This window comes from Mesorhizobium sp. M1D.F.Ca.ET.231.01.1.1, assembly GCF_003999155.2.
Taxonomy (GTDB): domain Bacteria; phylum Pseudomonadota; class Alphaproteobacteria; order Rhizobiales; family Rhizobiaceae; genus Mesorhizobium.
This window is the reverse complement of sequence record NZ_RZOZ02000019.1, coordinates 1-56,929: the sequence shown is the minus strand read 5'-3', so window position 1 is coordinate 56,929 and position 56,929 is coordinate 1. Positions and strand designations below refer to the sequence as shown.

The window sequence follows — 56,929 nt, the reverse complement described above, 5'->3', positions numbered from 1 at the left end:
AAGGCGCCGACATCGAGCAGAAGGTTGACCAGCTGTACGAAGAGCGCAGTCCGTTCTACCAAAAGGCCGATATCAGGTTGCCCCTCGTCCCGCCCTTTCAAAAAGACAAGAAGGACGCCCGCATTTGCGTGAAGGAACTCTACGCTTTCCTGTGCAGCGACAGAGAAGCCGCTCTGCCCGCTGCCGAGATATCACATGTCTCCGGTGCTTCCGGCACCGCCATCAGCATGTCCCCAACAGCTCAGCGCATGCACGATGATCATCACAACGGCTACGATTGCGGGGGCGGCGTCGTGGAAACCATCCAGGCGCCGGCGGCACTATTGAGTGAAAGGGAACGGCCGCCGCTCCTCGACACCCTCACCGCCGACCCGCAGCCTTTGCTGGCCGGCAATAACGCACGAGCGAATTTAGCGTCTTCCACGAGAAGCAGGGAACGCTCAAGTCGAGGACGATAGCTTAGGCGTCGCAGGTTTGGTGCAGGGTGCGGGTTCGCACCGAATGCTAATAAAAGTGGGAAACGCATGCATAAGTCGTGAGAAGCCTGATGGCCGAGTTGATCCGGCCTGGATGACACAAACGTACAAAGACGAACCGCCGGTGCCGGGTCGCGCGCCAAATCCTGGTGATCGACCGGAAAGGATCAGCTCCGAGTCTAAACGGCATCGTCAACTTAATGAAGCGCGGATACTATGACAGAGTGACCCAATCCACCGCCGCGCCATTGCGTCGGTTTCGACAGATAAGATGGATTGGGCAGGCGAGCTCAAAAGAGCGATTGTAAATCGCAGTTGTAGCAGTGTAACAAACTGCGTAACAAAAAGCGCGAAAAGATTAGCATTTTCAGCAGGATAGGCGTGAAACCGAATCCCTCCCTCTCCGCCATCCTGCTTGGCGCTGCGCGCTTCGCAGGACAAGTCCCTCAATACCTCTCGGCGCGAAACTGGATGTTCTTCGAAGCCTCGGCGAAGGAGGCTCGCTCTCAGCAATATCCGAAATAAGCCATGAGCTCCTGCGCCTCGCCCGCCTCGAAACGCGAGGCGACGTCCGCGGGCAGCGTCGATTTCCAGCCGCCCCGGTAGTCGGTGATAGGCTGGTTGACCTGCGTCAAGCGGCGGGCCGAATGCGCCGTCCGGACTCTTCTCTCCCTTCCCCAGACGACCGGATGCCGGTGATAGTCCAGGATGGCCGGATCGAAAGCCACCCCGATGAAGCGGCATAGCCGTTCGATGGAAAGCGCGGGCGCCTCGATGAAATCCTCGTAGCGCCACAGCATGCTCCCGCCTCTCTCGATGCAGAGCATCGAGGCCTTGCTGTCGGCAACCCACCTTTGGAAAGCTCGGTCGAAATCGCCCTCGTAACGCTGCCCGAGCGAGGTCACGACATCCCGGCCGTCGCGTGTGACGACGATGAAACGGGCGCCCGGAATCGTCTCGAGTATCTGACCGGTATGGTGGATATGGCCGGGGGTTTTTTCCACCCAGACGCTCCGGCGCGAAACAGCCGCCTCAAGCAAAAGCAAGCTTAGCTTGGTCCATCTGGCGCCATTGTCCGAGACAAAAGCGCTTGTTTCCCGTGGGACGCTGAAGACATCGGGATGCGCGGCCAATATTCGAGCAAGCAAGGTCGAGCCGGTATGGCCACAACCACAGATAAATATGGAAACCCTCGGCTTTGGAATAAGCCGTACCACGCCTCTGTTCACTGACTGTGTCTCTCCCCGGACACTTAATCGAACCTCTTCTTTTGAGGCATTGCAATGGGAATGTTTCCACAGGGGCGGCGACCGAGTACGGTTCGCGTTAGATCACATGGGGCAGTTGGTCAGGACGAGGAGCATGAATCCATCGATCTGAAAATCTGCGGCCAGGTCGCTTCCGAACAATCGCAGCCAGCGTTGCTGGGCCTCATAGGCGATTTGCTCCCGTTCCTGCGGACACGCGAATTTCAACCCGGCCAGGTTTTGGAGGTGATGGACCATTTCGTGGGCGAGGATCGATAGTTCGGCTGGTGTTCGGCCGTTCCAGCCGGCCGGCAGGTAGATGGTACGCGCATCGTCATCGTAGACTGCAAGAATATCGGCTTTCTCTCCGCCCCAATGATCGGAGGGTAGGCCTCGGAACCGAAGCCGACTCAGCCGCTCGGCCGGCACCCATGAGATCGTCGGCGGATTTGAAGGAGGAGGGAGGTCGAATTCCGACGAAAGCCAGACGGCGATGGCTTCCAGCAATGGCCTCAGGCTCTCATTGCGGGTCTCGAAATAGCCGGGCCGGACAACGAAACCCGTACCCGGCAGCACCGCTGCCGGAACGTCGTTCGGGCGGGATTGCGCCTGAACTTCGAAATCGTCGGCCTTGGCCTGAGCCCACAAGCTCGTCAGGGTCGAAACGAGGAGAAGTCGAAGAAGCCTCAAATCCTTTTCCCTCATGAAAGGCGGCCCGAACTATATATCAGAATTACCTAAATTAGCGATTACTATTCTTTCGATCCCGTAAGAAGCCAGTCCGGTACGAGAACGCACTCCGGGGCTCAATCCCTTGAATTGCCTCATCCAGGCGAGCCAGACTTTGTATCCGCGCTCTATCCTCGCGTGCGACGCGGTCGCGCTTGCCCGGACGAATCGAACAAGCCGATGCAGGAATGCGACGCGATGTACGTTCAACCTCCGCCAATGTGTTATACATTTCATGGAAGGGGCATCCCCCGCATGAAATGCGACTGGAACGAGCAGGCAAAGCCGCAACTTGATTGAGAGTGCGCGCGATGAGGTTCTGGGCCGCCTTTGTTGGTTTGTTTTTCCTGGCCGCGGAAGCCCTGCTGCCGGCCAGCGCCCTTGCCGCCGGCGGCAACCGGGTCGCCCTGGTCATCGGCAACAGCAAATATGTCTACGCGCCGGCTCTACCCAACCCCGCCGGCGATGCCCGCCTGATGGCCGACGTCCTGCGCAAGGCGGGATTCAGCGTCATCGAAGGAGTCGATCTCGACTACGCCGGAATGCGCGACCGGCTGAACAAGTTCACGGAGGCCTCATATGAGGCGGATACGGCGCTGATCTACTACGCCGGCCACGGCATGCAGGTGAACGGCAAGAATTATCTGATCCCGGTCGACGCCGAGCTTACCGCTCCCGCGCATCTCAGGACCCGCACCGTCCAGATGGACGAGCTGCTCGCCGCTCTCCCGCCGGACCCTGCCGTCGGCATCGTCATTCTCGACGCCTGCCGCGACAATCCACTGGCGAGGACGCTCGCGGCGTCCTTGCCGAAGAGCCGCTCGACCACCGCGCCCGGCCTGGCGCCGATCGATGTCAGCGGGTCGGACGTCGGAACCGGCGGCGTGCTGATCGCCTTTGCGACCGATCCAGGCGCCGTATCCTATGACGGCAAAGGCGCCAACAGCCCCTACACGATGTCGCTGGCCAGGCACCTCGCCGAGCCCGGCGTCGAGATCCAGAGCGCGCTGACCCGGGTTCGCGGTGAGGTGACGGCCGAAACCGATGGGCGCCAGCGGCCCTGGCACAACGCCTCGCTCGGCCGCGAGGTCTTTATCGGCCCGCAGACGCCGCCACCGGCCGCGCCCGCTCCGCAGCCGTCCGCGACCGAGACGCCGGTCGAGCCGCCAGGCTCGGATGCGCGCGGATGGGAAATCGAGCAGCGTGTGTGGGACGAGGCTTCGAAGCGCAACACGCTTGCCCACTACGAGGCCTATCTGCAGCAATTCCCCAAGGGAGCGTTCGCGGACCTCGCCCGCCTCAACATCGATCAGCTCAAGAAGCCGCCGATTACGCTCGGCAATGCACCGGCTGCTGCCGCCAAGACCGAGAGCGACGCGTCGCGCTCGGCCATGGCGGCGCAACCTCCGGCCGCGACCGCCAATCCGGAAACCGACGTTGGGACCGAACTGACGGAAAGCGCGATCGGCCTCGATCGTCAGGCAAAGATCGATCTGCAGGAAAGGCTGCTGGCGATCGGTTACGAGCTGGACAGTGCCGACGGCGACTTCGGCATCAAGACGCGCCGTGCCATCGGCCGGTGGCAGGAGGAAAACCGGCTGCCCCCGACCAGCTTTCTCACCTCAAAGCAATATGCCCGCCTGAAACTCGACACGGACGACGCCCTGAAGAGCTATCGCGCCCAGCGGGCGTCGGAGGCGGAAGCGAAGAAACAGGAAAGCGCGACCTCGCAAAAGACGCAGAAGCCGCAACCGGTCGTCCGCGCGAAGCCGAGACGCGAACAGCGACGCGAAGCCGCAAATCCGCGGCCGGCGCCAAAGGCGGCCAAACCGGCGCAGCGAAAGTCCGGGTACCGCACCTGCAGCGGCATTGACGGCACCTTCGAGGTTCCCGCGTCCCAGAAATGTCCGCTGAGCGGCTACGCGCATTATTGAAATGCTATCCACGCGGTGAGCTGCGGATCTCGTTCCAGGAGCGGCTACAGCCTTCATACCCGCGCCGCACGCGGACAATGAAGACGCCGCCATCTTCCCCAGTCGGATAGACCAAGCAGCGGTGGCAGAAGCGCCGCGCTTCGATTTCGATTAATGACACCATTGATGACACCAATTGACGGCCGCAGAATTTCATGACACATATGGTGTCACCAATTAGGAGTACCCCGCGTGTCGGACGTCCGCACCTACAACAGCCCCATGCGCGAAGAGAAAGCGCGCGAAACGCATGAGGCGATCCTTTGTGCCTTGTTTGAGCTGATGGCTTCGGCCACCGCCGCGGACGAGATCAGCATGGAGGCGATCGCCCAAAAGGCGGGGGTGCAGAGGCGGACCGTGTTCCGCCACTTCGCCACCAAGGACGACCTGCTGACTGCCTTCTGGCCTTGGCTGAATGCCCGAATAGGAGCCTCTACGACCCCAGAGACCGTCAAGGACATCATCGATGGCCCTCGGCGTGCCTTCCCGCGGTTCGATATGCACGACGCAGCCATCCGCTCATCGCTCCATTCGCGGACCGGCCGTGAGATGCGCATGGGCACGGTGGCGGGTCGCCGCGCCAATTTCAGGCGCGCGCTGGCTCCCGCCATTTCCTCCCTTCAGCCCGCCGACGCCGAGAAGGTCGAGGCGCTGGCTCACCTGCTCTTCTCGGCCTCCGCATGGGAGGTTCTGAAGGACTATGGCGGTCTCACCGGCGCCCAGGCCGGCGAGACCGCGTCCTGGGCACTCGAGGTGATCCTGTCCGCGGTCACCCCGGGTCATTCACCGGCGGAAGTTGCAAACCAAAGAGACAAGCCATGAACTTCAACGTCACCACTCCCGAGGCCGCCCAGACGCTCTGGGTCGTCGCCGACCGCATCCGCCTGCTCGGCGGCATCGCCGATTCCAGTCTTGAACTCATCGAGGTCGAGGTCCCGCCGGGTTCCGGCACTCCGCCGCACAGCCACGCGTCGCCCGAGTTGTTCTATGTGCTGGAAGGCACGCTCACCGTCCGCCATTTTGGCGCGGGCGGCTCACCCGAAGTGACCGTCGCCGGTCCCGGTACTTCCGTGCGCATCGGCCCGAGGGCACCGCACAATTACTCCAACGACAGCGGCCGCCCTGTGCGGATGCTGGTGCTCGTCGAGCCGTCGATGATCGCTTTCTTCCGCGACATCGGCACCGTCGAGCCGCAGGCGCAGCCCGACTTTGCCCGGATTGGCGCCGCCATGCAGCGCCACGGTATCGAGGCGCTGCCTGCGGCGGCCTGAACTTCCGCACGACGACGCTGATCAAACAGGAGACCGCCGGCAAGGACAGCAAAGTGCTTCCTTGTCGGCGGCAACTCCTGTGCGGGGCAGCACCCGTCGCGGATCAAAAAGGCGCTAGGCGGCCGCCTGATGCGCGGCGATCGCGCTCAGGAACACCTCGCCGAACTCCCTGAGCTTCGCCTCGCCGACGCCGTTCACTTGCGCGAAGGCATCGAGGTCGCGCGGGCGGCGCCCGGCCATGTCGATCAGCGTGCGGTCGGAGAACACGACATAGGCCGGCACCTGGCGTTCCTTCGCCAGGCGCAGCCGCAGCGCCTTGAGCGCGCCGAGCAGCGCGGCGTCCAGATCGTCCGTGCCGGCGGCAGCCTGGGCCGAACGCGCCTTGTTGCGCAAGGAACGGTGCCGCGTATCGACGCGATACTCGAACGCAACCTCGCCGCGGCCGAGCGCGCGGCCGCTGTCGGAAATGGCAAGCCCGCCATAGCCTTCCGGGTCCGGCATCAGGAACCCGCCCGCCACGAGCTGGCGGATCAGCGACAGCCAGGCGGGCCGCTTGTGCGCCGCGCCGGTGCCGAAGCCGGCCAGCCTTTGATGGCCCCTGGCCAGCACCTTCTCGGTTTCGTGGCCGAGCAGGATGTCGACGATATGGGAGGCGCCGAAGCGCTCGCCGGTTTGCGCGATGGCCGCAAGGATGATGCGCGCTTCCGCGCTGCCGTCCGTGCGCGGTGCCCGGTTGAGGCAGTTGTCGCAATTGCCGCAGGGCGAAGCGCTTTCGCCGAAATAGCCAAGCAGCACCTGGCGGCGGCACTGCGCCGTCTCGCAATAGCCGATCAATGTGTCCAGCCGGCCATGCGAGCGCCTCTTGTGCTCCGGCGAGGCATCCTCGTCGTCGATGAACAGGCGGCGCGTGCGGATGTCGCCGAGGCCGTAGAGCATGTGCGCCTCGGCCACCCGGCCATCGCGGCCGGCGCGGCCGATTTCCTGGTAATAGGCCTCGAGGCTCGCCGGCAGGTCGGTGTGGAAGACATAGGCGACGTCTGGCTTGTCGATGCCCATGCCGAACGCGATGGTCGCCACCATGACCACGCCGGAAAGCGTCATGAAGGTGTTCTGATTGGCCTCCCGCACCTCCTTGCTCATGCCCGCATGATAGGCGAGCGCGGTGATGCCGTTTTGCTCGAGGAAGGCCGCCATCTGCTCCGTCTTCCGGCGCGACAGGCAGTAGACGATGCCGCTCTTCCCCGGATGGCGCTCGACGAAGCGCAGCAGCTGGCGCTTGCTGTCCTGCTTCGCCTCGATGGCAAGGCTGATGTTGGGCCGGTCGAAGCCCAGCACCAGGGTGTCGACGCGGTCGGCAAACAGCCGCGCCGAAATGTCGGTGCGCGTCGTCTCGTCCGCCGTCGCCGTCAGCGCGATGATCGGCACTTGCGGAAAGATGTCGCGCAGCCGCGCCAGGTCTTCATATTCGCGCCGGAAGGCCGGTCCCCATTGCGAGATGCAATGCGCCTCGTCGACGGCGATCAGGCGGATGTCGAGCCTGGCGAGCGCGTCGAGCATGCGTTCGGTCATCAGCCGCTCCGGCGCGAGATAGAGCAGGCGCGTCTGGCCCGACGCGACGCGGCGCCATGCCGCGACGTTGGCATCGCGGTCGAGCGAGGAATTGATCGTGTCGGCGGCGACGCCGGCAAGCCGCAGCGCCGCGACCTGGTCCTGCATCAGCGCCACCAGCGGCGAGACGACGATGGTGAGCCCGCCCAGCACCAGCGCCGGAACCTGGTAGCAGAGCGACTTGCCGGCGCCGGTCGGCATGACGGCCAGCACATGGCGTCCGCAGAGCAGCGCCTCCATCACGTCGGCCTGGCCGGGACGAAAATCGTCGAAGCCGAACACGTCTTTCAGCACGCGCCGCTTCGGATCGCGTCCCTCGGCAAAGAGACCTGCCGTCGATGTCCGCATTGAGTGTGATTCCCGGATTCGGCTGAGGCAATCTTCTTACGGAGAAGATCGCCGGAATGCTATCCGAACCCGTGCTGCCCGTCGTTTTGCTGGCGCAGCGCAGCTGCATTGCCTTTCCGCGAAAAGGGTGGCTTGTTGTCCCGACCTGCAGCGGAGGAAGCCGGCAATGATCGACCTGGCCACATTGGCGACCTATGTCGCGATCGTGCTTGGCTTCGTCTTCATTCCCGGGCCCGCCACGCTGCTAACCGTTGCGCGGGCGACGAGCTCGGGAACCAAGGTCGGCATCGCTACCGGGGCCGGCGTCGCGGCGGGCGATGTCGTCCACACCGCCATGGCGATCTTCGGCATCTCGGCCATCATCGCCACATCGGCGATGCTGTTTTCCGTCATCAAATACATCGGCGCGGCCTATCTCGTTTATCTCGGCATCCGTGCCATCCTCGAGAAGGCGCCGGCCGATCTCGGGGCCCGCACCCTGGCCGTACCGGCGGGCAAGGCGTTCCGCCAGGCCATCTTGACCGAGGTGCTGAACCCGAAGACGGCGCTGTTCTTCCTCGCTTTCCTGCCCCAGTTCGTGCGCCCTGAAAACGGATCGGTCATGCTCCAGCTGACGATCCTCGGCACCGTCTTTGTCCTCCTCGGCCTCTTCAGCACCGTGGTCTTCGCCGTCTCGGCCGGAAGTCTCGGCGCCTTCCTGCGCCGCAACCCGGCCGTGCTGAAATGGCAGGGCAAGGTGGTCGGCGGCATCTATTGCGCGCTCGGCGTGCGGCTGGCGCTGCAGCAACGCTGATCCCAACTTCGCCAGCTGAGGGCGCTACGCTCCGAGCCGGCTCCACAGGTCCGCAATCGATCTTCGCAAGCCGGGAGCCCTGGGTTTGCCCGGTTGGATTTCGGCCAGCGCAATGCCGCTTTCGCCGGCGATGGCATAGAGCATCCAGGTGCGGCCATCCTCCTCGAAAATGGCCGGATCGCGCAGTCCGTTCTCCCTGCTCCTTGCCATGCCCACGCGGCTGCGGCGAACCGGCAGGCCGGCGCCCTCATAGTCGGTGCCCGGCCTCAGCAATTCGGTCCTGCCGCGCACGAGCCAGCGCCGCCAGTCGCCGGAAAGGTCGATGCAGCCGTAGAGCACGCGCTCGGGCGCGTCGCCCTTGCACGTGTAGTAGACGATCAGCGAGCTCCCGCTCTTCTGCACCGCCGCGTGCCGCGGCCGGACCCAGCGCGAGCCCGGCAGCACGATGGGCCCTTCCTCGAAGCCGGAAAGACCGTCGCTTGATCGGCGAAGCTCGACGTTGGCCGTGCCGAAGAGCCCGTACCACCAGCCGCCATGGCGAAAGATCCGCGCGTAAAATGGTCCAAGCGGTTCGGGATCGGGTCTGAAACGCAGACCGTCGACGGACGTGGCCGCGAAGGTCGTCTGCCCCTGGCCGTTCAAGACCGGACCATGGAAATACATGACGATCCGCTGGTTCTGCGCATCGACATGCACGTCCGGAGAGGCAATGTGCCCCTTGATGAACGGACACTCGGCGAGCGAAAGCGCGCCACCCGGATGGATCCGCCACGGACCCTCGATCGCATCGGAATAGGCAAGGCGGATGTAGGTGCCGTTGTGATGCGCGAAATAGAGATGGTAGGCCCCGAGCCGGCCCTTCGCCCAATCGGGCATCCTGACCAGCGATGGACCGTTTATGCTGGCCCCCTCGTCGCCCGGCAGCATATCGGGCGTGATCAACGGCCCGCGCCGTTCGGCAGAAAGGCCGGGCATCGGCGTCATGCGCCAGCCCACTCCGGCATGTCGTAGCCGAATTCGTCGCAGAACCCTTTCAACCGGGCGAGGAACGCCGGCGGCAGGCCTTTGATGTAGGCAAGATATTCCTCGTTGCGTTCCCACTTCTGAAGCGAGGTCGCTCGGATCGGATTGCCGGGATCCTCGCTGAAAAGGATACGCGGCCTGAGCCCGAATGCCCGCGCGATCCGCTCCTGAACCTCGTCCGGCCGAGCGATCGTGTCCTCATAGCGGACGTAGATGATCGCGCGATGCGGCTGTGCCTTTCTGAGCCGCAGCAAGGCCTCGTATTCCGCCAGCCAGCGTTCGGACGTGACATGGAACCGGCGCTCCGCCCTGCTTTCCGGATGCGAGCTCGTGAGCACGTCGAACGGGTGGCGGACGCAATAGATCAGACCAATCGCGCTGGGCAACCTTGCCAGATGCGCGTGACCCCGCTCGGTGCGCTTGACGACAAGGTTGGATTCGGGACGGTCCAGCATATCCAGCTGGGTATATTTCGCTTCGGCTCTATGGACGAAAGTGTCTTCGAAACATCCCATCAGACGCTGGGTCAGCGTCGTTCCGCTGCGCGCGCAGCCGGCGATGAATATCTTCTTGTAGCGCGCCGCGCCTCCGGTGACCCACAGCCGCCACAGCCGCTTCATATCCAGCGCCAGGCGCCGGATCTCTCTGATCGGCCGCCTGGTGGCCTCGCGCAAAAAGGCTTCTGATTTTTGTACCACGTCCATTTTCCGACTTTCTCTCCGGTCGGCTTAAAGCATGTCTGCCGAAAATGGGAACCGGTTTCGGGACAAAGACATGCGTAAATCAAAACCTAAAGCGCGTGGAGCGATTCCGAAGGATCGCGTCGCGCTTTAGCTCATCCGCTGCCAAAGCCGGCATCCGTGGCCGAATGATGATTTGCGGCCGCCGCCTCTTCGGCCGATATGCCAGCAGAGTTCCGGGTCTCTTTGTTAAACCTATCTTCACCATGTTGCGGCAGCTTTGTCGTCCTGCGGCGATGTTTGAGTACCGCAGCGGCGCCACGGGCGCCCCAGGCAACAAACCCGCGCCTTACGGCGCGGGTTTTCCGTTCCGATATTTCAAAGCCGCGTTTCAGGCGAGGAAGTCGGCTCGATGGGGCGCAAAGCTGTCGACCAGCCGGCCCGCTTCCAGCGCCTTGACGCCGTGCACCAGGTTGGACGGCACGATGAAGCTGCTCCCCGCTTCCAGGATCTCCGACCGGCCGTCGACGGTGACCTCGAAGCGGCCCTCGGCGACATAGCTTGCCTGGACATGCGGATGCGAGTGCAGCGCGCCGACGCCGCCCTTGTCGAAGGCGAATTCGACCATCATCAGCTCGTCCGTATGCACCAGCACGCGCCGCCTGTTGCCGTCGGGCGTCGGCGTCCAGCTTTTTTCGTCGGCGCGAGCGAAAATGTCGGTCATTGCAGGCTTCCGTTCAGAAATCGAAATGGTCACCGTGCCAGCCAGCCGCCGTCCACCGGCACCACCGCGCCATGCATGTAGTCCGACGCAGGCGCGAGCAGGAACACGGCGGCATCGCCGATGTCGTCGGGCCGGCCCCAGCGCCCAGCCGGTATACGCCCGAGAATGGCTGCGCTGCGGTCGGGATCGGCGCGCAAGGCCTCGGTGTTGTTGCTCTCGATATAGCCAGGCGCGATGCCGTTGACATTGATGCCCTTCGGCGCCCATTCGCAGGCGAGCAGCCGGGTGAGGCCGAGCACGCCATGCTTCGAGGCTGTGTAGGAGGCGACGCGGATGCCGCCCTGGAAGCTCAGCACCGAGGCGATGTTGACGATCTTGCCGCGTCGGCCGGGCTCCGCCAGCACGCGCCTGGCGAAGCTCTGAGCGAGCCGAAAGACCGTCTTCAGATTGATATCCATCACCTCGTCCCAGTCGGCCTCGGTCAGGTCGACGGCGTCGGCACGGCGGATGATGCCGGCATTGTTGACCAGGCCGTCGAGCGGCCCGCTCTCGTCCCAGACCCGGTCGAGCATGGCGGCCGCCTTGCCGGGATCGCCGAGATCGGCGGTCATCGCTTCGAAGCTGCTGCCGGTCGCGGTGATCCTTTCCGCTGTCTCGTCCATCGCCGAGCGGCCGACGCCGATGACGGCGCCGCCGGCGCGCGCCACCGACACGGCGATGCCCTGGCCGATGCCGGTGTTGGCGCCGGTGACGAGGATGCGTTTTCCCGCAAGGCTGAAGGCGGAGAGGTCGCTCACCTGAGCTGATCCATCGTCACCTGGTCGACGTCGGTATAGTCGACATTGTCGCCGGCCATGGCCCAGATGAAGGCGTAGTTCGACGTGCCGGCGCCCGAATGGATCGACCAGCCCGGCGACAGCACCGCCTCTTCGTTGCGCATGACGATGTGGCGCGTCTCGTCCGGCTGGCCCATGAAATGGAAGACGCGCGCGCCCTCGGCCAGGTCGAAATAGAGATAGGCCTCCATGCGTCGATCATGCACATGGCAGGGCATGGTGTTCCACACCGATCCCGGCGCCAGCTGCGTTATGCCGACGACAAGCTGGCAGGTTCTTGCACCATCGGCATGGATGAACTGGAAGATCGAGCGCTCGTTGCTGGCCGCCTGGCTGCCGAGGTGGAGCCTCCTGGCGTCGGCGATGCGGATCAACTGGCTGGGATAGGTCTGGTGCGCCGGCGCGCTCAGCAGGTAGAATTTGGCCGGCTCATCCGGACTGGCCGAGGCGAACGACACCTGCTCTGTGCCCATGCCGAGATAGACCATGTCGCGCGCCGCCATCTCATAGGGCGGGCCGTCGGCCCTCACCGTGCCGGCGCCGCCGATGTTGACGGCAATCAGCTCGCGACGGTCGAGGAATGCCTGGGTGCCGGTCGGCTTGATCGCTTCCAGAAGCAGGACGGTATCGACCGGCATGGCGCCGCCGACGACCATGCGGTCGTAATGCGTATAGGTCAGGTTGACACGGTCGGGCTGGAACAGCCCCGCGACGTGGAAATTGTGGCGCAGCTCGGCGGTTCCCATCGCCGCGGCCGCGGTCGGGTCGATGGCGAAGCGCGAGGAGAATTCGGTGTGCTTTTGATCCATCATCTTGCTCGAATGATCATCCGTTCGATGCCGCCGCCACCGACTTCGCGTAATAGGCCTGCCGCGCCTGCAGGCGCTCGCGGTAGCGCTGCTGGCTGGCGGTGAGATGCGCCCGCATCGCCTCGCGCGCGGCGTTCGCATCGCCCGCCGAGATGGCGTTGAGGATCACCAGATGCTCGCGCTGCAGCCCGCGCTGGTATTCGTCGGACTGGACAAGCTCCGTCGACCAGGGCGAGGTCACGTCGCAGGGAATGGCGCGGCGGCCGAGCACGTCGAGCATCTCGACATAGAAGGGGTTGTTGGTGGCGCTGGCGATCGCCCGGTGGAAGGCGAGATCGGCCGGACCCGTCGGCTGGCTGTCGAGCAAAAGCCGCTCGAACTCGAAGAAGGCTTCCTGGATCGCTGCCTCCTGCGCGGCGTTCCGGCGGATGGCGGCAAGGCCTGCCGATTCGATCTCGATCGCCAGCCGCACCTCAAGCACATTGAGCGCGATGGAGTCCTTGGCCCCCATGTCGGCGGCCAGAACGCCGAGCGTGGTGGAGATATGCTCGGTGACGAAGACGCCGGCGCCTTGCCTGGGCTCGACAAGACCGTCGGCGGCGAGCTTGGCCAGCGCCTCGCGGATGACGGTACGGCTGACGCCGAAGGTTTCCGTCAGCTGGCCCTCGGTGGGCAGCTTGTGCCCGGGCGGGATCTCGCCCGCCAGAAGCTGCTTGCGGATCGCCGCAACCACCGTTTCCGACAGCTTCGGCTTCCGTTCGACCCTGAGATCGGTTGTGGTATCGGCCACGTCGCACTTCCTATTTGAACACGCCTATTTGAATACGCCCTATCTGAATACACTTGGCAGCCACAGCGAGATCGCGGGAATATACGTCACCAACCCCAGAACCACGATACCGGCGCCGTAGAACGGCCAGATCGAGCGCATCGCTTCCCACACCGTGATCTTGCCGACGGCGCAGGCGACGAACTGCACCGTGCCGACCGGCGGCGTGTTGAGGCCGATGCCGAGATTGAGGATGGTGATGACGCCGAAATGCACCGGATCGACGCCGTAGTGCTGGACCAGCGGCAGGAAGATCGGCGTGCAGATGATGATCATCGGACCCATATCCATGAAGGTACCGAGAAGCAGCATCAGCACGTTGAGCAGAAGCAGCACCACCAGCGGATCGGTGGAGATGGCGTTCATCCCGGCGATCAGCAGCACCGGCACCTTGAGATAGGCCATCAGCCAGCTGAACGACGCCGCCATGCCGATGATCAAAAGCACCATCGAAGTCGTGCGCACCGCGCCAAGCGTGGCGTGGACGAAATCGTTCCAGCGCATCGATCGGTAGACGAAGACCGTCACCAGCAAGGCGTAGAGGATGGCGATGCAGGAGCTTTCGGTTGCCGTGAAGATGCCGGAGCGAACGCCGCCGAAGATGATGCCGACCAGGAGCAGACCGGGGATGGCGATCAGCGCCAACTGCCCGACACGCGCGAAACCTGGAAAAGTCTCGACCGGATAGCCGCGCTTGCGGGCGACGAGATAGGCGGTGACCATCAGCGAGGCGGCGAACAGAAGGCCGGGCAGGATCCCGGCGGTGAACAGGTCGGCGATCGAGATCTTGCCGCCGCCGGCGATGGAATAGATGATCATGTTCTGCGACGGCGGCAGAAGCAGCGCGATCAGCGCCGCCATCGAGGTGACGTTGACGGCATAGTCGGCGCCGTAGCCGCGCGCCTTCATCTGCGGGATCATCAGCCCGCCGACCGCGGCCGCTTCGGCGACCGCCGAGCCGGAGATGCCGCCGAACAGCGTGCCGGCGATGATGTTGACCTGGCCGAGCCCGCCCCTGACATGGCCGACCAGCGAGCCGGCAAAGGAAACGATGCGCTGCGCGATGCCGCCGCGCACCATGAGGTCGCCGGCATAGATGAAGAACGGGATCGCCATCAGTGAGAACACGCTCATTCCCGACTTCAGCTGCTGGAACACGACCAGCGGCGGCAGGCCGAGATAGAGCACCGTGGCGAAGGATGCCGCGCCCAGGCAGAAGGCGATCGGCGTGCCGGCCAGCATCAACAGCGTGAAGACGCCGAACAGGATCCAAAGCTCCATCTAGGCCTCCTGCACCGCCGGCATCTCGGGCACATCCTCGAGATTGAGATTCCTGTCGACGTCGATACCCGACCAGCGCAGCGCGATGCGTTCGGCCGAGAACAGGCAGATCAGCACACCGCCGGTGACCAGTGGCAGATAGTCGAAGCCGCCCGGCAGCTCGAGCGCGGGAATGATGGTGTGCCAGGTGAGCCCGACCAGCTTGCAGCCGTACCAGACCATGCCGACGCCGAACGCCAGAGCGATCAGGTCCGAGAGTGTGCGCAAGAACCCCTTGCTGCCCTTGGGCAGGATATAGACCAGCACGTCGAAGCCCATATGGTAGTTCTCGCGCACGCCGACCGCGGCGCCCAGGAAGATGAACCAGTTCATTAGCATGATGGCGCTGGTCTCCGTCCAGCTCGGCGAGTTGTTGAGAACGAAGCGGGAGAACACCTGGTAGGCGACCAAAGCGGTCATCAAGACAAGCCCGAACCCGGCGAGATAGAGCGCGCCGTCGCAAACCCGCGACAGGATGATGCTGAAGCGCGGCGCCGCTTCGCCCGCCTTTGTCGTTGTCGCCATCCGATCCTCCCGATCTTCAGCCTGTGAGAACGTGACGGGCGGGCAGATAGCCCGCCCCGCGGGCAGCTTTCATTTGGTCGCCTGAATGCGCGCGGCGAGGTCCTTCAGCTCTGGCGTCGACAGATATTTGTCGTAGACCGGCTTCATCGCGTCGATCAGCGGCTGCTTGTCGATCTCGCTGACCTTGACGCCGGCTTTTTCGACGATGTCGCGCGACTTCTTCTCTTGCGCATCCCACAGCTCGCGCATCTTGACGACGCTGTCCTTGGCGGCCTGGCGCACGATCGTCTGGTCTTCCGGCGAGAGCTTGTCCCAGCTCGCCTTCGCCATCACCAGCACTTCCGGCACGATCTGGTGCTGGTCGACCGTGTAGTGCTTTGCCACCTCATAATGCTTGGCGGATTCGAAGCTCGGCCAGTTGTTCTCGGCGCCGTCGATGACGCCGGTTTCGAGTGCCGAATAGACCTCGCCATAGGCCATCGGCGTGGCATTGGCGCCGAGCGCATTGACCATGTCGACGAACACGTCCGACTGGATGACGCGGAACTTCATGCCCTTGAGATCGGCGATCGAGGCGATGTCCTTCCTGGTGTTGTAGAAGGAGCGCGCGCCGGAATCGTAAAAGGCGAGGCCGACGAGGTCATGCGCCTCGAAGGCCTTGAGTATCTGTTCGCCGATCGGCCCGTCCATGACGTGGCGCATCTGGTCGACCGAGCGGAACATGTAGGGCAGCGACGGCACCTGCGTTTCCGGCACAATGCCGTTGAACGGTCCCATCGAGACGCGGTTCAAATCGATGACACCGGTCTGCGTCTGCTCGATCGTGTCCTTCTCCTCGCCGAGCTGCGCCGAATGATAGACCTCGATCGAATAGCGGCCGTTGGTCCGCTGCTTGATCAGCTCGCCCATGTATTTGACCGCCTCGACGGTCGGATAGCCATCGGGATGGGTGTCGGCCGAGCGCAGCACGGTCTCGGCGCTGGCAATGCCGATCAGCAGCGAGCCGAAGGCCAACGTGACCACCGTCAATTTCGAAAGATGCAACATGACTTCCTCCCTTTGAAAACCCTGGCGACCGGCTCAGAGCCGGTACGCCTTCTTGGCGAGCGTGTAGGCAAGCTCCCGCGCCAGCTCATGCGCTTCCTCCTCGCGCAACCGGTGTTCGGCGACCAACCGCGCCAGGAAGGCGCAGTCGACGCGGCGGGCGACGTCATGACGCGCCGGGATCGACGGAAAGGCGCGCGTGTCGTCGTTGAAGCCGACGGTGTTGTAGAAGCCGGCCGTCTCGGTGGTCATCTCGCGGAAGCGGCGCATGCCTTCCGGGCTGTCGTGGAACCACCAGGCCGGCCCGAGCCTGAGCGCCGGATAGACCCCGGCGAGCGGCGCTAATTCGCGCGCGTAGCTCGTCTCGTCCAGCGTGAACAGGATGATCGTGAGGTCGCGCTCCAGCCCGACGCAGTCGAGCAGCGGCGCCAGCGCCGCCACATAGTCGGTCCTGGTCGGGATATCGAAGCCCTTGTCGCGGCCGAACTTCCGGAAAACAGCCGGCGAATGATTGCGCCATGATCCAGGATGGATCTGCAGCACCAGGCCGTCGTCGCGGCTCATCTTGGCCATCTCGGTCAGCATCTGGGCGCGAAACAGCTTTCGCTCGCTCTCGTCCTCCGAACCGCGGCGGATGCGGTTGAACAGCTCTTGCGCTCCGGCGTCGGAAAGATTGGCGGTCTCGGCGGTCGGATGGCCGTGGTCGGACGAGGTCGCGCCAAACGCCTTGAAATAGGCGCGGCGTTGCCTGTGCGCTTCGAGATAGCCGGCCCAAGTGCCGGTGTCGCAGCCGGTGATCTCGCCGAGCCGATCGAGATTGGCCAGGAAACCTTCGAAGTCGGGATCGACCACGGCGTCCGGCCGGTAGGCGGTGACCACGCGTCCCTGCCAGCCGCTGTCGCGGATCATCCGGTGCCATTTGAGGTCGTCGAGCGCGCCCTCGGTCGTGGCGATCACCTCGATGTTGAAGCGTTCGAACAGCGCCCGCGGCCGATAGTCGTCTTGGCCGAGCAGCGTCGCGATCGTGTCGTAGTGCCGGTCGGCGGTACTGGCATCGAGCGGCTCGTCGATGCCGAACAGATGCTCGAACACATGGTCGAGCCAGAGCCGGGTCGGCGTGCCGCGGAAGAGATGATAATGCTCGGCAAAGCGCCGCCAGATCGCCCGGCCGTCGGTCTCGACCGGGGCACCATTGGGAGTCGGGGAGTCGAGCCTCGTCACCCCTAGTTCCTCCAGCCGCACGCCCTGGCTGAACAGCATGCGGAAAATGTAATGGTCCGGCACGATCAGCAATTGCGCCGGATCGGGAAACGGCTCGTCGAGCGCGTACCAGCGCGGATCCGTGTGACCGTGCGGACTGACGATCGGCAGGTCTTTCACCCCCGCATAAAGCGAGCGGGCAAGCGTTCGCGTTTCCGGCGCGAACAGCAGGTCCGGATCGGTCAGTGCTGCCACTTGGCTTCCTCCCAGGCTGGCTTATTGGTAGATCGGCCGGAGATAATGTCAACATACAAAAATCATTAAGTTGTATGATGACTTTTGCGCGGAGCCCGGCCATTGTATGGGGCGGGGACGGATGCTACGCCGCAGTCGTCCATTCATGCCCGGGCTCGACGCGCCGATCGGAGACTTCAAACGCCAATGAACAGCCGTCTTTCCAACGCCACGATCGCTAAACTGCCGGACGCCATTGCCATACCGCGCTACGATCGCGGCGCCGTGAGGCCCGGCATTGTCCACCTGGGCGTCGGCGCTTTCCACCGCGCGCACCAGGCGGCCTATGTCGACGCCTGCCTGGCGGATGGCGAGGCGAACTGGGGCATCGTCGGCGTCTCGCTGCGCAGCCCCGACACCCGCGATGCATTGGCGCCGCAGGACGGGCTCTACACGCTGGCGGTAAGGGACAGCGCCGGCGAGCAGCTTGATGTCGTCGGCTCGATCCTGTCGCTGCTGGTGGCGCCGGAGGATCCCGGCGCGGTGCTCGCAGCACTCACCGACCCGCGCATCCGCATCGTCACGCTGACCATCACCGAAAAGGCCTATCTTCGAGCCGCCGACGGCACGCTGGACAGGGCCCATCCCGATATTGTCCACGATCTGGCGAACCCGGCATCGCCGAAGACGGCGCATGGCTTTCTCGCCGAGGCGCTCGCGCGCCGCCGCGCTGCCGGCACGCAGCCCTTCACCGTACTCTGCTGCGACAATCTCCCGGCCAACGGCGCCACGCTGCACCGGCTGCTGGTCGAGTTCGCGAAGCTGCGGGATTTACGGCACGACCGCCAGGTCGATGCCGGGCTCGCCCGACAGGGCGATGCCGAGCGTGCCGGCGCAGATCATCTTCCGTTAGCCGGCTACCTAGCTGACGATGTGGCTTTCCCGTCGAGCATGGTCGACCGCATCGTGCCGGCGACCACCGATGCCGACCGCGCGCGCATCGCCGGCGAACTCGGCTTCGGGGACGCCTGGCCGGTGATGACCGAGCCGTTCCGCCAATGGGTTATCGAGGATCGTTTCCCGGCCGGGCGGCCGGCCTGGGAAAAATTCGGCGTCACCATGGTCGAGGATGTCGGTCCGTTCGAGGACATGAAGCTGAGGCTGCTCAACGGCGCCCACTCGGGCATCGCCTATCTCGGCCTGCTCAGCGGCCACGCCACCGTCGACCGCGCATTCGCCGATCCGGCGATCCGGCAATTCGTCGATGCGTTGTGGGCCGAAGCCATCCCGACACTGCCGGACGACGCCGGACTCGATACGACCGCCTATACGGCCGAACTCGCTGAGCGGTTTTCAAACACGGCGCTCGCCCATCGCACCGCGCAGATCGCCAATGACGGCAGCCAGAAATTACCGCAGCGCATCATAGCGTCAACCCTGGAGTGCCTGGAAGCCGGCACTGAGCTGGTCCATCTTACCCTGGTGGTTGCCGCTTGGATCGCCGCCTGCGCGGCGCGGGGAAAGGCCTTGCCGGAAGGGCATTTCACCGACCCGCTCGACGCGGCGTTGACAGCGCTCTTGGACCAGCAACTGCCGGCGAATGAAACGGTGACGGCGGTGTTTGATCTGGCTGGCTTCGCCAAGGACCATGCCGAACGACAGACATTGATCGAGCTCGTAGCCGTGCATCTCGTCCACTTGCGGCGGGAAGGGCCGGTGCTGGCATTCGCCGCGCTAGGCATAGACGGCCGGTAACGCTCGCCTATTCGCGGGCCGAACCGTTCACGACCTGCCGCGCGGCATAGTCGATCCCGTTCGAATTCCAGAACAGGCGCACGGCCTTGCCGACCAGATTTGCGTAAGGCACCGTGCCGATGGTGAAGCGGCTGTCGGCGGAGTTGTCGCGGTTGTCGCCGAGCATGAAATACTCTCCCGCCGGCACCGTGATTTCCGGCGTGTCGTCGCCGACCGAGCTCACATCATAGTCGATCACCAGATAGGACACGCCTTCCGGCAGCGTCTCGCGCTGCAGCCTGGCCGAGGGGATCTCCGCGGTGGAATAGTCGCCGAGATCCTCGAGCTTGACGGCGACGCGGTTGATGTAGAGCCGGCCGTCGACCATCTGGATCCGGTCCCCCGGCAGGCCGACGATGCGCTTGATATAGTCCGTGTCCGGATTGCTGCGCGGCCTGAACACCATCACGTCTCCTCGCTTCGGCAGGCCGCCGAGAACCCGCTCCTGGATCGGGATCAGCCCGAAGGGAAAGCTGTAGCGGCCATAGCCATAAGCGGATTTGGAGGCGAACAGATAGTCGCCGGCCTCAAGTGTCGGCTCCATGCTGCCGGACCGCATCGAGAATGGCTGGACCAGGAATGTGCGGACCGCCAGCGCGGCGCCATAGGAGACGAGAAGAACAAGGATCAGCACCCAGAGCCCGCGCGCGTACCATTTGTCGGGCCTGAAACGCGACGCGAAGGGAACGACGATCACGACCGACAGGACCGCCAGACCGAGCCGCGCAAGGTTGACGGCCCAGGCAAGCTTGACGCCCGGAAAGACCGGAAAGCCGACATAGCAGACAGCCAACTCAGCCAGGCCCACCCCGACAAGCCAGGCGACAGCCAACCAACCGGCGCCGATCCACAGGAAGCCGCCGAACGGCCCGCCGAACACCGACACGAGCGCCGTCGACCATCTGGATCGTGAGCCTGATTCGCTGGACATCCGGCGCCCCCAGAGCAATTCCAGGAAAAGTGCGAAGCGATTGAGTTCGGCGCCTTCGCCGTAACTTTCCGTCAGGGATTGCGTCAAGACAAGGTGATAGAGCGGCTCGCCGGTTCCGTGAAACGGCAAGACGCTCCGACAAGCAGGGCGGACTGTCCATCAAAGGAGAAAACCGGGCAAACAAAAAAGCGGGGCAAGCCCCGCCTTTTTCCACCTATTGTCTGAAGCCGATTTCAGGCCGGCAGCAGCGCGCCTTCCAGCGTGGTGAGTTGGTTGAGGAACTGCTCGGCTTTGGCGCGGCTCTCGTCGTCCTTGGCGTCGGCCGCGTCTTCCCTGGCCTCCTGGATGCGGCGGGCGATATCGGCGCGGTCGATGTCGTTCACATGCGTCGCCGATTCGGCGAGCAGCGTGCAGCCGGAAGGCAGGATGTCGGCGAAGCCGCCGAACACGACATAGCGCTCTTCCTTGCCGGCCGCGGTCTTCACCGTGACGACGCCCGGTTTGATCGTCGTCATGACCGGAGCGTGCTGCGCCAGGACGGTCATCTCGCCTTCGGCACCCGGGATGACGACGAACTCGACCTGCTCGGAAACGAGCAGCCGCTCCGGCGAGACCAGTTCGAACTTGAAAGCTTCAGCCATGCCTGTCTAGCGAGTAGGGAATAGCGAGTAGCGAGTAGTGAAGTAACTCGGCTGGCCCACTGATCCCTATTCGCTACTCCCTATTCGCTATTCGCTAGATTACGCCGCTTCAGCCGCCAGGCGCTGTGCCTTCTCGACCGCTTCCTCGATGCCGCCGACCATGTAGAAGGCTGCCTCCGGCAGGTGATCGTAGTCGCCGGCGCAGAGGCCCTTGAAACCCTTGATGGTGTCGGCGAGGTCGACCAGCTTGCCCGGCGAGCCGGTGAACACTTCGGCGACGAAGAACGGCTGCGACAGGAAGCGCTCGATCTTGCGGGCGCGGGCAACCGTCTGCTTGTCCTCTTCCGACAGCTCGTCCATGCCAAGGATCGCGATGATGTCCTGCAGCGACTTGTAGCGCTGCAGGATCGACTGCACCTGACGGGCGACCTGGTAGTGCTCCTCGCCGACGACCATCGGGTCGAGCATGCGCGAGGTCGAGTCCAGCGGATCGACGGCCGGGTAGATGCCCTTTTCCGAAATCGCGCGGTTGAGCACGGTGGTGGCGTCGAGGTGGGCGAAGGAGGTCGCCGGCGCCGGGTCGGTCAGATCGTCGGCCGGAACGTAGATCGCCTGCACCGAGGTGATCGAGCCCTTGGTCGTCGTCGTGATGCGCTCCTGCAGCGCGCCCATGTCGGTGGCCAGCGTCGGCTGATAGCCCACCGCCGACGGAATTCGGCCGAGCAGCGCCGACACTTCCGAGCCAGCCTGCGTGAAGCGGAAGATGTTGTCGACGAAGAACAGCACGTCCTGGCCCTGGTCGCGGAAATACTCCGCGACGGTGAGGCCGGTCAGGCCGACGCGGGCGCGCGCGCCCGGCGGCTCGTTCATCTGGCCGTAGACCAGCGCGGCCTTCGAACCCTGGCCGCCGCCCTTCTTGTTGACGCCCGATTCGATGAACTCGTGATAGAGGTCGTTGCCTTCGCGGGTGCGCTCGCCGACGCCGGCGAACACCGAGAAGCCGCCGTGCGCCTTGGCGACGTTGTTGATCAGCTCCTGGATCAGCACGGTCTTGCCGACGCCGGCGCCGCCGAACAGGCCGATCTTGCCGCCGCGGGCGTAAGGAGCGAGCAGGTCGAGAACCTTGATGCCGGTGACCAGGATCTGAGCTTCCGTCGACTGGTCGACATAGGCCGGCGCCGGCTGGTGGATGGCGCGCAGTTCGACGGCGTCGACCGGGCCGGCTTCGTCGACCGGCTCGCCGATGACGTTGATGATGCGGCCGAGCATGCCCGGGCCGACCGGAACCGAGATCGGGCCGCCGGTGTCGAAGACGTCCTGGCCGCGGACCAGACCTTCGGACGAGTCCATGGCGATGCAGCGCACGGTGTTCTCGCCGAGATGCTGGGCGACCTCGAGCACCAGGCGGTTGCCGACATTGTCGGTTTCGAGCGCATTCAGAATGGCCGGCAGATGATCTTCGAACTGCACGTCGACGACGGCGCCGATGACCTGGCGGACCTTGCCGGCGGCGCCGACCCGCTTCGCCGCAACGCTGGCCGCCTTGGCGGGCGCCGCTGCCTTGGCCGGAGCGGCCGCCTTGTTGGCCGGAGCGGCCTTCGCCGCTGCTGCCGGGGCCTTTGCCGCCTTGGGGGCCGGTGCCGCCTTGGCGGCGGTCTTCGGGGTAGCTGCTTTCGCCATCGTCTTTGCCCTTTTCGTCTATCTATTACTCACGCCGTCCGCCGCGAGGTCATCGCCCCGCGCGGCGCGTGCTTAGAGCGCCTCGGCGCCCGAAATGATTTCGATCAGTTCCTTGGTGATCTGCGCCTGCCGCTGGCGGTTGTAGGTGATCGACAGCCTGTTGATCATGTCGCCGGCGTTGCGCGTCGCATTGTCCATAGCGCTCATCTTGGCGCCCATCTCGCCGGCCGCGTTTTCCAGCAGCGCCCGGAAGATCTGCACCGCGATGTTGCGCGGGATGAGGTCGGAGAGGATCTCGCCCGGCTCCGGCTCGTATTCGTAGACGGCGGTGGCGCCGTTGCTCGTCTCGGCGGCGGCGGAAGCCTGGGCCGCCGGGATGATCTGCTGCGCCGTCGGGATCTGGCTGATCACCGACTTGAACTGCGAGTAGAACAGCGTGCAGACGTCAAAGCCATTCTGGTTGAACAGGTTGATCACCTTGCGCGCGATCGCGTCGGCGTTGACGAAGCCGAGCGTCTTGACCTCGCGCAGATCGACGCGTTCGAGGATCAGCGAGCCGTAGTCGCGGCGCAGGATGTCAAAACCCTTCTTGCCGACGCAGATGATCTTGACCTGCTTGCCGTCGGCCAGAAGCTTACGAATGTGGTCGCGGGCAAGGCGAGCGATCTGCGAGTTGAAGCCGCCGCACAGGCCGCGCTCGGCGGTGCAGACGATGAGCAGATGCACATCGTCCCTGCCGGTGCCGGTCATCAGCGCCGGAGCATCGCCGCCGCCGCCGATCGCCTGGGTGATGTTGGCCAGCACCGCGCCCATCCGCTCGGAATAGGGCCTGGCCGCTTCCGCTGCTTCCTGCGCGCGACGCAGCTTCGCCGCGGCGACCATCTGCATCGCCTTGGTGATCTTCTGCGTCGCCTTGACCGAGGCGATACGGTTACGAAGGTCTTTTAACGAAGCCATGCTTCAAACCCGATCCCGTCCGGCTTCGTTCAAGCAAAGGTCTTGGCGAAGGCGTCGATTTCCGCCTTCAGCTTGGCGCGCAGGTCGTCCGACAGCGCCTTCTCGTTGCGGATGCCATCGAGCACGTCCTTGCCGGCCGAGCGCATGTGGCTGAGCAGGCCATGCTCGAACTTGCCGACCTGGTTGAGCGCCAGCTTGTCGAGATAGCCGTTGACGCCGGCAAAGATCACCGCGACCTGCTCCTCGACCTTGAGCGGCGAGAACTGCGGCTGCTTGAGCAACTCCGTCAGGCGCGAACCGCGGTTGAGCAGGCGCTGCGTGGCGGCGTCGAGGTCGGAACCGAACTGCGCGAAGGCCGCCATTTCGCGGTACTGCGCGAGCTCGCCCTTGATCGAGCCGGCGACCTGCTTCATCGCCTTGATCTGCGCCGAGGAACCGACGCGCGACACCGACAGACCAACATTCACCGCCGGGCGGATGCCCTGGAAGAACAGGTTGGTTTCGAGGAAGATCTGGCCGTCGGTGATCGAGATCACGTTGGTCGGGATGTAGGCCGACACGTCGTTGGCCTGCGTCTCGATGATCGGCAGGGCGGTCAGCGAGCCGTTGCCGTTGTCGTCGTTGAGCTTGGCGGCGCGCTCGAGCAGGCGCGAGTGCAGGTAGAAGACGTCGCCCGGATAGGCTTCGCGGCCCGGCGGGCGGCGCAGCAGCAGCGACATCTGGCGATAGGCGACGGCCTGCTTCGACAGATCGTCATAGCTGATCAGCGCATGCATGCCGTTGTCGCGGAAATACTCGCCCATCGTGCAGCCGGCAAACGGCGCCAGGAACTGCATCGGCGCCGGGTCGGACGCGGTGGCCGCGATGATGATGGAGTAGTCGAGCGCGCCGCGCTCCTCCAGCACCTTGACGAACTGCGCGACGGTCGAGCGCTTCTGGCCGACGGCGACGTAGACGCAGTAGAGCTTCTCCTTCTCGGGGCCGTTGTCGTGCACCGACTTCTGGTTCAGCATCGTGTCGAGGATGATGGCGGTCTTGCCGGTCTGGCGGTCGCCGATGACCAGCTCGCGCTGGCCGCGGCCGACCGGGATCAGCGCGTCGATGGCCTTGAGACCGGTCGACATCGGCTCATGCACCGACTTGCGCGGAATGATGCCGGGCGCCTTGACGTCGACGCGGCGGCGTTCGGTGGCCTTGATCGGGCCCTTGCCGTCGATCGGATTGCCGAGCGCGTCGACCACGCGGCCGAGCAGGCCGGGGCCGACCGGAACGTCGACGATGGCGCCGGTGCGCTTGACGGTGTCGCCTTCCTTGATGTCGCGGTCGTTGCCGAAGATGACGACGCCGACATTGTCGGCTTCGAGGTTCAGCGCCATGCCGCGGATGCCGCCCGGGAATTCGACCATCTCGCCGGCCTGGACGTTGTCGAGGCCGTAGACGCGGGCGATGCCGTCACCGACGGACAGAACCTGACCGACTTCGGAGACCTCGGCCTCCTTGCCGAAATTCTTGATCTGGTCTTTCAGAATTGCGGAAATTTCCGCGGCGCGGATGTCCATCAGCCGACCTCTTTCAGTGCAAGCTTGAGCGAATTGAGTTTGGTTTTGAGCGACGTATCGATCTGGCGCGAGCCCATCTTGACGATCATGCCGCCGAGCAGCGACGGGTCGACGGTCATGGCGATGGCCACGTCCTTGCCGGCGATGCTCTTCAGCGTCGCCTTGAGCTCGGCCTGCTGCGCATCGGTCAGCGCGTGCGCCGAGGTGACCTCGGCGGACGCCTCGCCGCGATGGTCGGCGGCGATCTGGCGGAACGCCTTGATCATGCCGGGCACGGCGAACAGGCGGCGGTTGTTGGCGACGACGCGCAGGAAGTTGCCGACGAGGCCGGTGATCCTGGCCTTGGCGATGATCGCGCCGATCGCCTTGGCCTGATCGTCGCTGGAGAACACCGGGCTGTTGATCAGCCGGGCAAGGTCGGCGCTGCCGTTGAGCATCGCCTCGAAATCGTTGAGGTCGGTCTCGACCTTGGCGACCGAATTTTCCTGCAGCGCGAGCTCGAACAGCGAGCTGGCATAGCGTTCTGCGACAGCTGAGATTGGCGATGACGATTGGGCCACGGACCGTCTTTTCTCTTGTCTGACAGGCCGCAGATTGTTGGCGCGAGCGAAAACTCTGGCTAAATCTTTGACCTTACTGCGATTTTTCCAAGCACGGAAGGATGGCTTCCGCTATCCCCGGCCGAAAGTCGATTGCCGTCTAGCACAGGCCTTTTAAGACCGCAATGCATCGTCCGGCATGGTTTTCAGGCACTTTTGTCGCATCAGCCGGCGAAGGCCAACTCCAAGCGCCGGATTAATGCATGTCGCCCAAAAGTGTGCGGCGGTTTTTGGGGAACGACATGCATCGAAACAAGAACCTGAAGCGCGTCGCTTGAATCCGTTTCAGCGCGACGCGCTGGTCATGAATTCACGGCACGAAGCCGAAGGCAAAGGCCAGCGGCAGCGCCGCCAGCACCAATTCAACCACGATGGAAGCCCAGTTGAAAGGGGTGTTGGCGCCGTCCGACATCATCGACAGAAGCCGACCGAAAGCGGTGAACAGCCAGGAGAAGCCGAGCGCCATATAGAGCAGCGGCTGCGCCAAAAGAATGCAGCACAGGCTGACACCGAGATAGAAGCCCGACATGCGGCCGCGCCCCTCGGCGATCGCCGCCGCCTTCTCGGGCTTTGCCTGCAGACGCAGGATTCGGAATGCGAGGTTCGGCGCCAGGAACAGGACGAGGCCGATGAGCAGGGTGACGACAGCGCTCGACCATGCCAGCCACTCGCCTTGGCTCGCGGGCCACGGAAACGCGAATTCCATCCTTCCCCCTGTAGATTCTTGTTTGAAATTGCCGGCATTCTAGCTGAGGAAAAGCCGCGCGCCAGATGGCGGCCGGCACATTTAGAGAAGGCGCATCAAGAACCCCGAATCAGGCGAGCGCCCGATCAGGAGGGTATCCGGTCAGGAGAGCGTGAAATCGATCGCGGCCTCGGCATGGATGCGCGTGGTGTCGAACACCGGGATGTCGAAGTCGCCCTGGCCGATCAGCATGGTGATCTCTGTGCAGCCCATGATGAGGCCGTCGATCTTTTCGTCGCGCCGCAGGCGGCCGACCTCGGCGATATAGGCGGCCTTCGAGTCCTCCTTGACGATGCCCTGGCAGAGCTCGTCGTAGATCACCTTGTGCACCAAGTCGCGACCTGCCTTATTCGGCACCACCGGCCGCAAGTCATATTTGTCGGCGAGCCGCCCCTTGTAGAAATCCTGCTCCATGGTGAAGCGCGTCGCGAGCAACGCCGGGCGCTTCACGCCGGCGTGGACGACAGCGCGCGCCGTGGCATCGGCAATGTGGATGAGCGGGATCGACACCGCCGCCGCCACATTATCGGCAACTTTGTGCATGGTGTTGGTGCAGATCACCAGGCCTTGCGCGCCGCCCGCTTCCAGCCCGAGCGCCGCCTCGACGAGAAGGGCGCCGGCGCCATCCCAATCGCCCGCGTGCTGGCGTTCGGCGATCTCGGCGAAATCGAACGACCACAGCAAGAGCTTCGCCGAATGCAGCCCGCCGAGACGCTCGCGCACGATCTCGTTGAGCAGGCGATAATAGATCGCGGTCGATTCCCAGCTCATGCCGCCGATGAGGCCAAGGGTTTTCATAAGGGAGTGCTCCAGCAGGATTGCAAGATGTCTCTCACAGAAAGCTCTGCGGGTCGATGTCGACCTGCACCCGCACCGAGCCGCGCAGCTTCGGCCCATCCGCCAGCATGGCGCGAATGAAGCCCTGCATGTCGGCGCGCCGCTCGCCCTGGACCAGCAGGCGAAAGCGGTGGCGGCCGCCGATCAGCGACAGCGGCGCCTCCGCCGGGCCGAGCACGAAGAGATCGAAGGCTTGTGGCGCCGCCCGTCTCAATCCTCGCGCGTGGCCTTCGGCCTCGCCCCGTGTCGCGGCGCTGACGATGATGCCGGCGAGCCGGCCGAAAGGCGGCAGCGCCGCCCGCTCGCGTTCGGCGATCTCGCGCTCGTAGAAGGCTTCCGAATCGCCCGAGACGATCGCCCGCATCACCGGATGGTCGGGCTGGTAGGTCTGTAAGAGGCCGAGGCTTTTCTTGCCGGTGCGGCCGGCGCGCCCCGTCACCTGGCTGAGCAGCTGGAAGGTGCGCTCGGCGGCGCGCGGATCGCCGTTGGCAAGGCCGAGATCGGCGTCGACCACGCCGACCAGCGTCATGCCGGGAAAATTGTGGCCCTTGGCGACAAGCTGCGTGCCGATGACGATGTCGGCCTCGCCATTGGCGACAGCCTCGAGCTCGAGCCGCAGCCGGCGCACGCCGCCAAGAAGGTCGGATGACAGCACGATGGTGCGCGCCTCGGGAAAATGGCCCACCACTTCCTCGGCGATGCGCTCGACGCCTGGCCCGCAGGCAACAAGATGATCAAGCGTGCCGCATTCGGGGCACGCCTCCGGCCGCCGCTCGTTGTGCCCGCAGTGATGGCAGACGAGCTGGCCGCGAAAGCGGTGCTCGACCAGCCAGGCCGAGCAGACCGGGCAGCCGAAGCGATGGCCGCAGACGCGGCAGAGCGTCAGCGGCGCATAGCCGCGCCGGTTGAGGAAGAGCAGCGACTGCTCTTGTTTCTCCAGCGTGCGCTGCATCTGCTCCAGAAGGAGGGGCGACAGGAAACCGCCGCGCGCCGGCGGCGCGCGGCGCATGTCGATCGATTTGAGGTCAGGCAGCGCCGCCTCGGCGAAGCGCGACGACAGCACCGCGCGATGGTAGCGGCCCTGGCTGGCGTTGACCCGGCTCTCGACCGAAGGCGTCGCCGAGGCGAGCACCACCGGGAAGGTCCCGATATGGCCGCGCACCACCGCCATGTCGCGGGCGTTGTAGAAGACGCGATCCTCCTGCTTGTAGGCCGGGTCGTGCTCTTCGTCGACGACGATCAGGCCGAGTTCCTTGAACGGCAGGAACAACGCCGACCGCGCGCCGGCAACGACGCGCACGCCGCCTTCCGCCACCTGCCGCCAGACGCGTTCGCGCATCCGTGGCGGCAGGTCGGAATGCCATTCCGCCGGCTTGGCGCCGAATCGATCCTGGAAACGTTCGAGGAAGGCATGGGTGAGCGCGATTTCCGGCAGCAGGATCAGCACCTGCCTGCCCTTGTCGAGCGCCGCCGCCACCGCCTCGAAATAGACTTCCGTCTTGCCGGATCCGGTGACGCCGTCGAGCAGGGTGACGTTGAAGGCGTCGGCGGCGACGGTGGCTCGAAGCTTGTCGGCCGCCGCCCTCTGGTCCGGCATCAGTTCGGGCACGGCATGGCCGGGATCGGGCGCCGCCACCACGGGCCTTGGCGGGATCATCACCGTCTCGAACACGCCTTGCGCCCTTAACCCGTCGATGACGGTCGAGGAGACGCCCGCCGCATGCGCCAGCCCGGAGCGCGTCCAGGCCAGGCCGCCCTCCGCCGTTTCGAGCACGCGCCGCCGCGCGTCGGTCAACCGGTCGGGCTCGGCAAGCGTGCGCTGCAGTCCTTCGATCCAGGGCTCCGGATCGAAGGCTTCGGGGGCGCGGAGCAGCATGCGCGCCACCATGCCTGGGGCAGAGAGCGTGTATTGCGCGATCCAGTCGACGAAGCGGCGCATCGCCCTGTCGATCGGCGGGCAGTCGAAGACCTCCTCGATCGGCCGCAGCTTCTTCGGGTCGACGGTCTCGACGACGCCGTCCCAGACGACGCCTGCGACCTGCCTGGGTCCGAGCGGCACGCGCACGATCGAGCCCGGCACCACACGCATGCCGGGCGGCACGGCATAGGTGTAGGGCCGTTCGGCCGGCATCGGCACCAGCACCGGTGCGGCCGCGACAAAGGGCGAATCTTCGATCATGAGGCGTGACCTTGCCCCGACTTTGCTCTAGATCAAAGGGTGACTCTCGAACGTGCCGGACCGGCACCAGGAATCCAAGGAGACCGCCATGAAGTTTTTCGTCGACACCGCCGACATCAAGGAGATCAAGGAGCTGAACGACCTGGGGCTGCTCGATGGCGTCACCACCAACCCCTCGCTGATCCTGAAATCGGGCGGCAAGATTTCCGAGGTGACGAAGCAGATCTGCGACATCGTCGAAGGCCCGGTCTCGGCCGAGGTCGTGGCAACCGAGTTCAACCAGATGATGGCCGAGGCCGAGGTGCTGGCCAAGATCGCGCCGAATGTCTGCATCAAGGTGCCGCTGACGCTGGATGGGCTGAAGGCCTGCAAGACGATCCGCACCCAAATGAACCGCATGGTCAACGTGACGCTCTGCTTCTCGGCCAACCAGGCCCTGCTTGCCGCCAAGGCCGGCGCCTCCTTCATCTCGCCCTTCGTCGGCCGCATCGACGATACCGGCTCGGACGGCATGGAGCTGATCTCGGAAATCCGCACCATCTACGACAACTACGACTTCAAGACCGAGATCCTGACCGCTTCGGTGCGCACGGTGAACCACGTCAAGCAGGCGGCGCTCATCGGCGCCGACGTGGTGACGGCCCCGCCGGCGACGCTGAGGGCGCTGGTCAGCCATCCGCTGACCGACAAGGGCCTCGCGGCCTTCCTCGCCGACTGGGCCAAGACCGGCCAGAAGATCGGCTGAGACGGTACGCCGAATAGAAAAAGGCCGGGCAACCGGCCTTTTTTCTTTTGTGACCCAGTGTCAGTGCCGGTCAGGCCTTCTTGTGCTTGGCCAGGTCCTGAGCAATTGCGAGGCGCAGCAGATCGGCAAGCTCGCGCGCGGCGCGGTTCTCGGCGTCGATCTGCGCCCGGTAAGCCGCGAACTCCTGGCGCGGCCGGTCGAAGGACGACGGGATCGAGCGCTTGCCGACCGCTACCACCGCACCGGTCGCATCCCGCAGCACATAATTGGCGGTGAGCGTCACGGTGCCCGCCGTCGGCTCGTCCTCTTCGGTCTGCACCTGAACGATGGCCGCCGACTCGACCAGCTCGGTGACGCCGAGATCGAGCGTATAGGCGGGCGAGGCAGGCTCGCCCGAGCCCTGGCCGAAAGCGAAGATCAGATTGTTGCGCACCTGCTGGCCGTAGCGCGTGCCGACCGGCTTGATCGAGATCGATGCCAGCTCGGCGGCGGCGGCGACCGGTGAGCCAACGGTGAGCGGCTGGCTGGAATAGAGTGGCCGCACCGTGCAGGCCGAGACCAAGGCCAGCGAAGCGACCAGCCCGCAGAGAGCCGCGCGGCGCAGCAAACGCGCCGCCTGTGACTTTTCCGGATCAGGCAACGACATTGACGATCCTCTGCGGGACGATGATCACCTTGCGCGGGGCCTTACCATCGAGCGCTTTTTGCACGAAGTCGAGAGCCAGCACCGCTTTTTCGACGGCACCTTGATCCGCGTCGCGGGCAATTGTCAAATCCCCGCGCTTCTTGCCGTTGACCTGCACCGGCAGCACGATCTCGTTGTCGACGACCAAAGCCGGGTCGTAGATCGGCCACGGCCGTTCCGCGACCATGTGCGTGCCGCCCAGAGCCTCCCAGCATTCCTCGGCCAGATGCGGCATCACCGGCGCGATCACATTCACCAGGATCTCCACCGCCTCGCGGCAGGCGGCTTTCAGCGCCGCGTCGGCCTTGCCTTCGGCGACGTCGTTGAGCGGCGTGGTCAGCGCGTTGGCAAGCTCGTAGATGCGGGCGATGGCGCGGTTGAAGCCGAGCTTCTCGATGTCCTCGCCGATAGCCTTCAGGGTCTTGTGCGCAGCCTTGGAAACGGCGCCCGCCTCGCCGTCCCTCGCCGCAGCCGGCTTGACGCCGGCGAGCTGCTCGGCCGCGATCTGCACCAGGCGCCAGATGCGCTGGACGAAGCGATGCGCGCCGGCCGCGCCATCATCGGTCCATTCGACGTCGCGTTCGGGTGGCGAGTCCGACAGCATGAACCAGCGCGCTGTGTCGGCGCCGTAGCCATCGGTGATTTCTTCCGGGCTCACCGTGTTCTTCTTCGACTTCGACATCTTCTCGAGCGCGCCGATCGTCGCCTCCTCGCCGGTGGCGATCTCGATGGCACGACGCTTGCCGCTGACATCCTCGATCCTGACCTCGCTCGGCGACAGCCAGCGCCCATTGGTCGACGAGCCGCCGACGCGATAGGTCTCGTGCACGACCATGCCTTGCGTGAACAAGCCCTTGAACGGCTCGGCGAGATTGAGATGGCCGGTCTCGCGCATGGCGCGGGTGAAGAAGCGCGAATAGAGCAGATGCAGGATCGCGTGCTCGATGCCGCCGATATACTGGTCGACCGCCAGCCATTCGTCGGCCGCCTTCGGCTCGGTCGGCTCGTTGGCCCAGGGCGCGGTGAAGCGCGCGAAATACCACGACGAGTCGACGAAGGTGTCCATCGTGTCGGTCTCGCGGCGCGCGTCGCGTCCGCATTGCGGGCATTTGACATGCCGCCAGGTGGGGTGGCGGTCGAGCGGATTGCCCGGACGATCGAACTCGATGTCGTCGGGCAGCCGGACCGGCAGGTCGGCCTTCGGCACCGGCACCACGCCGCAGGCTTCGCAATGGATCATCGGGATCGGGCAGCCCCAGTAGCGCTGGCGCGAGATGCCCCAGTCGCGCAGGCGGAAATTCACCTTGCGCTCCGCCATCGGCCGGCCGCCGATCGTCTTCTGCTCGAGCAGCTTCGCCACCTCGTCGAAGGCCCGCTCGGGCTTCATGCCGTCGAGGAAGCGCGAATTGATCATCACGCCGTCGCCGTCATAGGCCTCCTCGATGATCTGGAAGCTTCCTTGATTTTCGCCTTCCGGCATCACCACGGGGATCACCGGCAGGCCGTATTTATTGGCGAAGTCGAGGTCGCGCTGGTCGCCCGACGGACAGCCGAAGATGGCGCCGGTGCCGTATTCCATCAGCACGAAATTGGCGACGTAGACCGGCAGCGTCCAGTTCTCGTCGAACGGATGGACGACGCGGATGCCGGTGTCGAAGCCCTTCTTCTCGGCCGTCTCGAGCGCCGCCACCGAGGTGCCCATATGGCGGACCTCGTCAATGAACTTTGCCAGCTCGACATTGCTCTCGGCGGCCTTTTTCGCCAGCGGATGGTCCGCGGCGACCGCCATGAAGGAGGCGCCGAAGATGGTGTCGGGCCGGGTCGTGTAGACTTCGAGCTCATGCATGTCGCCCGCTGCTGCCGCCAGCGGCCAGCGGATCAGCAGCCCTTCCGAGCGGCCGATCCAGTTGTGCTGCATCAGCTTGACCTTTTCCGGCCACTCCTCGAGCAGGTTGAGCGATTCCAGCAGATCCTGCGCGAATTCGGTGATCTTGAAGAACCACTGCGTCAGCTCGCGCTGTTCGACCAGCGCGCCCGAGCGCCAGCCGCGGCCGTCGATGACCTGCTCGTTGGCGAGCACCGTCATGTCCTCCGGGTCCCAGTTGACCTTGGAGGATTTGCGCGTCACCAGCCCCTTCTCGACGAAGTCGAGGAACAGCATCTGCTGGCGGTGATAGTAGTCGACGTCGCAGGTCGCGAACTCGCGCGCCCAGTCGAGCGACAGGCCCATCATCTTGAGCTGCTCGCGCATGACGGCGATGTTCTCATAGGTCCAGTCCTTGGGATGGACCTTGTTCTGCATCGCCGCGTTCTCGGCCGGCATGCCGAAGGCGTCCCAGCCCATCGGGTGCAACACATTGAAGCCCTTGGCGCGCTTGTAGCGCGCCACCACGTCGCCCATCGTATAGTTGCGGGTGTGGCCGATATGGATCTTCCCCGACGGATAAGGGAACATCTCGAGCACGTAGTATTTCGGCTTCGGATCGTCGTTCCTGGCCTCGAACAGCTTCTTTTCGGCCCAGGCCTTCTGCCATTTGGGCTCTGACGTGCGCGGATTGTATCGTTCGGTTGCCATCGGATGTTTTTCACTTAAAAGCGGTACGCGGCGCCGGACAAGGCCGGCGGCCGAGGAAATGTCGTCGCGGTGTTCACCATGGATTGCCGGACCCGTCAACTGCGGCGACCCGGCGTTGGCGCTAAAACTATAGGCAGGATATGGGCATGACGAGTGCCGTCGAACAGCTTCTCGCGGTCAAGGCGAGGATCGCGAAGGCCGAGCGCGAGGCCAGGCGCGACCCGGGCGCAGTCACGCTGGTCGCGGTGTCGAAGACCTTCGCGGCCGAAGACATTCGCCCTGTGATCGAGGCCGGCCAGCGGGTCTTCGGCGAGAACCGCGTGCAGGAAGCGCAGGCGAAATGGCCGGCGCTGAAGGAAGCATTTCCCGACATCGAATTGCATCTGATCGGCCCGCTGCAGTCCAACAAGGCCAGGGAAGCGGTGGCGCTTTTCGACGTCATCGAGACGGTCGACCGCGAGAAGATCGCCGTCGAGCTCGCCAGGGAAACCGCCAGGCAGGGCCGGGCGCCAAAACTCTACGTCCAGGTCAACACCGGCTCCGAGCCGCAAAAGGCCGGGTTCGAGCCGCGCGAGGCCGCCACCTTCGTCAAGCGGTGCCGCGAGGTACACGGCCTCGCCATCGAAGGCCTGATGTGCATTCCGCCGGCCGACGAGAATCCCGGCCCGCATTTCGCGCTTCTAGAAAAGATCGCCCGCGAGGCCGGAGTAGCAAGGCTCTCGATGGGCATGTCCGGCGATTACGAGACCGCGATCGCCTTCGGCGCGACCAGCGTCAGGGTCGGCTCGGCGATCTTCGGCAGTCGAACCTAGGCGTCTCCGCGCGACTTTCCTTTCACGATCTCGTCATAGGCCGGCCAGCCGAGCGATATCGTTGCGCCAGCGGTTGAAACGAAACGGTGCGTTCCTATATCCCTCGTGTCATTCAACACGCTCCGGGAGACTTCCATCATGCGCTACAACCAGCTTGGCAATACCGGCCTGTTCGTCTCCGAACTCTGCCTCGGCACCATGACCTTCGGCGCCGCCGGCGAGAATGCTCAATGGGGCCTCATCGCCAGCCTCGACCAGAAAGGCGTGAACGAGATCGTGGGCCGCTCGATCGCCGCCGGCGTCAATTTCTTCGACACCGCCGACGTCTACTCCTTCGGCCAGTCAGAGCGGCTGCTCGGCCAGTCGCTCAAGGATCTCGGCGTCAAGCGTTCGGACGTCGTCATCGCCACCAAGGTCCACGGCGCCATGGGCAGCGGACCGAACGAGCGCGGTTCCTCGCGCGGCCACATCATGGATTCGATCGACGCCAGCCTCGAGCGGCTGCAGCTCGATCACATCGACCTCTACCAGCTGCATGGCACCGATACGGCGACGCCGATCGACGAGACGCTGCGGGCGCTCGACGACCTCGTCGCCGGCGGCAAGGTCCGTTATGTCGGCGTCTCCAACTGGCAGGCCTGGCGCATCGCCAAGGCGCTGGGCATCGCCGAGCGCAAGGACTATGCCCGCTTCGAGACGGTCCAGTCCTATTACTCCATCGCCGGCCGCGATCTCGAGCGCGAGATCGTACCTTTGATCAACGAGGAGAAGCTCGGCCTCATGGTCTGGTCGCCGATGGCGGGCGGGCTGCTCTCGGGCAAATACGGCCCGGGCGCGCCGGGCAATGGCGAGGGCCGCCGCGCTTCCTTCAACTTCCCGCCGGTCAACGAGGACCGCGCCTGGACGGCGGTCGCCGCCATGCGCGAGATCGCCAGGAAGCACGATGTCAGCGTCGCCACGGTGGCGCTGGGCTATGTGCTGGCCAAGCCCTTCGTGATGAGCGTCATCATCGGCGCCAGCCGCATGGACCAGCTTGAGCAGAACCTTGCCGCCACCGGGCTGAAGCTCGACGCCGACGATCTCGCCAGGCTGGACGAGGTGAGCGCGCTGCCTTCCGAATATCCCGGCTGGATGCTGGAGCGGCAGGGCGCCGGCCGGCATCCCGCGCCTTTCGTGCCGAAGACCTGATCGTCCAGGGTATCAGCCGCAATAGCAGAGCCGCGCGTTCCCGGACGCGCGGCCTTTCATATCCGTACCGTCTCGACCAGAAAATCGAGGAAAGCCCGCACCCTCGCTGGCAGATGCTTGCCCTGGCCGACATAGACGGCGTGCGTCGGTTCCTCGTCGCCGGGATTGAATCCCTCGAGCAACGGCACGAGCAGCCCGGCGGCAATGTCGGGCTCGACGTGCCAGCGCGCCAGCCGCCCGATGCCGGCTCCTGCCAATGCCGTCCGCCGCATCGCCTCGCCATCGGTCAGCGACATGTTTCCGACAATCGGCAGAATGATCGATTTGCCCGCCGCATCGACGAAGGGCCAGCCCTCGATATGCCTGGCGAAGCCGAAGGCCAGCATGTTATGGCGGGTGAGATCGGAGAGCGCGCGCGGCGTGCCGCGCGATTCCAGATAGGCAGGGGACGCGACCAGCACCATCCGGCTCTGGCCGAGCTTGCGCGCCACCAGCCGTGACTCGCGCAACGGCCCGGCGCGGATGGCGACATCGGCGCGCTCTTCCAGAAGGTCGATGACGCTGTCGGTCAGCACCGCCTCGACGAAAATCTCGGGGTAACGCTCCACGAAACGCGGCAACAGCGCCATCAGCCGGTGCTGGCCGAACGGCACATAGCTGTTGACCCTCAGCCTGCCGCGCGGCGCCGCGCCCGCCGCCGCCTCGCGCTCGGCCGCGTCGAGATCGGCGAGGATGCGCATCCCGCTGTCGTAGAAGCCTGTTCCCTCCGGCGTGAGTTGCAGTTTGCGCGTCGAGCGGCTGACCAGACGCGCGCCAAGCCGCGACTCAAGCCGCGCGATCAGCTTGCTCACCGCCGACGGTGTCATGCGCAAAGCCCGCGCCGCGGCCGAAAAACTGCCCGCCTCGACGACTCGGACGAACACTTCGATCTCGCCGGAGCGGTTGATTTCGGGCCTCGCCATTCATGAATCTATTTCACAGAAAATATGCCTGGCGCAAGGCTGGTTCACAGCTTGGCGGATCACGATCTTCGCGGCCGGGGCGCGGGATTGGGCGTCCCTCCATGATCAATCGGACCACCGCCATGCCCCTTGCTCTTTATGCCCTCACCGCCGGCGCCTTCGGCATCGGCGTCACCGAATTCGTCATCATGGGCCTGCTGCTCGACGTCAGCGCCGATCTCGGCGTCTCGATCTCGAACGCGGGCCTGCTCATTTCCGGCTATGCGCTGGGCGTCGTCATCGGTGCGCCGCTGCTCGGCGCGCTCACCGGCCGCCTGGCGAAGAAGACATTGCTGCTTGCCCTGATGGTGGTCTTCACAATCGGCAACCTCGCCTGTGCGCTGGCGCCCGACTACTGGACGCTGATGGCCGCGCGTGTGCTCACCGCCTTCGCCCACGCCTCCTTCTTCGGCCTCGGCTCGGTCGTCGCCACCAGTCTTGTCGCGCCCAGCAGGAAGGCCTCGGCGATCGCGCTGATGTTCACCGGCCTCACCGTCGCCAACATCCTCGGCGTGCCGTTCGGCACCTGGCTCGGCCAGGCCTATGGCTGGCGCTCGAGCTTCCTTGCGGTCGCCCTGGTCGGCGTTGTCGCCTTTGCCGTGATCGCGCTGCTGGTGCCGCGCGACGAGCCGGCCACGCCCGACGACGAGGCGAGCTCCGAAGGCGCGCTGGCCGTGCTGGGCCGCCGGCCGGTGCTGCTCGGCCTGTTGACCACGGTGCTGAGCTGGGTCGGCGTCTTTGCCGCCTTCACCTATATGGCGCCGATCCTCACCCGCATCAGCGGCTTTTCCGAAGCAGCCGTGTCGCCGATCCTGCTCGTCTTCGGCGGCGGGCTGGTCGCCGGCAATCTTCTCGGCGGCCGCCTTGCCGACCGGTACCTGGTGCCGACCGTCATCGGCACGCTGGTCGCGCTGTCGGCTGTGCTGTTCGCAATGACCGCCGCCATCCATCAGCCGATTGCGGCGATCGTTGCCGTCGGCCTTTTGGGCGCGGCCGCCTTCGCCACCGTCGCCCCGCTGCAAATGTGGGTGCTGGAGAAGGCCAAGGGCGCCGGCCAGGGCCTCGCTTCGTCCTTCAACATCGCCGCCTTCAATCTCGGCAATGCGATCGGCGCCTGGCTCGGAGGCTTCGTCATCGATCACGGACCGGGCCTCGGCGCCGTCACGCTTGTCGCCGGCCTGGTGCCGCTTGCGGCGCTCGCCGTGGTGCTTCTGGCGCTGCGCCTCGAGCGCGGCCGTGCGATCGGCGCGCCGGTCACGGCGCAGTGCTGACCCGCCCAAATCCGCCCTCAAGATCACCCCCTCAAGATCACCCCCTCAAGATCACAAGGAGCAAAACCATGGACTATCGACGTCTCGGCGCCTCCGGCCTGAAAGTGCCGGCGCTTTCCTTCGGCACCGGAACCTTCGGCGGTTCCGGGCCGCTGTTCAGCCATTGGGGCAACAGCGACGCGCAAGAGGCGCGACGGCTCGTCGACATCTGCCTGGAGGCCGGCGTCAATCTCTTCGACACGGCCGACGTCTATTCGAACGGCGCCTCGGAGGAGGTACTGGGCGAAGCGATCAAGGGCCGTCGCGACGCGGTGCTGATCTCGACCAAGACCGCGCTGCCGATCGGCGACGGCCCGGCCGACTACGGCTCGTCGCGCTCACGGCTGATCAGGTCGGTCGACGCGGCGCTGAAACGCCTCGGCACCGACTATATCGACCTCTTGCAACTCCATGCCTTCGACGCCGGGACGCCGATCGAGGAGGTGCTGTCGACGCTGGACGACCTCGTGCGCTCGGGCAAGCTGCGCTATGTCGGCGTCTCCAATTTCTCAGGCTGGCAGGTGATGAAGTCGCTCGGCCTGGCCGACAGGCATGGCTACCCGCGCTATGTCGCGCACCAGGTCTACTATTCGCTGGTCGGACGCGACTACGAATGGGAGCTGATGCCGCTTGGCCTCGACCAGAGCGTCGGCGCGCTGGTGTGGAGCCCGCTCGGCTGGGGCCGGCTGACCGGCAAGATCCGTCGCGGCCAGCCGCTGCCGGAGAAGAGCCGTCTGCACGACACCGCTGATTTCGGCCCGCCGGTCGAGGACGAGCATCTCCACCGGGTGGTCGATGCGCTCGCGGTCGTCGCCGAGGAAACCGGCAAGACCGTGCCGCAGGTCGCCATCAACTGGCTGTTGCAGCGGCCGAGCGTGTCGTCGGTGATCATCGGCGCGCGCAACGAGGAGCAATTGCGCCAGAACCTCGGCGCCGTCGGCTGGGCATTGACGCCGGAGCAGGTCCAGGCCCTCGATGAAGCAAGCGCGGTGACCGCGCCCTACCCGTACTTCCCCTATCGGCGACAGGAAGGCTTTGCCCGGCTCAACCCGCCGGCGGTGTGACTATGTCGCGACCGTCCATATCAGTCGGTCGTGAACATTCGGGATTAGCCGCAGCCTCCGAGCTTCGTCATCCACGGGCGAAGCAGCCGCGAAGCGGCGTCGCGAAGACCCGAGGATCCATGCCGTTACCTTGATCGTAGAACGCGGCGGACCAGAATTCTGGATCGTCGCAACGCTTCGAAGTCACGGAATGGATCCTCGGGTCTGCGCCGCGTCGCTTCGCTCCTTGCTCCGCCCGTGGATGACGAAGCGATGAGCGTTTCCGCCAGGTACTCGACGTCCGGAGAACCTCTGCGCCAGCTCCTAATGCACCAAAAACTCCCCATCCACCTTCCGCCACTCGTTCGGCGCGATCAGCTTCTGGTGCGTGTAGGTGACCGAATGCAGCGGACCGTCGAGCTTCGTCTTCCAGAATTCGATGAAGCGGATCAGCACCGGAAACTTCGGCGCGATGTCGTAGTCCTGCCAGATGAAGCTTTGCAGCAAATGCGGGTGGTCGGGAAAGTGATAGAGGATTTTGGCCGTGGTCAGCCCATAGCCTCTGAGCATCAGGTCCATTTCGGAATGATCGCGCATTGCAGCCCCCAGACTTGATTTCTCCTTTCCTCCCAACACCAAATTGTGCGCGCTATTGCTTACCCGTCTATTGATATTCTAGTGGTCGCCATCGGTTTTGTCACGAAAAAACATATGCTTAGCAGCGACCGCAGCCGAGTGCTGACAGCGTCTCGCGGTTGCCCCTGCGTCATCCCGCCGCGCGAATCCAACGTCTAATATTGCCGTCACGGCGGAACTGTTAATAATGCCCGCGAATTCGCGGCCGCTTCGCCGCGATGCCGCCGGCACGTCAAGCCGGCGGAACGGTTCCGGAGGAAAGCTGAAAAATGTCCGACGTCCATGTCCACCGCGTCCAGCCGGCGTGGAAGAAGAACGCGCTGATCGACAATGACACCTATCTCAAATGGTATGCCGACAGCGTGAAGAGCCCGGACAAGTTCTGGGGCAAGCACGGCAAGCGAATCGACTGGTTCAAGCCCTTCACCAAGGTCAAGAACACCTCCTTCGACGGCAAGGTCTCGATCAAGTGGTTCGAGGACGGCCAGACCAACGTCTCGTACAATTGCATCGACCGGCATCTGAAGAAGCGCGGCGACCAGACCGCCATCATCTGGGAGGGCGACAACCCTTACGATGACAGGAAGATCACCTACAAGGAACTCTATGCGCATGTCTGCCGCTTCGCCAACGTGTTGAAGAAGCACGGCGTCAAGAGGGGCGACCGCGTCACCATCTACATGCCGATGATTCCGGAGACGGCCTATGCGATGCTGGCCTGCACGCGGCTGGGCGCCATCCATTCGGTCGTCTTCGGCGGCTTCTCGCCGGATGCTCTGGCCGGCCGCATCGACGACTGCAAGTCGACCATCGTCGTCACCACCGACGAGGGCCTGCGCGGCGGCAAGCCGATCCCGCTCAAGGACAACACCGACAAGGCAATCGACATCGCGGCCAAGGCCGGCACCAAGGTCGAGAAGGTGATTGTCGTGCGCCGCACCGGCGGCAAGACCGGCTGGGTGCCCGGACGCGACGTCTGGTACCACGAGGAGGCAGCGACCGTTAAGGCCGAATGCAAGCCGGAGAAGATGAAGGCGGAGGACCCGCTGTTCATCCTCTACACCTCGGGCTCGACCGGCAAGCCGAAGGGCGTGCTGCACACCACCGCCGGCTATCTCGTCTATGCCTCGATGACCCACCAATATGTCTTCGATTACCACGACGGCGACATCTACTGGTGCACCGCCGATGTCGGCTGGGTCACGGGCCACAGCTACATCGTCTATGGACCTTTGGCCAACGGCGCCACGACACTGATGTTCGAGGGCGTGCCGAACTATCCCTCGCAGTCGCGCTTCTGGGAAGTCATCGACAAGCACCAGGTCAACATCTTCTACACCGCGCCGACGGCGCTGCGCGCGCTGATGGGCGCCGGCGACAGCCATGTGAAGAAGACCTCGCGCAATTCGCTGCGCGTGCTTGGCACGGTCGGCGAGCCGATCAACCCGGAGGCCTGGGAGTGGTATTTCAACGTCGTCGGCAACGGCAAGAGGCCGATCGTCGACACCTGGTGGCAGACCGAGACCGGCGGCATCCTGATCACGCCGCTGCCCGGCGCCACCGACCTCAAGGCCGGCTCGGCGACGCGGCCCTTCTTCGGCGTCCAGCCGCAACTGGTCGACGGCGGCGGCAAGGTGCTCGAAGGGGCTGCCGACGGCAATCTCTGCATCGTCGATTCCTGGCCCGGCCAGATGCGCACCGTCTATGGCGACCACGACCGTTTCGTGCAGACCTATTTCTCGACCTACAAGGGCAAGTACTTCACCGGCGACGGCTGCCGCCGCGACGCCGACGGCTACTACTGGATCACCGGGCGCGTCGACGACGTCATCAATGTCTCCGGCCACCGCATGGGCACGGCGGAGGTGGAGTCGGCGCTGGTCAGCCACGACAAGGTCTCGGAAGCCGCCGTCGTCGGCTATCCGCACGACATCAAGGGACAGGGCATCTACTGCTACGTCACGCTGATGGCCGGCAGCACATCGAGCGAGGACCTGCGCAAGGAGCTCGTCGCCCATGTCCGCAAGGAGATCGGCGCCATCGCAACGCCCGACAAGATCCAGTTCGCGCCGGGCCTGCCCAAGACCCGCTCGGGCAAGATCATGCGCCGCATCCTGCGCAAGATCGCCGAGGACGATTACGCCGCGCTCGGCGACACCTCGACGCTCGCCGATCCGGCCGTCGTCGACGATCTCGTCGCCAACCGGCAGAACAAGAGGGCCTGATGACCGTCCAGGCGGCACTCGGCACCGTCAGCCAGATCTGGCGCTATCCGGCGAGCTCGCTCGCCGGCGAGCGGCTGGACGCCATCTCGGTCGGCACCGAAAGCATCGAAGGCGATCGCATGTTCGGCCTTGTCGACGCCACGGACAATGAGATCGCGCGGCCCGACCGCGACGTCAAATGGCACAAGGTGCCACGCATCCGCACGAGGCTGTCCGCAGACAGGAAGCTCGAGGTGGCAGTGCCGGAGGGCGACTGGCTGTCGGCCCCGGGGGTCGAAAGCGATCGCGCCGTTTCCGACTATCTCGGCTTCAAGGCGTCGATCCGGCCGTTCGACCGCGAAGGCGCCGCGCCCGGCTACGCCGGCCCGCTGACCGCCGCCCGCTACCGCAAGGCGCCGATCCACCTGCTCACCACCGCCTCGCTGGCAAGGTTGAAGGCGCTGCATCCGGAAGGCGTGCCCGATCCGCGCCGTTTCCGCCCCAATATCGTCGTCGACATTGACCCGGTCGAAGGCTCCTTCCCGGAGACGGAATGGATCGGCCGCAAGCTCGCCGTCGGTGATCTTCTGCTCACCGTCTCGGAGCCCTGCCGGCGCTGCGGCTTCACCATCATCGCCCAGGACGGCTTCGACAACGATCCCGGCATCCTGCGCAACCTCGTCCGCCACAACGCCCACAATCTCGGCGTCTACTGCACCGTCGACCGGCCGGCGCGCGTCGAGATCGGCGCGCCGATGCGGTTCGTGTAGGCTATCGATACAAATCGGCCCGCGTCGGCGGCAGGCCGCTGGCGCCACGCGCGCGCTTTGTGGCGACGGTCTGGAAAATCTGCGCCGAGGCGCGCTCGAAGGCGATCGAGCAGCCGGTGAGATAGAGCAGCCAGAGCCGCGCCTTCGCCTCGCCGACCTCGGCGATCGCCTCCTCGAAGTGCGCATGGAGGCGCTCGGCCCACAGGCGGCAGGTGCGCTGATAGTGCTCGCGCAGGTTCTCGACGTCATGGACCAGGAAGCCATGCGCCTCGAGATTGCCGAGCGTCATGCCGATCGTGTCGAGCTCGCCGCCGGGAAAGATGTATTTGATCAGCGCCTTGTATTCCGGCCCCTTGCGCAATGTCTTCCGGATGTCGCCCTTGCTGCGCCGGGTGATGGCGTGATGCAGATAGATGCCGCCGGGCTTCAGCAGGCGATGCACTGCCGAGAAATAGGCGCCGTGGTTGGCAAGCCCCAGATGCTCGAACATGCCGATCGACGAGATCTTGTCGAACGTGCCGGAGAGCTCGGCATAGGACTTGATCTCGATGGTGATGCGGTCCTCCAGCCCCTCGGCGCGAATGCGCTCGCGGGCAAGCTCGGTCTGGGCTTGCGACAGCGAGACGCCGTGGCCGATGACGCCGTAGTTCTTCGCCGCGTGGATGAGCATGGCGCCCCAGCCGCAGCCGATGTCGAGCAGCGTTTCGCCCGGCTTCAGCCTGAGCTTGCGGCAGATGTGGTCGAGCTTGTCGACCTGGGCCTGGTCGATGCCGTTGGCGAAATCGCGGAAGTAGCCGCAGCTATAGACCATGCGCTCGTCGAGAAAGAGCCGGTAGAACGCGTTCGAGATGTCGTAGTGATGCTGGATTGCCTCCTTGTTCGATCCGCTGACGAAAGGCTTGCGGCCGGAAAGGTCGCTGCGCGCCGTCATCTGCTTCCGTGAAAACAGCACCATCGGCAGGTCGCGCAGGATCGCCAGCTTCGGCAGGGATCTGAGCTTCGTCTTGAGCTTGCCTTGCGACGGCAAGGCGTAGAAATCGAACAGCGTGCCCTCTTCGATGTCGACGGTCTTGGAAATCCACATCTCGACCAGCGTCGCGAAGGCTGGCCGGCGAACCAGCTGCCAGACGATGTCCTGGTCGTTGATGGCGAGCACCGGACCGCCGGCGGGGCCGATCCGCTCGCCGGTCCACAACCTGACCGCAAAGCCCGGTTTCAGCGTCTCAATGACCGTTCGCACGATCCGCGCGGCTCTGTCGGCGGCGTCCATTCTCACCTCCCGATGCGGCGCAAACTGTCACGGCGCCGCATCCGGATTATGTCGGGAGCTCGACGAAATTCAAAGGCCGGGGGGAACGAGACAGAGTTGACCGCCGGATCGGGACCCTGCTCGCTTCCGGCAATGCTACACAACGCAGATGCCGGACACGGCAACCTTCTGAAACAGGTGTGGGGATGCTGCGGCTGAGGACGGATAGGCCGAGAGCTTCGCCCTGAACTCCGGATGCATGAACGCGGCCCTGAAATCGGCCGTCGATTCCCAGACGGCATAGTTGAGATAGGTCGGGCTGTCGCCAATGGCCCTGTGAAGCTGGGTCGAGATGAAACCCGGCTGGCGCTTCATGAAATGCGCGTCAACCTCCCAGGCCTGCAGGAAGGTCTGCTCGTCGGCCTTGTCGAGCGTGAAGATGTTGACGAGCACGACGGGGGAAGCGTCGACGGCGATCTGGCGTTCGATCGGGAAGGCAGGGTCCAATGGGCGCATATGAGGCATGACAAACTCCGTTCGATATGGTTTCATGGTGTCAGTTTGGTATGATAGAGCCAATATATCCACGTTGACACTATGATGTCAATATATCATTGTATGGTGACAAAAATGCATGGAACCAACCGAACCAAGGCCGCCGCCGCGTTGACCGGTCTCTTTCTCGATCTGTTCAGGCTCAACAACCTCGTCATCGCCTCCGGCGACAGGCTCGTCGCCGGCCTCGGCCTGACGAGCGCCCGCTGGCAGGTGCTAGGCACCATCGTCGCGGCAGATTGGCCGCAGCCGGTCGCGTGGCTGGCGCGCGACATGGGCGCCAACCGTCAGAACGTCCAGCGCATCGTCAACGACCTAGAAGAAGAGGGGCTTGTCGTGTTCAAGCCCAACCCACATCACCGGCGGGCGCAGCTCGTGGTGCTGACCGACACCGGGAAACAGGCATTCGACGCCGCCATGCGCCTGCAGGCGCCTTGGGTGAACTGGCTCTCGGAGGGGATCGAGGTCGGCGAACTGGAGACCACGCACTCTGTTGTGAAGGCGCTTCGCCGGAAGCTGGAAGGAGAAGCAGAAGAGCAGGCGTGACGTGGCGCGGCCAGGTTTTGAAGTTGATGACATCGGGCGGGAGGCATCGCTCCCTCAACCGCAATCCCGATCTGTTGCGCAAAAGCACCGCCGGAGAAGGATTTCCCGCCCGAGGCATGGCCATTCCGTGGCGTCATCTTGTCTTTTGCCGCGATGCACCCCATCATCTGCCTGTGTTCAACAAACCGAAAGGAGGTGATCCGATGTCGAGTGATTTCGTTTTCCATAACGTGAGCTCAGCGGATTGCACTTCCGGGAAGCAGTCTTCCCGTTAAGGCGCGAGACGCGCGGCAGGTGACCCGAAGGGGCCGCCGCCAGGAGCCGCGTCATGGACGGAAACACGGAAGGCCGCCTGCTTCGTCAAGAAGCGGCGGCCTTTTCCTTTCTCGCGGTCTGCCTAGAGCAATTCCAGGAAAAATGTGTAACGGTTTTCCGTTCGGAATTGCGTAAAAACAAATACTTAGAGCGGTTCGGCGATTCTATGAATCGATGAAACGCTCTAAAAGGGCGGTCAGCGGTCGATGGTGAGCTTTTCGATGTTGCGGGTGATCTCGCCGAAGGCATCTGACAACTCGGCGCCCGTGGCGGCCTCGTAATAGTGCTTCAACGAGGAGGTGTCTGCGCTCGAGCAGTCCTTCAACACGGACTTGGCCTGATCCCGCTCGGCCGTGGTCATCGATGGGTCATTGAGATCGAAGCCGATGGTGAAGACCTCGATGCCGTCGCGCTTCATGTTGTCGCAAATGGCTTCGGCATTGGCGCGCGAAGTGTCGCCCTCGTCCTGCCACGCGCCAGCGCCGCGCCCTCGGGCAAAGGCGGTGTTGAATTGGCCATCCGTCATCAGGATGGCGATCTTGGCCACCTTTTTCGGATCGAAATTGGCCGGGCCGGCGCCCAGGCGGGCATCGGCAATTGTCGCGCGCCACGACGGGGAGAGCATGTAGTAGCCCATTGCGCGGCAATGCCGCCCGCAGTCACGCCCGCGGCCTGGAACTGACCGATTGCCGTGAGCAGCTTGTGCTGGTCGGCGGTCAGCGGAACCAGAGCCGCCGCGGGGCATGTCCGCATGCGGTAGTCGCGGTTGACTTTGGCCTGATAGGTCTTGCCCTTGTTGTTTCGGCGAAGTGTATCGGGGCCATCGGACGAATAGTCGGCATAGCCATCCTTGTCCTTGCGTTCGGTGGCGCACTTGTCGGGAGCCGTCGTGGTGGAGACCGCCACCGGCGCATCGATCGGCGGCGGCAGCTTTGGTCCATCCTCCGTCTCGATGAATACAGTCCCGGCGAGGCCGCCGGTATTGACCGCCTCGGCATAGGGAACGATCGCCACCCGGATCCGTGGGTCGTTGGGATCCCGGTTCTGTCCCAGAAGATCCTTGACCGTTTGCGATGCGGCCGCTTGCAGGTCGCCGATCTTGTTGGTCTTGGCGCGTCTGTTGGCGGCCATCGAGCCGGTGATGTCGAGCATCATCGCCACCTCGATCTTCTTGTCAGAATAGAGAGCGGTGGTCGACGTGGCGACGCGCTGCATATCGCCGACGCCGAACAGCGGAAAATAGAGGCCGATATCGGCATGCACATCCGCCTGCACGGTTTTCGCTGTCCTGTCGATCGTGAGCGTGTCGAGCACGATCTGGTCGGCCTGCAGGATGCCGGCCGTGCTGTTGGCGTCGAGAAATGCCTGTACCGATTGATTGGCATCGGCCTCCTTGATGACGCCGAGGGTGAGATCGCGTGCCGTCGAGGTCACGGCGGCGTCGACGACGCTCTGCAAACTCGATCTGGCATTGTAGATCTGCGAGATATTGACTGCGAATCCCACCCCCAGCGCCAGGACTGATACGGCAGCCCCGAACAGAACCGCGAAATTGCCTCCGCGATCCCGTGCAAACCCGTCCACCCCACGAACGAGACTTTTGAACTGCCGCATCCTTCCACCTCCGCTGTCCGCGGCATCGGAGCCGCTCCGCGCAGGCGCTGCAGGATTTCGGCCAGATGCGGCCGCCGCCTTGCCGAAGGATGGCCAGCGGCACGTTAACTCATTGTTTTCTCATCATTTCGGCAGACAGGAAGGTGAATGGCGGGTAAACGAGAAACTGGCGGTGAAATATCGTTCAGGAAGCGCTTACCATGTTCTGCGGAGCGATCGCGGCGCTTCCCGCTTCGGTACAGCCTGGCCTGTGCCGAAGCGGGTCAGCAGCGGCGCCGAAAGCGTGGCGGGACAGCCGGCTGGCTTATGCCAGCATCCCCGCGCTGATCGTACGGTCGAGGCCACGATGCGGTGGGTTGAAACGGTTGCCTTCCTGCTCGTAGGTCCACACCTTGAACAGCGAGAGCTTGTGCGGGCCGAAGCTGTGCAGCAGCGGCACGTCGGTGGCGTCGCGGCCGCGCGCGATCACGATGCGGCCGATCCGCGGACAATTGTGGCGCGGGTCGAACGTATACCATTTGCCGTCGAGGAACACTTCTATCCAGGCCGAGAAGTCCATCGGCGCGGGATCGGCCGGCACGCCGATATCGCCGAGATAGCCGTTCACGTAGCGCGCCGGAATGTTCATTGCGCGGCAGAGCGCGATCGCCAGATGCGCGAAGTCGCGGCAGACGCCCACGCGCTCCTCATGCGCCTGTGCCGCCGTGCGGGTGGCGCGGGCATAGCCGTAGCCGAAGGAAAGCCGGCTGTGGACATAGTCGACGATCGCCTGCACGCGAGCCCAGCCGGACGGCAGATGGCCGAACAACTGCCAGGCGCGGCCGCTGAGATGATCCGTCTCGCAATAGCGGCTGCCGAGCAGATAGACCAGCACGTCATCCGGCAGATCCGCGACCGGTGTTTCGCGCGCCAGCCTGTTGACCTCGTCGGTCCCGCCGCTGTCCTCGATCACCGCATCGTAAAGGATGCGGAACCCGCCGGGCGGCGCCGTGAAGCGGCGGCAGATATTGTTGTGGCGGTCGCGATAGGTCCGGGTCGGCACGGAAGGCGAGGTGAGCACGCGCGTCTGCCGCTTGATATCGGCATGGCGGTCGGGATGGATATCGAGGAGCGAGATGATGGGCGTGGCCTGGACGCATTCGATAGCGATTTCGTAGCCGAGCCGGATCAGCATCGCGTTCCCCCTTCGTCATTTCTTGGAAAGACTTTCCAATCAACGCGGCAACGGGTCTGTTGTTCCTGCGTCGGGTCGAAAAGACTGCCTCGCGCCTTCCCATGCGGCGCCCGCCAGTTTACCATATATCCAGGCTTTGCCCTCCCCAAAAAACACTCCCAGGATATCCGATGTTTCCAGGCAGAAAGTTCGCCGCCTTCCTTTTCGACATGGACGGCACAGTCCTCAATTCGATCGCAGCGGCGGAACGCGTGTGGACGCAGTGGGCCAATCGCCAAGGTCTCGACGTCGCGAGCTTCCTGCCGACGATCCACGGCAAGCGCGCGATCGAGACGATCGCGGCGCTGAAGCTCCCCGGCATCGATCCGGTCACTGAGGCCGATGCGCTGCTCAAGGCCGAGGCCGCGGACCTCGAGGGCATCGTCCCGATCCCCGGCGCCGTGGCGTTTCTCAAGTCGCTGCGGCCCGAACGCTGGGCCATCGTCACCTCGGCGCCGCGCGCGCTCGCGCTGCTGCGCATTGCGGCGGCCGGCATTCCGGCGCCCGCCATGATGGTGTCGGCCGAGGACGTCGCCCACGGCAAGCCGGCGCCCGACTGCTTCCTCCTGGCGGCAAAGCGTCTGGGCGTCGAGGCGCGCGATTGCCTTGTCTTCGAGGACGCCCCGGCCGGCATCGCGGCCGGCGAGGCTTCCGGCGCGTCGGTGATGGTGATCAGGGCCACGCATGTCCATCCGGTCATGACGCAGCACGCCAGCATCGCCACCTACGATGCGCTTGGCGTCGCCACGGACGACAATGGCTGGATGGTCGTCGAGCCGCAGCGCGACGCGGCCTAGTCTGGTTAGAAGTCGCTGGCGAGACCCTTCACTTCCCAGTCGCCGTAGCGCCCGGGTTCCTTGCCGCCGCGGCCGCCGATCTCCTTCGGCAGGCGGGCTTCCGCCTCGCGATATGCCTTGCGCCTGGCTTCGGCCTCCGCCAGGGCACGCTCGGCGGCCGGCGTCAGCATCCTTTGCGGCATGTCGTCTTCGGCGGTTTCGGTTTTGCTGGGTTCTGCGGACATGCGATATTTCCCTGCCGATTGAAACGGGGACCGGCCTTTCCCATCATATAGCCATGATGCAAGACGGATCGACCCCTAATCGCGACCACGCCGAACGGAAGAGACGATGAACACGCTTCGCACCGCCATGCTCCTCGCCGCTATGACCGCGCTGTTCATGGGCGTCGGCTTTCTGATCGGCGGCTCGGGCGGCATGATCATTGCCCTGCTGTTCGCCGCCGGCATGAACCTGTTCGCCTACTGGAACGCCGACAAGATGGTGCTCCGGATGAACGACGCCGTCGAGGTCGACGCGCGCAATGCTCCGGAATTCCATGCCATCGTGGAGGCGTTGGCCAAACAGGCCGGCCTGCCGATGCCCAAGACCTATCTGATCAACAACCCCCAGCCCAACGCCTTTGCAACCGGCCGTAACCCTGAGAACGCCGCCGTGGCCGCGTCCACCGGGCTGCTGGAGCGGCTCGGCCACGAGGAGGTCGCGGCGGTGATGGCGCATGAGCTTGCCCATGTGCAGCATCGCGATACGCTCACCATGACCATCGTCGCGACGCTTGCCGGCGCCATCTCCATGCTCGGCAATTTCGCCTTCTTTTTCGGCGGCAGCCGCGACAACAACAACCCGTTCGGCTTCGTCGGCGTCTTGGTGGCGATGCTGGTCGCTCCGTTCGCGGCCATGATCGTGCAGATGGCGGTAAGCCGCACCCGCGAATACGAGGCCGACCGGCGCGGCGCCGAAATCTGCGGAAATCCGCTATGGCTGGCCTCCGCCCTTGACAAGATCGCGCGCGGCGTCGAACGCATCCGCAACCCGGAAGCCGAGCGCAATCCGGCGACTGCGCATCTCTTCATCATCAATCCGTTGCACGGCGAGCGCATGGACAATCTGTTCTCGACCCATCCGAGCACCGAGAACCGCATCGCCGCCCTTGAGCAGATGGCGCGCGAGATGGGCGGCGCCCCGCAGGCCGCCAGGCCCCAGGCGTCGGCAGCCGCCGATGAGGCGCCGGCCGGGCCGTGGGGCAAGTCCGCCGAGCCCGCGCCGCCGGCTGAACCGGAGCGGCCGAAGCCAAATCCGTGGGGCCGCAACCCGACCGGTCCGCGCGGCGCAGGACCCAAGGGTCCGTGGTCGTGAACGGAGCAAAGCGCCGACCGCAAACCCCAGGCACACGTGACGGCAATCCGGACATGGCGACCGCCGGCCTGGCCGCGCGCAAGGCTGCCGCGCGCCTGCTCGCCGCCGTCATCGATGCCCGCACCCCGCTCGACGGGCTGACCGACAACGAGCACGGCCATCCGCAATACAAGGCGCTCGATGCCCGCGACCGCGCATTGGTGCGCGCCATCCTGGTCACCGCGCTGCGCTATCGCATGACGATTGCCGGACTGCTGGCAAAGCGCCTGGAAAGGCCGCTGCCGGCCAACGCCGCGGCGCTCTCGCACATCCTGCATGTCGCCGCCGCGCAGATCCTGTTCCTCGATGTTCCGGACAGCGCCGCCGTCGACCTTGCCGTCACCCACGCCAAATCCGATCCGCGCACATTGCGCTTCTCCGGCCTCGTCAACGGCCTGCTGCGCTCGCTGGCGCGCGCCAAGGAGGCCGAGCTTGCGCCGGCGCTTGCCGCGACGAGCGAAGCGCCGCAGTGGTTCGCTGACCGGCTGACCGCGGCCTATGGCAACGACAAGGCGCAGGCCATCCTTGCCGCCCATCGGCACGAGGCGCCGGTCGATTTCACCGTGAAGGCCGACCCGGCGCTCTGGGCCGGGCAGCTCGGCGGCATCGTGCTGCCGACCGGCACGGTGCGGGTTGAAAAATTGCAAGCCGCCGTCACCGACCTGCCCGGCTTCGCCGAAGGCGCCTGGTGGGTACAGGATGCGGCGGCGGCTCTGCCGGCACGCCTGTTCGGCGCCGTCGAGCGGCTGCGCGTGGCCGACCTTTGCGCCGCGCCCGGCGGCAAGACGGCGCAGCTCATCCTCGCCGGCGCAATTGTCACCGCTGTCGACACCTCGAAGAACCGGCTGGCAAGGCTGGCGCAGAATCTCGACCGTCTCGGCCTGTCGGCCGAGCTGGTGCAGACCGACCTGCTCGATTACCGGCCGGCGGAGCTGTTCGACGCGGTGCTGCTCGACGCCCCCTGTTCTTCGACCGGCACCGTGCGCCGGCATCCCGACGTGCCGTGGAGCAAGACCATGGCCGATGTCGAGAAGCTCGCCGCGCTTCAAGGCAAGCTCCTCGCCCACGCCGCCACTCTCGTCAAACCCGGCGGGCGGATCGTTTTTTCCAACTGTTCGCTCGACCCGATCGAGGGTGAGGATCTTTACCGCGCTTTCCTCGCCGAGCCTTCCGGCGTGACCGCCGATCCGATCCGCCCCGGAGAATTCGCAGGTCTCGACCCGTTCCTCACTGCCGAGGGCACGTTGCGCACAACGCCTGCCGATCTGCCGCTCGAATCGCCCGGGATTTCCGGTCTGGATGGATTTTTCGCCGCGAGGATGCGAAGAGCCGATTGGTGCGTTGTTCCATAGACCTTGCTGACTTTTTTAGGGATGACCCTGGCGGCACCGCGCGAAGGGCTTCACTTCGGCGAAAACCGCCTTCGCATAAGTTCTTGAATCATATAAGCTTGTGCTTGGGTAAGCGGACGATCAGGAGGGGTTTTGGCACTTGTTGCCGCCAGCACGACGCGTCTTTGGACGCTTGTCGCGAGGGAGTTCTGGCGCAAAACGCGCCGGCGCCTTCGCGCCGGTCCTATCTATCGCTGGCGTTATTCCGGCCGCACGCCCGAGCGCGTCCTCATCGCGCCGCCGGATCTGAGGCTCGCCGACCCGCAGATCGCGCTTGAAATCTACTACGGCCGTTATCCGCTGTCCGGCCACATGGTCGAGACCGGCGGCAAATCGCCTTTCCAGATCGATGTGCCCAACCGCGGCTGGCAAAAGACGCTGCACGGCTTCCGCTGGCTGCGCCACATGCGCGCCGCCGGCACTGAGCTCGCCGCCGCCAATGCTCGCGCTCTGGTCTCGGACTGGATCGCCATGCACGGCAACCAGATATCGGGCGTCGCCTGGGAGCCCGGCACGACCGCCAAGCGGGTGATTGCCTGGCTGCAGCACTCCTCGGTCGTGCTGCAGGGTGCGGAGTTTCCCTTCTACCGCGCCTTCCTCAAATCGCTTGCCATGCAGGTTCGTTATCTCAGGTCGATGGCGCGCGAGATGCCGGACGGCAAGGACAGGCTGCGCGCCCGCATCGCGCTTGCCTTCGCCGCCCTGTCGCTGCCGGCGCCGGCCTCGGCGCTGCGCAGCGCCACGCGCAATCTCGCCGAGGAGCTGGATTACCAGATCCTGCCCGACGGCGGCCATGTCTCGCGCAATCCGATGACGGTGCTGGAACTGCTGGCCGACCTTTTGCCGCTGCGCCAGACCTATGCCAACCAGGCCGAGGCGCCGCCGTCCGCCTTGATCAACGCCATCGACCGCATGCTGCCGGCGCTGCGCTTCTTCCGCCACCAGGACGGCAGCCTCGCCCGCTTCAACGGCATGGGCGCCACCATCCATGACCGCATCGCCACCATCCTGCGCCATGACGACACCGTCGGCGCGCCGCTCTTGCACGCGCCGCATTCCGGCTATGAGCGCCTGTCGATGGGCGGCGTCACGGTGATCGCCGACACCGGCACGCCGCCGCCCGTCGACGTCTCCAACGCCGCGCATGCCGGATGCCTCGCCTTCGAGCTTTCCTCCGGGCGCCAGCACTTCATCGTCAATGCAGGCATCGACACTTACGGCGCCGCCGAGTTCCGGCCGCTGGCGCGTGCCACCGCCGCGCATTCGACCGCCACCGTCAACGACACGTCCTCGGCGCGCTTCAGCCATTCGCTGCGGGTCAGCGACCTGCTCGGTTCGCCGCTGATCGGCGGCCCGCAGCACGTGCCCTGCAAGCGCATCGACCAGAAGGGCGTGCACGGCTTTGTCGCCCGCCACGACGGCTATGCCGCGCGCTTCGGCTTCCTGCATGAGCGTGAGCTGAAGCTGACGACCAACGGCAACGTGCTGACCGGCCGCGACCGTTTCCTGCGCCCCGGGGGTGGTGCGATCCGCAACAATGGCCGCGACTTCGTCACCGTGCGCTTTCACATCCATCCCGACATCGGCATGCTTCAGGACGGGCAAGACCGCCTGACGCTCGCCGCCACCCAGGGCGACACCTGGGTGTTCACCTGCGCGGAAGTGGGGCCGCAGGTCGAGGAATCGATCTATTTCGCCGGGCTCGGCGGACCGCGCCGCAGCAGGCAGATCGTGCTTGCCTTCAAGGCTTCGGAAATCGCCGAGGTGCATTGGCAGCTGACGCGCACCAATATCGCCGGCTACCCCGAAAACAACTGATTCGAGGCGAAGGAACCCGAGCTGCGCGCTTGATTTCCGGGCCTCATATGCTACGGCCCGCGAACGTTTCCCAACCAGCCTTGAAAGGCCGCCAGCCATGGCCGTCCCCGCCAAGAACATTCCGGCGCCAGACCTCGTTCCGGTTCGCCGCGCGCTGCTTTCCGTTTTCGACAAGACCGGCCTGATCGACTTTGCCAGGGCGCTTGCCGCCGCCGGCATCGAGCTGGTCTCCACCGGCGGCACGGCGAAGGCGATCGCCGAGGCCGGCCTTGCGGTCCGCGACGTATCGGAGCTCACCGGTTTTCCCGAGATCATGGACGGCCGCGTCAAGACCTTGCATCCGTCGGTGCATGGCGCCCTGCTCGGTGTCCGCGACGATCCCGAGCACGCCAAGGCCATGCACGACCACCATATCGCGCCGATCGACCTCGTCGTCTCCAACCTCTATCCGTTCGAGGAAGTCCGCCGCTCCGGCGCCGGCTACGCCTCGATCGTCGAGAATATCGACATCGGCGGCCCGGCCATGATCCGCGCCTCGGCCAAGAACCACGCCTATGTCGCCATCGTCACCGATCCCGCCGACTATGCCTCGGTGCTCAACGCGCTGGAGATGAACCTCGGCTCGCTGTCGCTCGATTTCCGCAAGAAGCTGGCGGCCAAGGCCTTTGCCCGCACCGCGACCTACGACGCGGCGATCTCCGGCTGGTTCGCCGAGGCCCTCGAGATCGAGCACCCGACCTGGCGCGCCTTCGGCGGCCGTCTCGACCAAGTGATGCGCTATGGCGAGAACCCGCACCAGGGCGCCGGCTTCTATCTCTCCGGCGACAAGCGGCCGGGCGTCGCCACCGCCAGGCAGCTGCAGGGCAAGCAGCTTTCCTACAACAACATCAACGACACCGACGCCGCCTTCGAGCTGGTCGGCGAATTCGATCCGGCCCGCTCTGCGGCGATCGCCATCATCAAGCACGCCAACCCGTGCGGTGTCGGCGAAGGCGCGACGCTGAAGGCGGCCTACGCCAAGGCGCTCGCCTGCGATCCGGTCTCGGCCTATGGCGGCATCGTCGCCATGAACCGCATCCTCGACGCCGAAGCGGCCGAGGAGATCGTGAAGACCTTCACCGAAGTCATCATCGCGCCCGACGCCACCGATGAGGCCACGGCGATCGTCGCGGCGAAGAAAAACCTGCGCCTTCTCACCACCGGCGGCCTGCCCGATCCGCGCGCGGCGGGCACGCTGGCGAAATCGGTCGCCGGCGGCCTTCTGGTGCAGAGCCGCGACAATGCGGTGGTCGACGATCTCGCGCTGAAGGTGGTGACGAGACGCGCGCCGACGCCGGCCGAGATGGCCGACCTCAAATTCGCCTTCCGCGTCGCCAAGCACGTCAAGTCGAACGCCATCGTCTACGCGAAGGACGGCGCGACCGTCGGCATCGGCGCCGGCCAGATGAGCCGCGTCGATTCCTCGCGCATCGCCGCCCGCAAGGCGCTCGATGCGGCCGAAGCCGCCGGCCTGGCCGAGCCGCTGACCAAGGGCTCGGTGGTCGCTTCGGACGCCTTCTTCCCCTTCGCCGACGGCTTGCTGTCGGCGATCGAGGCCGGCGCCACGGCGGTGATCCAGCCGGGCGGCTCGATGCGCGACGAGGATGTCATCGCCGCCGCCGACGAGCACGGCATCGCCATGGTGTTCACAGGGGTCAGGCATTTCAGGCATTGAGCGCTCCCCCTTTCTCCCCTGTGGGAGAAGGGGGAGCTACTCTACCGGCTTGTCCGCCGGGTAGGGTGTCCTGATGAGGATCGCCATGCCGATGGCGAGGAACAGGATAATCACCGCCATGCCGAGCCGAGCTGAATCGGTGGCCCAGCTGATGGTTGCCAGCAGGAATGGCGCCAGGAAACTCGTCGCTCGTCCGGACAGCGCGTAGATGCCGAAATAGCGGCCCGATTCGGCGGCCGTGACGCTGCGCGCCATATAGGAGCGCGACGAGGCCTGCACCGGGCCGAAGGCAAGGCCGATCAGCAGGCCGTAGAGAATGTAGGCCTTTTCGGCCGCGGTGCCGAACAGGCCGTTGGAATCGGTCAACGGGAGCTGTATCAGGCCGAGCAGCGTGAAGCCGGGTCCGGTCGAGATGATCCCGGCGGTGGCCACGGTCAGCATCACCAACGCGAGCATCACCACCGCCTTGGAGCCGAGCGCGGTGTCGAGGCGGGCAGCGATCCAGCAGCCGAAGATGGCGACGACATTGAGGATGATGCCGAAGATGCCGATCTCGGTGATCGACCAGCCGAACATCGCCGCCGCGAACACGCCGCCCTGCGTCAGCAGCGCATTGACGCCGTCCTGATAGATCATGCGGGCGACGAGGAAGCGGAAGATGCCGACGCGCTTGCGCGCCTCGGCCAGGGTCGACTTCAGCTCGGACAAACCCTGGCGCACCGCCGGTCCGATCGGGATGCCTTTGGCGGCATCGGGGGTGAAGAAGAACATCGGCAGGATGAACAGGAAATACCAGCCGGCCGACATCGGCCCCGTGGCGCGGGCATCCTCGCCAAGCTTCGGGTCAAGCCCGAGGATCGGGTCGAGGCCGATGATCGTCTTGCCGGTTTCGGGATTGCCGGCCATGAACAGGATGACGAAGATAAGCGCGATCATGCCGCCGAGATAGCCCAGCCCCCAGGCGATATTGGAGACGCGGCCGATCTCGCTCTTCGGCACCAGGCGCGGCATCATCGAATCATTGAAAACAGTGGAGAACTCCGCCGCCACCGAGGCCAGCGAGAACAGCAGCACGATCAGGAAGACGTTCGAGCCGGGGGCGGCAAGCCACAGCAGCGTCAGGCTGACGATCTTGATCGTCGCGAAAAAGGCGATCCACGGCTTGCGCGGCCCGGTCTGGTCGGCGATCGAGCCGAGCACCGGCGAGAGCACGGCGATGACCAGCCCCGCGGCGGCGATGCCCCAGGCCCAGGCGGCCTGGCCCATGACGGGATCACTGACCATGCGCGAGGCGAAGTAGGGCCCGAAGATGAAAGTGGTGACGACGGTGAAGAAAGGCTGCGCCGCCCAGTCGAAGAACATCCAGCCCCAGATGCCGCGCCCCGAGGCCCGCTGCACTGCTACTTCAGCCATGTCCCCTCCCGCATCGTCCGCTCCGCCCGCGACCGCGCCATGTCTGCATGTTTTCAGGCAACGATGCAAATGAACAAGCGGGGCGCGGCCGCTCATGGGCTCGCCCGCCTCGATTCCGCCCCCTACCTCCCCCTTGTGGGCATAGGCGCTAAGATAGGGATTGCGGCGCGGAATCGATTGTGATTCTACGCTGGGATGACACACGAATCGCTTGTTGATGACGGCTGGGCCGAGACGATTGAGCTTCTCGGCGGGGAAGAGTTGATCGCAGGAAGTGCTCGCGAGACGAAGGCGTTCCTGCGCCCGCGCGGCATCAGATCGGCGAGCGACCTGTTGCGCCTGACACTGG

At 64.9% G+C, this 56,929-nt stretch carries 54 protein-coding genes (2 of these 54 running past the window's edge); 21 read left to right on the top strand and 33 right to left on the bottom strand.

The genetic code is table 11. The features are described from left to right. Positions 1-28 carry the final stretch of a shikimate kinase gene (locus EN874_RS34645; protein WP_245454709.1) on the top strand. It extends 884 nt beyond the left edge of the window, so the window shows 28 of its 912 coding nt (coding positions 885-912); its start codon lies beyond the left edge, outside the window; its stop codon occupies positions 26-28. Further along, a protein-coding gene (locus EN874_RS34640; RefSeq protein ID WP_306462658.1) for a shikimate kinase crosses the window boundary here: on the top strand, positions 1-458 show its 3' portion. The gene continues 85 nt to the left of window position 1, outside the view; the window shows 458 of its 543 coding nt (coding positions 86-543); its start codon lies beyond the left edge, outside the window; its stop codon occupies positions 456-458. The genes EN874_RS34645 and EN874_RS34640 overlap by 113 nt, the downstream gene beginning before the upstream one ends. A 524-nt stretch (positions 459-982) precedes the next feature. Here EN874_RS34640 and EN874_RS30690 read toward each other — a convergent pair. Further along, positions 983-1,693 (bottom strand): sulfotransferase, encoded by a 711-nt coding sequence (locus tag EN874_RS30690; RefSeq protein ID WP_348631746.1) that lies wholly within the window; start codon positions 1,691-1,693, stop codon positions 983-985. A gap of 114 nt (positions 1,694-1,807) precedes the next feature. Beyond that, the gene (locus tag EN874_RS30685) at positions 1,808-2,428 is read right to left on the bottom strand and encodes a DUF6647 family protein (protein WP_127428586.1); all 621 of its coding nucleotides are present in this window, start codon (positions 2,426-2,428) and stop codon (positions 1,808-1,810) included. Positions 2,429-2,763: 335 nt separating this feature from the next. On the opposite strand from EN874_RS30685, the gene EN874_RS30680 reads away from it, so the two are divergent. The 3 genes from EN874_RS30680 (at position 2,764) to EN874_RS30670 (ending at position 5,696) form a co-directional block, all read left to right on the top strand. Continuing rightward, complete coding sequence (locus EN874_RS30680) at positions 2,764-4,386, top strand: caspase family protein (protein WP_127428585.1); 1,623 nt, start codon at positions 2,764-2,766, stop codon at positions 4,384-4,386. Between the two features lie 231 nt (positions 4,387-4,617). Beyond that, positions 4,618-5,247, top strand: a complete 630-nt coding sequence (locus tag EN874_RS30675) for a TetR/AcrR family transcriptional regulator (RefSeq protein WP_127428584.1) — start codon at positions 4,618-4,620, stop codon at positions 5,245-5,247. Next, positions 5,244-5,696, top strand: coding sequence for a cupin domain-containing protein (locus tag EN874_RS30670; RefSeq protein WP_127428583.1), 453 nt, complete (start codon positions 5,244-5,246; stop codon positions 5,694-5,696). Before EN874_RS30675 ends, EN874_RS30670 begins: the two co-directional genes overlap by 4 nt. 114 nt (positions 5,697-5,810) lie before the next feature. On the opposite strand, the gene recQ is transcribed toward EN874_RS30670, so the two are convergent. After that, positions 5,811-7,652, bottom strand: a complete 1,842-nt coding sequence (gene recQ, locus EN874_RS30665; protein WP_127428582.1) for a DNA helicase RecQ — start codon at positions 7,650-7,652, stop codon at positions 5,811-5,813. A 166-nt stretch (positions 7,653-7,818) separates the two neighbouring features. Here recQ and EN874_RS30660 point away from each other — a divergent pair, with 166 nt between their 5' ends. Then, positions 7,819-8,445, top strand: coding sequence for a LysE family translocator (locus tag EN874_RS30660; RefSeq protein ID WP_127428581.1), 627 nt, complete (start codon positions 7,819-7,821; stop codon positions 8,443-8,445). Positions 8,446-8,469: 24 nt separating this feature from the next. On the opposite strand, the gene EN874_RS30655 is transcribed toward EN874_RS30660, so the two are convergent. The 10 genes from EN874_RS30655 to uxaC form a co-directional block, all read right to left on the bottom strand. Beyond that, positions 8,470-9,429, bottom strand: a complete 960-nt coding sequence (locus tag EN874_RS30655; protein ID WP_127428580.1) for a hypothetical protein — start codon at positions 9,427-9,429, stop codon at positions 8,470-8,472. After that, complete coding sequence (locus EN874_RS30650) at positions 9,426-10,172, bottom strand: sulfotransferase (protein WP_127428579.1); 747 nt, start codon at positions 10,170-10,172, stop codon at positions 9,426-9,428. Before EN874_RS30650 ends, EN874_RS30655 begins: the two co-directional genes overlap by 4 nt. 367 nt (positions 10,173-10,539) lie before the next feature. Next, on the bottom strand, positions 10,540-10,872 hold the full coding sequence (locus EN874_RS30645; RefSeq protein WP_126087032.1) for a cupin domain-containing protein: 333 nt from the start codon (positions 10,870-10,872) through the stop codon (positions 10,540-10,542). 29 nt (positions 10,873-10,901) lie between these two features. Beyond that, a complete protein-coding gene (gene kduD, locus EN874_RS30640; RefSeq protein WP_127428578.1) occupies positions 10,902-11,669 on the bottom strand; it encodes a 2-dehydro-3-deoxy-D-gluconate 5-dehydrogenase KduD in 768 nt (255 codons plus the stop codon). Next, positions 11,666-12,517 (bottom strand): 5-dehydro-4-deoxy-D-glucuronate isomerase, encoded by an 852-nt coding sequence (gene kduI, locus EN874_RS30635; protein WP_127428577.1) that lies wholly within the window; start codon positions 12,515-12,517, stop codon positions 11,666-11,668. The genes kduD and kduI overlap by 4 nt, the downstream gene beginning before the upstream one ends. 16 nt (positions 12,518-12,533) lie before the next feature. Then, positions 12,534-13,307, bottom strand: a complete 774-nt coding sequence (locus tag EN874_RS30630) for a FadR/GntR family transcriptional regulator (RefSeq protein WP_126087030.1) — start codon at positions 13,305-13,307, stop codon at positions 12,534-12,536. Between the two features lie 39 nt (positions 13,308-13,346). Then, positions 13,347-14,627 carry a TRAP transporter large permease gene (locus EN874_RS30625; protein ID WP_127428576.1) on the bottom strand — a complete coding sequence of 427 codons (1,281 nt, stop codon included), beginning with the start codon at positions 14,625-14,627 and terminating at the stop codon, positions 13,347-13,349. Then, on the bottom strand, positions 14,628-15,191 hold the full coding sequence (locus EN874_RS30620) for a TRAP transporter small permease (protein WP_127428575.1): 564 nt from the start codon (positions 15,189-15,191) through the stop codon (positions 14,628-14,630). A gap of 69 nt (positions 15,192-15,260) precedes the next feature. Continuing rightward, the gene (locus EN874_RS30615; RefSeq protein ID WP_127428574.1) at positions 15,261-16,238 is read right to left on the bottom strand and encodes a TRAP transporter substrate-binding protein; all 978 of its coding nucleotides are present in this window, start codon (positions 16,236-16,238) and stop codon (positions 15,261-15,263) included. Between the two features lie 33 nt (positions 16,239-16,271). Then, positions 16,272-17,690 (bottom strand): glucuronate isomerase, encoded by a 1,419-nt coding sequence (gene uxaC, locus EN874_RS30610; RefSeq protein WP_127428573.1) that lies wholly within the window; start codon positions 17,688-17,690, stop codon positions 16,272-16,274. Between the two features lie 186 nt (positions 17,691-17,876). Between uxaC and EN874_RS30605 the strand changes: the two genes are divergently transcribed. Then, positions 17,877-19,424, top strand: a complete 1,548-nt coding sequence (locus EN874_RS30605; protein WP_127428572.1) for a mannitol dehydrogenase family protein — start codon at positions 17,877-17,879, stop codon at positions 19,422-19,424. A gap of 7 nt (positions 19,425-19,431) precedes the next feature. On the opposite strand, the gene lepB is transcribed toward EN874_RS30605, so the two are convergent. The 9 genes from lepB to EN874_RS30560 form a co-directional block, all read right to left on the bottom strand. Then, positions 19,432-20,394: a signal peptidase I gene (gene lepB, locus EN874_RS30600; protein ID WP_127428571.1), complete on the bottom strand. Its 963-nt coding sequence runs from the start codon at positions 20,392-20,394 to the stop codon at positions 19,432-19,434. A gap of 233 nt (positions 20,395-20,627) precedes the next feature. Further along, the gene (locus EN874_RS30595; protein WP_127428570.1) at positions 20,628-21,035 is read right to left on the bottom strand and encodes a F0F1 ATP synthase subunit epsilon; all 408 of its coding nucleotides are present in this window, start codon (positions 21,033-21,035) and stop codon (positions 20,628-20,630) included. Between the two features lie 99 nt (positions 21,036-21,134). After that, positions 21,135-22,715: a F0F1 ATP synthase subunit beta gene (gene atpD, locus EN874_RS30590; protein ID WP_127428569.1), complete on the bottom strand. Its 1,581-nt coding sequence runs from the start codon at positions 22,713-22,715 to the stop codon at positions 21,135-21,137. Between the two features lie 72 nt (positions 22,716-22,787). Then, positions 22,788-23,672: a F0F1 ATP synthase subunit gamma gene (locus EN874_RS30585; protein WP_127428568.1), complete on the bottom strand. Its 885-nt coding sequence runs from the start codon at positions 23,670-23,672 to the stop codon at positions 22,788-22,790. 29 nt (positions 23,673-23,701) lie between these two features. Beyond that, positions 23,702-25,231: a F0F1 ATP synthase subunit alpha gene (gene atpA / locus EN874_RS30580; protein ID WP_126087026.1), complete on the bottom strand. Its 1,530-nt coding sequence runs from the start codon at positions 25,229-25,231 to the stop codon at positions 23,702-23,704. Then, positions 25,231-25,791 carry a F0F1 ATP synthase subunit delta gene (locus EN874_RS30575; RefSeq protein WP_127428567.1) on the bottom strand — a complete coding sequence of 187 codons (561 nt, stop codon included), beginning with the start codon at positions 25,789-25,791 and terminating at the stop codon, positions 25,231-25,233. Before EN874_RS30575 ends, atpA begins: the two co-directional genes overlap by 1 nt. A gap of 349 nt (positions 25,792-26,140) precedes the next feature. Further along, a complete protein-coding gene (locus tag EN874_RS30570) occupies positions 26,141-26,536 on the bottom strand; it encodes a DUF4345 family protein (protein WP_126087024.1) in 396 nt (131 codons plus the stop codon). 141 nt (positions 26,537-26,677) lie between these two features. Then, positions 26,678-27,373, bottom strand: coding sequence for an aspartate/glutamate racemase family protein (locus EN874_RS30565; RefSeq protein ID WP_127428566.1), 696 nt, complete (start codon positions 27,371-27,373; stop codon positions 26,678-26,680). Between the two features lie 34 nt (positions 27,374-27,407). Further along, positions 27,408-29,591: a primosomal protein N' gene (locus EN874_RS30560; protein ID WP_127428565.1), complete on the bottom strand. Its 2,184-nt coding sequence runs from the start codon at positions 29,589-29,591 to the stop codon at positions 27,408-27,410. Positions 29,592-29,679: 88 nt separating this feature from the next. Between EN874_RS30560 and fsa the strand changes: the two genes are divergently transcribed. After that, positions 29,680-30,336 carry a fructose-6-phosphate aldolase gene (gene fsa / locus EN874_RS30555; RefSeq protein ID WP_126087021.1) on the top strand — a complete coding sequence of 219 codons (657 nt, stop codon included), beginning with the start codon at positions 29,680-29,682 and terminating at the stop codon, positions 30,334-30,336. A gap of 70 nt (positions 30,337-30,406) precedes the next feature. Here the strand turns inward: fsa and lptE are convergent, their stop codons facing one another. Together lptE and leuS are read right to left on the bottom strand one after the other, a co-directional pair. Further along, entirely contained in the window at positions 30,407-30,982 is a 576-nt protein-coding gene (gene lptE / locus EN874_RS30550; protein ID WP_127428564.1) for an LPS assembly lipoprotein LptE, read from the bottom strand. Then, positions 30,969-33,596, bottom strand: a complete 2,628-nt coding sequence (gene leuS / locus EN874_RS30545; RefSeq protein ID WP_127428563.1) for a leucine--tRNA ligase — start codon at positions 33,594-33,596, stop codon at positions 30,969-30,971. Before leuS ends, lptE begins: the two co-directional genes overlap by 14 nt. A 146-nt stretch (positions 33,597-33,742) precedes the next feature. Between leuS and EN874_RS30540 the strand changes: the two genes are divergently transcribed. Then, entirely contained in the window at positions 33,743-34,408 is a 666-nt protein-coding gene (locus EN874_RS30540) for a YggS family pyridoxal phosphate-dependent enzyme (protein ID WP_127428562.1), read from the top strand. Between the two features lie 138 nt (positions 34,409-34,546). Next, on the top strand, positions 34,547-35,596 hold the full coding sequence (locus EN874_RS30535) for an aldo/keto reductase (RefSeq protein WP_127428561.1): 1,050 nt from the start codon (positions 34,547-34,549) through the stop codon (positions 35,594-35,596). A gap of 56 nt (positions 35,597-35,652) precedes the next feature. On the opposite strand, the gene EN874_RS30530 is transcribed toward EN874_RS30535, so the two are convergent. Next, a complete protein-coding gene (locus EN874_RS30530; protein ID WP_127428560.1) occupies positions 35,653-36,558 on the bottom strand; it encodes a LysR family transcriptional regulator in 906 nt (301 codons plus the stop codon). A gap of 122 nt (positions 36,559-36,680) precedes the next feature. Here EN874_RS30530 and EN874_RS30525 point away from each other — a divergent pair, with 122 nt between their 5' ends. Beyond that, on the top strand, positions 36,681-37,868 hold the full coding sequence (locus EN874_RS30525; RefSeq protein ID WP_127428559.1) for an MFS transporter: 1,188 nt from the start codon (positions 36,681-36,683) through the stop codon (positions 37,866-37,868). A gap of 68 nt (positions 37,869-37,936) precedes the next feature. Continuing rightward, complete coding sequence (locus tag EN874_RS30520; RefSeq protein ID WP_127428558.1) at positions 37,937-38,971, top strand: aldo/keto reductase; 1,035 nt, start codon at positions 37,937-37,939, stop codon at positions 38,969-38,971. Positions 38,972-39,274: 303 nt separating this feature from the next. Here the strand turns inward: EN874_RS30520 and EN874_RS30515 are convergent, their stop codons facing one another. Then, positions 39,275-39,547, bottom strand: a complete 273-nt coding sequence (locus EN874_RS30515) for an usg protein (RefSeq protein WP_126087012.1) — start codon at positions 39,545-39,547, stop codon at positions 39,275-39,277. 308 nt (positions 39,548-39,855) lie between these two features. On the opposite strand from EN874_RS30515, the gene acs reads away from it, so the two are divergent. After that, positions 39,856-41,811 (top strand): acetate--CoA ligase, encoded by a 1,956-nt coding sequence (gene acs / locus EN874_RS30510; RefSeq protein ID WP_127428557.1) that lies wholly within the window; start codon positions 39,856-39,858, stop codon positions 41,809-41,811. Beyond that, the gene (locus EN874_RS30505; protein ID WP_127428556.1) at positions 41,811-42,560 is read left to right on the top strand and encodes an MOSC domain-containing protein; all 750 of its coding nucleotides are present in this window, start codon (positions 41,811-41,813) and stop codon (positions 42,558-42,560) included. The genes acs and EN874_RS30505 overlap by 1 nt, the downstream gene beginning before the upstream one ends. A gap of 1 nt (position 42,561) precedes the next feature. Here EN874_RS30505 and EN874_RS30500 read toward each other — a convergent pair whose 3' ends face one another. After that, on the bottom strand, positions 42,562-43,830 hold the full coding sequence (locus tag EN874_RS30500) for a cyclopropane-fatty-acyl-phospholipid synthase family protein (RefSeq protein WP_127428555.1): 1,269 nt from the start codon (positions 43,828-43,830) through the stop codon (positions 42,562-42,564). A 135-nt stretch (positions 43,831-43,965) separates the two neighbouring features. Continuing rightward, positions 43,966-44,334, bottom strand: a complete 369-nt coding sequence (locus EN874_RS30495) for an antibiotic biosynthesis monooxygenase family protein (protein WP_127428554.1) — start codon at positions 44,332-44,334, stop codon at positions 43,966-43,968. A 105-nt stretch (positions 44,335-44,439) separates the two neighbouring features. On the opposite strand from EN874_RS30495, the gene EN874_RS30490 reads away from it, so the two are divergent. Beyond that, positions 44,440-44,910, top strand: a complete 471-nt coding sequence (locus EN874_RS30490) for a MarR family winged helix-turn-helix transcriptional regulator (RefSeq protein ID WP_127428553.1) — start codon at positions 44,440-44,442, stop codon at positions 44,908-44,910. A gap of 328 nt (positions 44,911-45,238) precedes the next feature. Further along, entirely contained in the window at positions 45,239-45,403 is a 165-nt protein-coding gene (locus tag EN874_RS33900) for a hypothetical protein (protein ID WP_168247609.1), read from the top strand. A gap of 18 nt (positions 45,404-45,421) precedes the next feature. On the opposite strand, the gene EN874_RS34970 is transcribed toward EN874_RS33900, so the two are convergent. From EN874_RS34970 to EN874_RS30475, 3 genes are all read right to left on the bottom strand, one after another. Then, positions 45,422-45,772 carry a hypothetical protein gene (locus EN874_RS34970; RefSeq protein WP_348631745.1) on the bottom strand — a complete coding sequence of 117 codons (351 nt, stop codon included), beginning with the start codon at positions 45,770-45,772 and terminating at the stop codon, positions 45,422-45,424. Beyond that, positions 45,751-46,731: a TadE/TadG family type IV pilus assembly protein gene (locus EN874_RS30480; RefSeq protein WP_348631744.1), complete on the bottom strand. Its 981-nt coding sequence runs from the start codon at positions 46,729-46,731 to the stop codon at positions 45,751-45,753. Before EN874_RS30480 ends, EN874_RS34970 begins: the two co-directional genes overlap by 22 nt. Before the next feature lie 412 nt (positions 46,732-47,143). Further along, positions 47,144-48,013: a transglutaminase family protein gene (locus EN874_RS30475; protein ID WP_127428551.1), complete on the bottom strand. Its 870-nt coding sequence runs from the start codon at positions 48,011-48,013 to the stop codon at positions 47,144-47,146. A gap of 170 nt (positions 48,014-48,183) precedes the next feature. Between EN874_RS30475 and EN874_RS30470 the strand changes: the two genes are divergently transcribed. Beyond that, complete coding sequence (locus EN874_RS30470; RefSeq protein WP_127428550.1) at positions 48,184-48,849, top strand: HAD-IA family hydrolase; 666 nt, start codon at positions 48,184-48,186, stop codon at positions 48,847-48,849. Positions 48,850-48,854: 5 nt separating this feature from the next. Here the strand turns inward: EN874_RS30470 and EN874_RS30465 are convergent, their stop codons facing one another. Next, a complete protein-coding gene (locus EN874_RS30465; RefSeq protein WP_126087002.1) occupies positions 48,855-49,073 on the bottom strand; it encodes a DUF1674 domain-containing protein in 219 nt (72 codons plus the stop codon). 106 nt (positions 49,074-49,179) lie between these two features. Between EN874_RS30465 and htpX the strand changes: the two genes are divergently transcribed. From htpX to purH, 4 genes are all read left to right on the top strand, one after another. Further along, positions 49,180-50,205 (top strand): zinc metalloprotease HtpX, encoded by a 1,026-nt coding sequence (gene htpX / locus EN874_RS30460; RefSeq protein ID WP_127428549.1) that lies wholly within the window; start codon positions 49,180-49,182, stop codon positions 50,203-50,205. Between the two features lie 53 nt (positions 50,206-50,258). After that, positions 50,259-51,596: an RsmB/NOP family class I SAM-dependent RNA methyltransferase gene (locus EN874_RS30455; protein WP_168247608.1), complete on the top strand. Its 1,338-nt coding sequence runs from the start codon at positions 50,259-50,261 to the stop codon at positions 51,594-51,596. Between the two features lie 132 nt (positions 51,597-51,728). Further along, complete coding sequence (locus EN874_RS30450; RefSeq protein WP_127428547.1) at positions 51,729-53,453, top strand: heparinase II/III family protein; 1,725 nt, start codon at positions 51,729-51,731, stop codon at positions 53,451-53,453. A 97-nt stretch (positions 53,454-53,550) separates the two neighbouring features. Further along, on the top strand, positions 53,551-55,167 hold the full coding sequence (purH, locus tag EN874_RS30445) for a bifunctional phosphoribosylaminoimidazolecarboxamide formyltransferase/IMP cyclohydrolase (protein WP_127428546.1): 1,617 nt from the start codon (positions 53,551-53,553) through the stop codon (positions 55,165-55,167). Positions 55,168-55,203: 36 nt separating this feature from the next. Here purH and EN874_RS30440 read toward each other — a convergent pair whose 3' ends face one another. Continuing rightward, on the bottom strand, positions 55,204-56,580 hold the full coding sequence (locus EN874_RS30440) for an MFS transporter (RefSeq protein ID WP_127428545.1): 1,377 nt from the start codon (positions 56,578-56,580) through the stop codon (positions 55,204-55,206). Positions 56,581-56,929 lie beyond the last annotated feature (349 nt).

Bases quoted from the DNA above. Each gene is read 5' to 3' on its own strand.
- EN874_RS30670 (WP_127428583.1), top strand. From the start codon at position 5,244: ATGAACTTCAACGTCACCACTCCCGAGGCCGCCCAGACGCTCTGGGTC.
- EN874_RS30605 (WP_127428572.1), top strand. From the start codon at position 17,877: ATGAACAGCCGTCTTTCCAACGCCACGATCGCTAAACTGCCGGACGCC.
- EN874_RS30615 (WP_127428574.1), bottom strand. From the start codon at position 16,238: ATGTTGCATCTTTCGAAATTGACGGTGGTCACGTTGGCCTTCGGCTCG.
- EN874_RS30685 (WP_127428586.1), bottom strand. From the start codon at position 2,428: ATGAGGGAAAAGGATTTGAGGCTTCTTCGACTTCTCCTCGTTTCGACC.
- EN874_RS30505 (WP_127428556.1), top strand. From the start codon at position 41,811: ATGACCGTCCAGGCGGCACTCGGCACCGTCAGCCAGATCTGGCGCTAT.
- EN874_RS30595 (WP_127428570.1), bottom strand. From the start codon at position 21,035: ATGGCTGAAGCTTTCAAGTTCGAACTGGTCTCGCCGGAGCGGCTGCTC.
- EN874_RS30645 (WP_126087032.1), bottom strand. From the start codon at position 10,872: ATGACCGACATTTTCGCTCGCGCCGACGAAAAAAGCTGGACGCCGACG.
- EN874_RS30515 (WP_126087012.1), bottom strand. From the start codon at position 39,547: ATGCGCGATCATTCCGAAATGGACCTGATGCTCAGAGGCTATGGGCTG.
- EN874_RS30540 (WP_127428562.1), top strand. From the start codon at position 33,743: ATGACGAGTGCCGTCGAACAGCTTCTCGCGGTCAAGGCGAGGATCGCG.
- EN874_RS30495 (WP_127428554.1), bottom strand. From the start codon at position 44,334: ATGCCTCATATGCGCCCATTGGACCCTGCCTTCCCGATCGAACGCCAG.
- atpA (WP_126087026.1), bottom strand. From the start codon at position 25,231: ATGGACATCCGCGCCGCGGAAATTTCCGCAATTCTGAAAGACCAGATC.
- EN874_RS30625 (WP_127428576.1), bottom strand. From the start codon at position 14,627: ATGGAGCTTTGGATCCTGTTCGGCGTCTTCACGCTGTTGATGCTGGCC.
- EN874_RS30490 (WP_127428553.1), top strand. From the start codon at position 44,440: ATGCATGGAACCAACCGAACCAAGGCCGCCGCCGCGTTGACCGGTCTC.
- leuS (WP_127428563.1), bottom strand. From the start codon at position 33,596: ATGGCAACCGAACGATACAATCCGCGCACGTCAGAGCCCAAATGGCAG.
- EN874_RS30620 (WP_127428575.1), bottom strand. From the start codon at position 15,191: ATGGCGACAACGACAAAGGCGGGCGAAGCGGCGCCGCGCTTCAGCATC.
- EN874_RS30530 (WP_127428560.1), bottom strand. From the start codon at position 36,558: ATGGCGAGGCCCGAAATCAACCGCTCCGGCGAGATCGAAGTGTTCGTC.
- lptE (WP_127428564.1), bottom strand. From the start codon at position 30,982: ATGTCGTTGCCTGATCCGGAAAAGTCACAGGCGGCGCGTTTGCTGCGC.
- fsa (WP_126087021.1), top strand. From the start codon at position 29,680: ATGAAGTTTTTCGTCGACACCGCCGACATCAAGGAGATCAAGGAGCTG.
- EN874_RS30680 (WP_127428585.1), top strand. From the start codon at position 2,764: ATGAGGTTCTGGGCCGCCTTTGTTGGTTTGTTTTTCCTGGCCGCGGAA.
- purH (WP_127428546.1), top strand. From the start codon at position 53,551: ATGGCCGTCCCCGCCAAGAACATTCCGGCGCCAGACCTCGTTCCGGTT.
- EN874_RS30470 (WP_127428550.1), top strand. From the start codon at position 48,184: ATGTTTCCAGGCAGAAAGTTCGCCGCCTTCCTTTTCGACATGGACGGC.
- EN874_RS30660 (WP_127428581.1), top strand. From the start codon at position 7,819: ATGATCGACCTGGCCACATTGGCGACCTATGTCGCGATCGTGCTTGGC.
- EN874_RS30525 (WP_127428559.1), top strand. From the start codon at position 36,681: ATGCCCCTTGCTCTTTATGCCCTCACCGCCGGCGCCTTCGGCATCGGC.
- EN874_RS30475 (WP_127428551.1), bottom strand. From the start codon at position 48,013: ATGCTGATCCGGCTCGGCTACGAAATCGCTATCGAATGCGTCCAGGCC.
- EN874_RS30535 (WP_127428561.1), top strand. From the start codon at position 34,547: ATGCGCTACAACCAGCTTGGCAATACCGGCCTGTTCGTCTCCGAACTC.
- EN874_RS30520 (WP_127428558.1), top strand. From the start codon at position 37,937: ATGGACTATCGACGTCTCGGCGCCTCCGGCCTGAAAGTGCCGGCGCTT.
- atpD (WP_127428569.1), bottom strand. From the start codon at position 22,715: ATGGCGAAAGCAGCTACCCCGAAGACCGCCGCCAAGGCGGCACCGGCC.
- EN874_RS30560 (WP_127428565.1), bottom strand. From the start codon at position 29,591: ATGATCGAAGATTCGCCCTTTGTCGCGGCCGCACCGGTGCTGGTGCCG.
- htpX (WP_127428549.1), top strand. From the start codon at position 49,180: ATGAACACGCTTCGCACCGCCATGCTCCTCGCCGCTATGACCGCGCTG.
- EN874_RS30455 (WP_168247608.1), top strand. From the start codon at position 50,259: ATGGCGACCGCCGGCCTGGCCGCGCGCAAGGCTGCCGCGCGCCTGCTC.
- EN874_RS30565 (WP_127428566.1), bottom strand. From the start codon at position 27,373: ATGAAAACCCTTGGCCTCATCGGCGGCATGAGCTGGGAATCGACCGCG.
- EN874_RS33900 (WP_168247609.1), top strand. From the start codon at position 45,239: ATGGACGGAAACACGGAAGGCCGCCTGCTTCGTCAAGAAGCGGCGGCC.
- recQ (WP_127428582.1), bottom strand. From the start codon at position 7,652: ATGCGGACATCGACGGCAGGTCTCTTTGCCGAGGGACGCGATCCGAAG.
- kduI (WP_127428577.1), bottom strand. From the start codon at position 12,517: ATGGATCAAAAGCACACCGAATTCTCCTCGCGCTTCGCCATCGACCCG.
- acs (WP_127428557.1), top strand. From the start codon at position 39,856: ATGTCCGACGTCCATGTCCACCGCGTCCAGCCGGCGTGGAAGAAGAAC.
- EN874_RS30650 (WP_127428579.1), bottom strand. From the start codon at position 10,172: ATGGACGTGGTACAAAAATCAGAAGCCTTTTTGCGCGAGGCCACCAGG.
- EN874_RS30570 (WP_126087024.1), bottom strand. From the start codon at position 26,536: ATGGAATTCGCGTTTCCGTGGCCCGCGAGCCAAGGCGAGTGGCTGGCA.
- EN874_RS30655 (WP_127428580.1), bottom strand. From the start codon at position 9,429: ATGACGCCGATGCCCGGCCTTTCTGCCGAACGGCGCGGGCCGTTGATC.
- EN874_RS30500 (WP_127428555.1), bottom strand. From the start codon at position 43,830: ATGGACGCCGCCGACAGAGCCGCGCGGATCGTGCGAACGGTCATTGAG.
- EN874_RS30440 (WP_127428545.1), bottom strand. From the start codon at position 56,580: ATGGCTGAAGTAGCAGTGCAGCGGGCCTCGGGGCGCGGCATCTGGGGC.
- EN874_RS30465 (WP_126087002.1), bottom strand. From the start codon at position 49,073: ATGTCCGCAGAACCCAGCAAAACCGAAACCGCCGAAGACGACATGCCG.
- EN874_RS30585 (WP_127428568.1), bottom strand. From the start codon at position 23,672: ATGGCTTCGTTAAAAGACCTTCGTAACCGTATCGCCTCGGTCAAGGCG.
- lepB (WP_127428571.1), bottom strand. From the start codon at position 20,394: ATGTCCAGCGAATCAGGCTCACGATCCAGATGGTCGACGGCGCTCGTG.